This window comes from Undibacterium sp. TC4M20W (genome assembly GCF_049340245.1).
GTDB lineage: Bacteria > Pseudomonadota > Gammaproteobacteria > Burkholderiales > Burkholderiaceae_D > Undibacterium.
This window is the reverse complement of sequence record NZ_JBMPPI010000043.1, coordinates 1-42,007: the sequence shown is the minus strand read 5'-3', so window position 1 is coordinate 42,007 and position 42,007 is coordinate 1. Positions and strand designations below refer to the sequence as shown.

The window sequence follows — 42,007 nt, the reverse complement described above, 5'->3', positions numbered from 1 at the left end:
TTGGTCATCTATCAGTTCTTTTGGCATCGCTCTCCACCCTGACAAAACAAGATAGAAAGTTAACACTATTCATGAAAAGTTAACAGCACTTTTTTTCAGTCGTTTTAATTTCGCAACAGCCTCTTAGCTAGCTGTCGCCAGCTTCACGGGCAAGACAAAACTCACTTTGGTCCCGAGCACCTTGACCTGCAATTTCCAGATGATCTTGAATTCAGAGCGCCCCAGCGGGCCACTGCGTGGCAGCTCTGCGGGCAGGCTGAGCGTAAAATCTACCCTGCCTGCGCCATGGGCGATGCGCTTGCGCTTGAGTTCTTGCGACCATAAGGTACTCGTGGAGCTTTCCTCTGCACTGTTATTTACATGGATACAAGCGACTTCCCATGTCAAGGGATAGTCTGCCGCAGGCTGGCGCATGCCCTGCCCCAGTCCCCCGGTGAAGGTCAGGGCCGCAGGCACATCCCTGCAACCAGGATGCAAAGGTACTGGCAACTGCAACACCAGTCTGCCCAGGCGCTTGCGCAGGTAAACGCGCCAGCAAGCATACGCGACCAGCATGATACTGGCGACGGGCGACAATATCAGCAGATATTCCCCAGAGACACAAGCGCTGCCACATTGCCTTGCTGCTCCCCACGAAAAGCCCGTAGTCATCAGTAGGCAAACGATGGACGCGACCAAGAGATTAGTGTGCGTGGCATGTTCGGCATGTATATAGCGGCGGGTTATCTTTGGCCTGGCAGTTGCTGTCAGTTCGCTCATGGGCACCCCAGCGCCGCCGCTGCCTGTGCCTGGTTGAAATAGCGTGCATAGCCGCAGGCGTCTTCACCGTACAAGTCTTTCTTGCTGCGGTCTGCGCCTGCCAGTTGCAGGAAGCTGATCACAGCCAGTTGGTTGTATTGGGTAGCGATCATCAGGGGTGTAGAACCACGGCCACCATCGAAAGCCTGGTCCATGGCGACCCCACGTTCATGCAGGTAGCGCAGGCTTTTCAGGGCGCCTTTGTAGGCGGCGTAGTGGGCAGGCGTCCACACCTTGTTACTTGGGCGGCGCAGGTCAGCATCAGCATCGGCCAGCAGTTGCACTATCTCTACGCTATCATTCGCGATGGCGGCAAACAGGGCGCTGCGTTCACCGTTGCCATCGGCATCCCGTGGCGTTACCAGATCGACTTGCGCGCCTTTTTGCAGCAGGTAGCGCACCTTGGCGATGTCATTGTCATCCGCCGCATGCATGAGCAGGCTGCGCCCTTCTGCATCTCTGGCATTGACATCACCACCAGCATTGAGTCTCGCTTGCAGTTGTTTCAGAGTTTCGGTTTGTGCTTCTGTGTGCTGATTATTGCTGCTACGCCTGCGGCTGCGACTATCACCCGCGCTACTGAAAATGACAAACGCTGCAATCGTAATCAGGATAAAGAAGATGCCATAAGCCCAAAACCAGCTACGGGTTTGCTTACTGGTATCACCAGGTAATATTGGCAGGCCAAACAGCTTGGCCGACTCGCGCGGGTATTGCCTGGCCAGCACATCACTGGCATTGACTTGCCCGCCCACACCCTGGCGCACTGGCAATTTGAAGATCAGTTCGGCATCCAGCGCTTTGAGCTTGAGCTTCCAGATGACCTCTACATCCTTATGATCCTGCGTGCCGCTGGCAGGCATGTCTGCGGGCAGGCTGATCTTGAAGTCCACGCCTGGTGCGCCATGCACTACTTGCTTCGTGCCTAGCTCTTTTGACCACAAGGTTTTTGTCGTGCTGTCATCACCACGACTATCTACATGCTCGCACAACACTTCTGCCTGCACCGGGTAAAGCGTTCTCGCATTTGTCATGCGCAAGCCCAGGGCGGGCTCAAAGCGCAGGCGCAGCAGCATATCTTCTATGCCGGCATAGGGTTGTTGTGCCAGGCTCAGTACGGGCTCCCCTATGCGTCTGCGCAAAAAGCGCATGCGAAAGGCTGCCCAGATCATCACCACACCCACCATCACAAATACGGTGATAAAAGCGGTCAATATGCCATCTGCATTTTTTTGCATATACACCGTGGCTGCTACCGGCATGCAAATCAGGTTCCAGATTACGGCAAATAAGGTCATGGGCCCGGCACCACTTTTCTCTGCCGCCAGCTCCAGCTGGCCGGAGTAGGCTTGAGAGGCTAGCTGTCCATTGCCCTTGAAATCCCCGGCCGTATCTTCTTCATCGGGCCTGAACCATATCGCCCACAGCGCCCACAAGGCACCCAGACTGATCGCCGGGAACAAGGTAGCAAAGGGGATGAGGAAAATGATAGCGTTCAGGTGGGTTTGCCTGTCATACACGGCAAAAGCTGGCTGTTGGGGGTCCATCCAGAGGGTGACGCTTTGATCGTTGCTGCGGGCTTGCAGCAGGCTGGCGTGTGTTTTGCGATTGTAGCCGTTATAACCATCGCTGTTGTCACCGCCTATGCTGATGCGTTTGCTGCGGTAAGTCTTGCCGTCATACTGATACACAAATTCAGCATCGACTGAATAAACCGGGCCATCTTCAGCGCGAATTTCACGCAGTTCCAGCTTGTCGATTCTGGCCTGCACCGCCACCAAGTCACCGGCACGCCACCAACCATGCAGTTGCTGGGCCATGGGAAAAATCCCACCAAACCAGCCACCTAAACCAAATCCGACTACAAACACCAGTGAAAATAGACTGGCACCTAATTTACTACCTACTCTTTTTATTTTTATCATGTGTGCAATGTAGCAAACCGTTTTGCGCACTGCAATATCTGCGATGCAACACTGATGGTTACTTGCAACAGGCTGTTTTGCGCTGACAATGTCATACGGCCGTCACATTCACGAAGTAAAAATTGCCCTCTCCATAAAAAACCAGCTGCAATGCTGGTTTTTTAATAGCAAACAAGGCCAGGAATAATTACCCCAGCCAGCCTGCATACTCTATGCCGTTCTGTATCACACCGATGACCAGTGCCTGGTTTTCTGTACTTTCGCAAAAACTGGCGAGTGCCCCGGCTGGTGTAATCGCACCGCTGTTAAGCGCATTGGCCCAATAATCAAAACCTGCCTTGTCAGGCGTGCGGTGCAAGACATTGTTATAAAAATTGGTGATCAGGGTCGTGGTGCTGGGGTTACTGCCATACAGTTTCTGGAACTCGGCAGAAGAGAAGAACCCCGCCGCTACCGTCGTCAAACTAGACCCATGTTCCATATCATTGATCCAGTAGCCGAGGCCAGCAAAATCAGGCTTGCGGTCAAATGCTGCCTGGTACAAACGGTAAGCCTGGCCCGCGATGCCCTTGACATCAAAAGTCACATAGTGACGATCATCAAACTTGAGCTGCTCGACATTCAACAGTGTATCGGTACCTAGCTGCCCGGTAGTATCCTTGACGGTGACCGTGCTGCCTGACTTGGTAATCGCATAGCGCGACGCAGTACCGCTATACAGCGCCAGGTCATTACCAGCACCACCGTCTATCGTATCGTTGCCACCCGAGCCCGAGATCAGGTCATTGCCAGCGCCGCCCAGCAGGCTAACGCCAGTGTTGCCATAAGCATGCAGGTATTCGACATTCGCATAATTGACTATCGAGGCATTGAAATTCACCCAGACGGTATCAAAACCTTCGTTGGCAACTTCGATGACCTTGTCGAGGCTATTGTCGAGTACATAGTCATCGTCGCCCCTGCCACCCATCATCAGGTCATTGCCGTCGCGGCTGTTCTCCAGCCAGTCAAAACGGTCATCACCGTCGCCACCGATGAGGGTATCATTGCCTGCGCCGCCTTCAAGGCTGTCGTTGCCTGCATCGCCATAGATTACATCATTGCCACCCAGGCCACCAAGAAAATCATTGCCACCACCACCCCGGATACTATTGGCCAGGTCGTTGCCAGCGATGACGTCAGCAGCGGCTGATCCTATGGCATTTTCATATTCGCCGTAAAACCAGCGCAAACTGACCGGGTCACCACCATTGACGATGGTATTTGACGCATCGTAGTAACTCATCGCTACACCTACCAGATGCGAGGCACTGACGATCTTCACGCCCATCTCAAAATAAGCGCCCTGGGTGTACATGGACAAATCAACCGTATCAACACCGCCCTTGTCAAAATAGGTACGATAACCGTCGGTGCCAGCGACTATCATATCGTCACCGCTACCACTGGTACCCTTGCCTTCGCCATAGGCCTGCTGCAAAGCAATCACATCCAGGATCATGGGTGTAAACGCATGCAGAAATGATGAATGGTTCTGGTCATCATAAGACATGATGGAAAAATATTCCTTGTACATGTCTTTCGCACTTTTGATACTAAAGCCCAGGGTATCGAAGCCCAGATACTGGGTCGCGGCATAATCAGTGGTGATCACAGGTACGCCGTTGCTGTAAGAGCTATGCGGGTGCGACAAACCCAAAGAATGTCCCAGTTCATGCATCAGGGTCTGGGTTGCCACCGTGGTCAGGTCTAGTGAATAATCACCACCAAAATCGGACGAAGCCTGATTCAGTTTGATGTCACCAGCCCCACCCACATACCCAAAATTCCTGTCGTCATTGGCCCCTGATATGGCGCTATAGCTGACATTCTTGAGGTTCTGCCAGTTGATATTGATGTCCGACAAATTCGCCTGTCCGACCACTGCAGGTGTCACCAATGAATAACCGCCATAGGTGTCATAATCCACCACGCTGGAGAACGACAGATTGGCAAACTGCGAATAAATATCCAGTATCGCATTGATGTTATTGATCTGCTTTTGCGTCCAGGGATAATCACTGCCACCCTGCATCACATCAGTGGTAAAACTGTCCGACACCGAGACCCGGATATATCCCGATAAGATGTAATTAACCAGGCCAGGCGCAACCCCGTCAAAATTGAACATGGCCCGGGTAATCGGGGTCTGGGGGAAATAGGGTATGTAAGTCGCCATGGTATTTTCTATCAGTTCGCAGTTTGAATTTGCCAGATATAAAGAGTGCACATCAACAGTGAATTCCAGTTTTGGCATTGTACGTGATCTGCTGTCATTGGGCACCTTCTTGTGTAGTGTATTAAGCACGAACGAGACTATAGATTGGAATGGGTAGCGTATGATTTTTCGGTTTTTTGGGAATTCAAATAGTGGCATCGCCACTCTCATTTACTCTCATACGCTTAACAGCACGCGACTGCCACCAGAACACTTTTAGCCATACATATGCATCGCAAAGCGAGCATATACAACACTGCTTCAGGCATCACAAGCAATTGACGCTTGGAGAAACAAACCCAGATCCGATAAATAAAAAATATACTGGCGGAGCAAGGGAAGACAGCACAAACAAAAGCAAGGATCTGCCCTCATGGTCATGACGAATTCGCTTCCATTGCCTGCATGTCATCAAGATCAAAACTCCCCACAGGAGCAATGCCATGGCCAGCATCCCCTGAGAAAGACCACCATACAATTGCGCATTGCCGGGGCAAGCGAAATCTGAAATGATCTGCAAAAACTGTTGTTCGCAATATGCCCAGCCATAAGCGCAAGCGGCCACCAATACGTGCAGTGCAAAAAAAACGTATTTACTGTTCATCAGGGACTTTGTCTTCATTTCTGCTATCGCCTTGTCAATCAAGGCACATGCATCATAAACCGCTAGTGTGAAGAGAAGATGCGTTGAGGGTGAACAGGTACTGTTTACTTGTGCAAGCCAAACAGAGCAACCACGAGCTGATAGTCAGTTAAACGCCACCGCCTGCTTTACATTGAAGTTCTTCACGGTGTGCACGCAGATATGTACCCACTAATGAAGACAAGGGCAAACCTGCCAACCTCAACGATGTCTCTGCAATTAAATCCGGCTCAGGCAAGGATGGGCTGACATCAAACTGCTCAAACCATACATCTTGCGGAAATACGCTGAACTCGCCATATTCTTTAGCGCCATCTCTGGCAAAAGGAATTGCCGCATCAAGCAGCATCTTTAATTCATCGGCGGCAACCACTGCAAGTGCGTGACGAGTCAGCTTTATTTGCTGAACTGATGGACAATGATTCGACAAATAATCAGGCAGGCCTGAACTGGACACGTCCATCGCAAACTGCCATAAATACCAAGCTGTTTTTGCACTTTCAGGAAGATCAGGGTATTCATCGATCAGTTCAGGGGACAATATCTGATGATCAAATAACTTGAGCAGGTGAAAGTAAATACTTTCAAAGACAAGATGCGCATCAGATTCTGCAAAGATGCTATCTGGTACTGGAATAAATTTTTTCATTTCATCTCTTGAGCTCAAGCTGGCTGCTTGTCATCCCCTTGTTGCAACAGCCCCAATCGGTCAAGAAACCCGGACTCTAAAGTCAGGCATACATCCCGCACAGCTTCCTGAATAATAATATCTTCGACTTCATAAGAACCTGGTCGCCAGTAATCGATCAAAGATTGAGGAGGGGAGTCCAAAGATGTGGGATTAAGACACCACCATTTATCCCTGCCGATCACAGAAGGATAGCGATAATAGCCGTCAGTAAATTGCTCAAATTCCCCTTCTTTTGGATGAAAGTTGCTGGTAGGTTCAAATTTTTCTGAAATGTGGATATTGATTGCAAACTCTCCCACTTGCCATGATTTATTCGACGCCTGAAACGCGATCAGAATATGCCTCCTTAAGTTGGGATGAAGGCCCAGATAGAAACTGCCGCTCTTTGGTATGGCGGAACACAATGGCTTGTCCAGTCTTTTAATAAAGGGATATCGTTGCTTTGCAGATTTCCAAAAGGCAGCAATAAATTTTTCGTAGATTTTCTTTTCAGCCATGTTCTTTTAAAGCATTCATCATGTCTTCAAATTGACATATTTTTTGAAATCAAGAGACAAGTTCCAAGCTACACTATCATTGCGGAAGACAATTTTTCTTTAAAAATGGCATACCATATGCCATTAAATTTTTGAATTGCGTGGATACCACTTCTTCCACATTATCCTTATTTACCTCTACCCATGAGTCCAGCTCCAGGGACATTATTTTGGGCAGGCGGGCCGTTGCCTCCTGCGCATCAGAGCAGAGAGTAAATTCTGAGGAAAAGGATAAAGATGGCCTGCGTACAAGTTGAGGAAAACGCCGCAATCTCGACCAGCCAATTTCGATGGTAAATTGGTCTCGACCATTGAACTCTGGAGTAAAAATCACATAGAGATTGACTCCGGCTACCGTAGAACTGTCTTCCCAAACTTTTTCTGTATCAAAGAAGTAGTCGCTACTCCCTTTGAAAAGAGAAAATGCCTGCAATTCTTTTTGCATGCATGCCGCGAACTGATCTAATACTCTTTCTTTAATTTCTTGTTCATGGTTTTTATTTGCCTGAGAGCATAGTGACATGCTCTGCCACAGGGTCTGGAGTAAACGTAATGTCAAACGCAACCGCAATACCAAAAAAACCGGGGAGCGCAAATAAAGCGCTCTCAGCTTATATCAGCACATTTAGATATGAACGGCACAGCTGTTGATGAGGCCGTATCTCTTTGCACCACGCCTCGCCTAGATTTGTCATGTAATCGAAGTCTTACATGCATGCAGCATGACAACCGATTTTAAGGTTTTTACGATGAACGCATAATGGGCACCAGATCAAAACACACCTATCAGGAGAATTCGTACCATGAATGCTTTCGCGATCAACCATCACGCAACAAATTGCCTGGCCCAACAAAATTTAAACGTTTATGTAGCACAGCAATTTCAGGATGCAGCATTGCAGGTTCCGGTTTTCCATGATGATAGCAAACCTCAACAGCGCAAAGAACGCAAAAACCCTCTGCCGTTGTGCTACTTTCCTGATCGCTTCCAGCAATCGGACTCGCAACCTATTGGGGCAAAATTAATATCTCTATCTGGCGGTTTTTTACACTAGATCCTTTACCATTAAAACCTGTAAATGTCAGTAGATGCATGTTGTGCATGCACTACATGATCATGCATCACGCACACTGGAACTCATTTCATCAATAGAGATGAGTTCCAGAAAAACCGCAACCTACTACCTCACCCCGCCCACACCGTATACACTATCCCATTCTGTATCTGCCCTATGACTTGTGCCTGGTTTTCTGTGCTTTCACAAAAGCTGGCCAGTGCTGCTGCGGGGGTGATCAGGCCCTTGCTGAACTGGTTGGACCAGTAATCAAAACCTGCCTGGTCTGGTGCGCGGTGCAGGACGTTTTGATAGAAGTTGGTGATCAGGGTATTGGTGCTGGGGTTGCTGCCATACAGTTGCTGGAATTCTGCTGACTGGAAAAAACCAGCGGCCACCGTGGTCAGGCTGGAGCCCTTGTCCATGTCTTTGATCCAGTAACCCAAACCGGCCAGATCAGGCTTGCGGCCAAATGCGGCCTGGTAGATGCGGTAAGCCTGGCCAGCGACACCGTCGGTATCAAAGGCCACGGCAGTGTCGCTGAATTGCAGGCGTTCTACCTGGCTCATACTGATGGTACCGTCATTGCCGACATTGTCTTTCAGCACCAGGTTGTTAAGCGTGCCTGTGCTGGTATAGTTGGCGAGTTTGCCTGACAAGACCAGGGTATCAAGCCCGCTGCCGCCAGAGATGCTGTCATTACCGCCGCCACCGATGATGGTGTCATTACCGGCACCGCCAGAGATGGTGTCACTGGCGCTGGTACCGGTCAGGTAATCAGGGCCAGCCGTGCCATTGATGTTGAGGCCGGGGGCAACAAAATTACCGATAGTAGAAAACTGGTAGCTGCTGGTGCCCGCGTAATTATAACCAGCCAGATCCTTGATGCTTCCATCGGGGATACTGAGACTGTAGGTGGTGTCATAGGACAACGGGTTGTTCGTGTGTATCGTCAGCTTGTTGCCAGTCAGGGTCAGGTTGGTGCTGAAGGCAGCATCAAAATCGGCCACAGTTTTGCCTGTGCCGTCCTTGAGCAGGATGTGGCCAGAACCACGCGCAATCTCTTCACTGAAGGTGACCACGATATCGCTATTGATGGGTACGGACTTGCCAGATTGCGTGGGCGCAAACGAGACGGCAGTTGGGGCGGTGGTGTCGCCCTGGCCAACTACACGGATAGAGGTATTGATCCCCATTTTCTGTAACTGGGCAGCGTTATAGACGGTGACGTTACCAGCCATGTCTGCGACTTCTACCCGGCTGACGTTGTAATAACCGTTGGGGTTATTGCCTGCGATAGTAAAGGTCTGATTGGTCGTGCCATCTGCCCAGGGGTCTTTAAAGCCACCGAGCACGATACCGGCATACAGGCTGCCATCGGTTTTTACATCATGGGTCAATGGCGGGTCGGTGATGATGGAGACATAGCGTATGCCTGACTCATAATCCGTTGCAACAGCTTTGAGATCTATATTGACATCACCCTTGACCAGGTTGACGACGGACGGGATGTTCAGGGAATTCAGCACCGGTGGTGTAACATCATTCTTGACAACAGCATTGCTCAGGCCAATGACATAGTCAGCATTGGTAGAACCAAGATTGCTGACCTTGACAAAAAAGCCGCCGTGATTATAACCACCTGAATAGCTGAACTTGATGCCGTCATCGTTGTAGGTCTGCGCAATGGCGGGCGTCAGGTTATACAGTATATTGCCTGCACTGTCGGTGATCTCTATCTTGACACCGGCATAGGTAGAGTCCCAGGTATTGCCACGGTAATTGTTCAGTGCATCATTTGACACGACGATGGAATAAATGCCCGGCCCATCCAGGTCCAGCTCATACCAGTCTGTTGTGTCGGTAGCAGACAATTTACCAAATGAGCGTTTGCCATTACCGAGTTTGTAAACAGTGCTGCGGTTAAATGAATCGATGGTGATGGTTCTTTCATCTGCATTCGAATTCAGACCGTAAACATAAGACATAAAACTGACCTTTAAAGATAAGAAATGGTGGCGGCTTCATTCAAGCCATCAAAAGAAACAAAGGATGCCGTTCAAGCTGGCCACACTATATAAGCGATGCCTTTTTGAATTTGCCCTATCACTTGCGCCTGGTTTTCTGTGCTCTCACAAAAACTTGCAAGTGCACCGGCGGGTGTAATCAAGCCCTTGCTTAACTGGTTATTCCAGTAATCGAAGCCTGCCTGATCCGGGGCGCGGTGCAACACGTTTTGATAAAAATTGGTAATCAGGGTAGTGGTGCTGGGGTTGCTGCCATACAGTTGCTTGAATTCTGCCGACTGGAAAAAACCTGCAGCCACCGTGGTCAGGCTGGAACCCTTGTCCATATCTTTGATCCAGTAACCAAGCCCTGCCAGATCAGGCTGACGGCCAAATGCAGCCTGATAGATGCGATATGCCTGCCCGGCGACACCATCAATATCAAAGGCAAGCGCGACATCGGCAAATTGCAAGCGTTCAACTTGCGTCACATTGTCAGTGCCATCATTGCCGACATTGTCTTTGACAATAAAATTGCCTGCCGTACCGGTCAGAGTATAGTTCGCGCCTTTTCCTGAAAGTACCAGGGTATCGAGACCACTACCGCCAGCAATATTGTCGTTGCCAGCGCCACCTATGATGGTGTCGTTACCTGCACCAGCTGAAATATTATCGTTGCCGCTGGTGCCGGTTAAATAATCATTGCCAGCAGTACCATTGATATTGGCGCCAACTGAGACAGGATTGACTATCGTTGAAAAAGAATAGCCGGTGGTGCCTGCATAGCTGTTGCCAGCCAGATCCTTGAAACTGCCACCACTAATGCTGACGCTGTAAGTCGTGCCATAGGACAGTGCGGCACTGGGATGTATTATCAGGGTGCTGCCTGAGATACTCAGATTGGAGCTGGATGAAGCATCATAATTTGCCACAATATTGCCCGCGGCATCCTTGAGCACAATGGTGCCAATGCCACGTTGTATGGCTTCGCTAAAGCCGAGGATGATGTCACTGTTGATTGGTATAGCCGTGACCGATTGTGTGGGCATGAACGACAATACCGTCGGTGGAGTGACATCCAGCAAGGTGGTACGTGTACTTAAATTCAGCACATAATCTGCATTGCTAAAACCAAGGTTACTCACCTTGACATAAAAATCGCCATGGCTGTAAGAGCCGGTGTAGCTGAAGTTGATGTTGCCATCCAAACTGGATCTGGCGATGGCAGACTGGGTGCCAGACAACACATTGCCATTGCGGTCAGTGATTTCTATCTTCACACCGATACTGGAGCTGGTCCAGGTATTGAAAAAGTAGTTATTGCTACTATCGGTCGATACAATCAGATTAAAACTGCCTGGTCCATCCAGATCAAGTTCATACCAATCGTTGTATCAAAAGAAGACAACTTGCCGAAAGAATTTCTCCCCAACTGCACCTTGAAAACCTGGTTCACAGTACTTGAATCATAGCCATAGGTTTTTTCATATGTAAAGGAATCAACACCAACGAGATATGCCATACCACTGCCTTTCAGAGCCAAGAATTGGAAAAGGCATATTTAGCCCAGGTTTTATTGCTTTTGCTTTGCGCAGGAACAAATGTAAGTGAATGTAATATTCTATTTCAAATTTTACATTCGAGGTGAACTGAAGGTGAACTGAAATAGTTTTCACTCATCAATTTGAAAGTAAGTTGAAAGTAAGTTGAAATTAATTTGAAAATGAGCGGAAGTTTTTGTGATGCCTGCAGCAGAGAGCGGCAATATCACTGACGAAGAGAAGGATAGGGAAAAGAAATGCTTATATGCAGGACGCAAAGCACGGGCTGCCAGCAGAGAGGTGGAACAAAAGCCCGCCAGGTTTTTTAGTAACTGTGCTTAGTAACTGTGTATTGGTGCCGTCAGATAAAACGAAGAACAGGTAATTCTGATAAAAAAATTGAAAAGTGAAAGACGTGGCTCATGCCCCGCCTCCCACACAATTCTCAACACGTCACCCCACCCACATCGTATACACAATGCCTTGCTGTATCTGCCCCAAGACCTGTGCCTGATTTTCTGCGCTTTCACAAAAGCTCGCGAGTGCGGCAGCAGGCGTCAACAGACCCTGGTTAATCTGGCTGAACCAGTAATCAAAACCTGCCTGGTCTGGTGCGCGGTGCAGGACGTTTTGATAGAAGGTGTTGATCAGGGTCGTGGTGCTGGGGTTGGCGCCATACAGTTGCTGGAATTCTGCAGATTGCACAAAAGCTGCAGCGACAGCGTTGAGGCTGGCGCCTTTATCCATCGCCTGTATCCAGTAGCCCAGGCCTGCCTGATCAGGCTTGTGGCCAAATGCGGCCTGGTACAGGCGATAAGCCTGGCCAGCTACACCATTGAGATCAAAGGCCAGTGTCACGTCGGTGAATTGCAGGCGCTCTACCAGGCCGACTGAATCAGTGCCATCCGTACCAACATTATCTTTGAGGATGAAGTAGGCAGGCGTGCCAGACACCGTGTAGTTGGCCATCTTGCCGGACAAGACCAGGGTATCTAGCCCACTGTCGCCAAAGATGCTGTCATTGCCGGGGCTGGCGATGATGCGGTCATTTCCCGCACCTGCCGAGATATTGTCGTTGAGATTGCTGCCCGTCAGCACATCGTTGCCGTCTGTGCCGTTGATGGTCAGCCCGACCTGAGCCGGGTTGGACGCAGTCCAGAAGGCATACGCATTGGAGGCAATGGAACCCGTATAGCTATTGCCAGCCAGGTCCTTGATACTACCAGCAGGCAGGCTGATGGTGTAGTTGGTGTCAAACGCCAGCGCCACGCCAGGATGTATGCTCAGGGTATTGCCCGCAATGCTGATGCCGGGGCCAGCAGCATCAATGCTGGCAGCAATATTGCCTGCACTATCTTTGAGAACAATCTTACCGGAACCCGCCTGTATCGTCTCGCTGAATGTGAACACCAGGTCACCATTGACCTGCACCACATTACCTGTGGCTGCCGGGGTAAATGAGAGCACGGTCGGTGGCGCCGTGTCTGCCGTCGCCAGCACGCTGATGGTGGTGTTGACGCCCATGGCCTTGAGTTGCGCGGCTTCATAGGTCGTGCTATTGCCCGCATTGTCTATCACCTGCACGCGCAGTACATGATAGTCACCGGGTTTGTTGTTGCTGGCGATGGTATAAGTCTGGCTGGATAATCCGTCTGACCAGCTGTCATCCTGGCCATCCATCACAAAGGCACCCAGGGTGCCTCCATGTATCTTGACATCATAGGCAATGAAATTATCGAGCTCTATCATGACGCTGGCAACACCCGAACCGACATCGGTCGCACCGGCCCTGATGAATAGCGGCGCATTGCCATTCGCCAGATTGATACTGGCCGGGATGATCAGGGAATTGAGGACAGGCGGCGTGGTATCAACGGCTGCCTGGATGACATTCAAACCGGATTTGAGACCGGATGCATGACGTACACCGAGGGTATCAAGATTATCTGCATTAGCCATTTTGCGGACCTTCATTAAAGGCTTCAATTAAAGGGTGGATTCAATCAAAAGTGCAAACGCATCTTGAAATCAGTGACCTGCCTGCGCTCGCCGTGTTTCATGTGCTGCAAGCATTACTATTGCATTTAAGTCACGTTTAAATTGTAGTTAAGTTGTAGCTGAGTTGTAGCTGAGTTGTACCTCAGTTGTAATCAGGTTGCGCCTGAGAAAAACTGGCCCATGCAAAAATTGTGGGAGCGAAAAATGACCGTCTGTACTCGCGTTTCATGAGCGGCCAATATGGATTTCTATGTCCGCAGCATTCTCATGCGATATTGCATTATATTTAATTATTTATGATTATAGCAATATCTTATTAAGTTCCAGAAACTGTGTTATGCAGCACTTTTTCCCCTGTCAAACAGGTGCTGGAGGCAAAAATTCATGTTTCAGATATAGCGGTCCGACACACAAGACGCACAAAAACATGAAGCCAGTGCTGATCTCACAGCACTGGCTTCATGTTTGGTACTCACTTCTTCAACAACAATATGTCTTATACGATTGCTACCCGGCTCATCCCAGCCATTCGGTATACACCACACCGTTTTGTATCTGCCCTATGACCTGCGCCTGGTTTTCTGCGCTCTCGCAAAAACTGGCGAGCGCACCTGCGGGTGAAATCATGCCCTTGTTGAGCTGGTTGGACCAGTAATCAAAACCGGCCTGATCAGGTGCGCGGTGCAACACATTCTGGTAAAAATTATTGATCAGTGTCGTTGTGCTGGGGAAGCTGCCATACAGCTTTTGGAACTCTGCCGACTGAAAAAATCCTGCGGCGACTTGCGTGAGGCTGACGCCGTGATCCATTCTGTCTATCCAGTAACCAAGACCTGCCAGGTCAGGCTTGCGGCCAAATGCGGCCTGGTAGAGTCGATACGCCTGCCCGGCTGCGCCGTTGATATCAAAGGCCAGTGCAGAATCAGTAAAGATCAGGCGCTCTACTTGTGCGACTGAATCCGTGCCATCCTTGCCTACCGTATCTTTGACGGTAAAACTGGTGGTCGTGCCATTGATCGCATAGTCGCCGAGCTTGCCCGCCAACACCAAAAAGTCGAGGCCGGCGCCACCGTCTATCACATCATTGCCAGCACTGCTGATGATGGTGTCGTTGCCTGCTCCTGCGGTGATATTGTCGTCACCCACTGTACCTTGTAAATAATCATTGCCGCTGGTGCCATAGATATTCTTGCCGGGCACAGAGAGGTTCAGGCCGAGTATATAGTCAGTAGCTGCATACGACAGATTGCTGATACGCACAAAAAAATCACCGTGCGAATATCCACCTGTGTAATTGAAAACGATGCTACCGTCAGTCGTCAGACTGGCGTAGCTGGTGTCAAGACCAGCCAGCGGGTTGCCTGCACTGTCGGTGATCTTGACTTCAATGCCGCTATAGGTTTCGCGCCATTCATTGGTCGCACTATAGTTATTGACGACATCGGTAGAAACCACCAGCGTATAAGTGCCGGGGCCATCGAGGTTGAGCTGATACCAGTCTGTGAGGTCAGTGGCAGATAATTTGCCGAACGACACCTTGCCGAGGTTAACCTGGAAATTGGCGCTCAGAGAACTGGAATCATAACCCTTGGTTCTCTCATCATATAAACCATCATCACCATAAATATAGGCCATATTTCACTCCTTACTCTTTCAGGACATACGCAAAAACGCGCTTGACTCTTGCAGCTTTAACGCAATAGCGGCATCATCGGATGACAGGAATGTCAAAAAAGTTTAAGCATGAAAAAATCAAGCATGGAAACCTGCTCATGAAGAACCCTACAGAAATCACCGTCGCCACGTTCAATAAACTGGCGCAGCGCTACCAGGACAAGTACATGAACCTGGAAGATTATGACGATACCTATGCGCTGTTTTGCAAGAATTTGGTTTCCAGCAATGCGCGTGTATTGGAACTGGCTTGCGGGCCAGGCAATGTGACACGGGCCCTGCTGGCACGCCTGCCCGAATTGCAAATCGTGGCCACTGATCTGGCACCGCAAATGGTGGAACTGGCGCGCAGCAATAATCCAGAAGCGCAATTTGCCGTCATGGATTGCCGTGATGTGGGTGGGCAAGGGAAAAATTTCGATGCGCTGGTCTGCGCCTTTGGTCTGCCGTATTTATCGCGCGCAGAAGCAGTCACACTGATCGCTGATACCGTTGCAGTGCTCAATCCTGGTGGCCTGCTTTACCTGAGCGCAATGGAAGCAGAAGAAGCACGCTCAGGCTGGCAAACATCAAGTACTGGTGACCAGGTCTATATCCACTATCATGATGAAGCACACTTGCGCAGCGCACTGGCCACGCATGGCTTTGACATCATTGATGTCAGGCACAAACCTGGCCCGGCACAAAGCAGCATGGCGAGCACGGATTTATTTATCCTGGCCCGCCTGCGTGCTGCTTGATGACTGCGCTTTAGTCATTTAGTGATGCAGCTTATTTCAAGAAGTTTTTGACCTCAGCCTGAAACTGCTCAGGCTGGTCCCACATGATGAAGTGCGCACTGGCAGGAATGCGCTTGAGCTGCATATCTTTGACGGTGGCATAAGCCATCTTGTAAAAACCATCCATCTGCTCTGGTGTCACCGGCGCACCATTTGGTACCACATACAAGACTGTCGTCGGCACGGCAATGTTTTTCAGCTCTGGTGTCAGGTCCGTCGTGATCAATTCATGATAGGCGCGGGCGGAAACATCCTGATCACTCTTGAGTGCATCGTCCAGCCCTGCTGGGCGCATGGCGGTGTTACTGATCATGCTGTTGATGGTTGCCGTGGTTCTTTGCGCACGCGCTTCTGGTGCGGCTGCACGCATCTTGGCCAGCATATCGTCTGCCATGGGTTTCACACTTTGCGGTGTCGTGCCTGGTGGGCCAAACATGACACCCAGAAACGGGAACATATCAACGATCATCAGCTTGCTGATGGATTGTGGATGCCGCGCCGCCACCATCATGCCTATCGTGCCACCCATGGAATGCCCTATCAATACAGGTTTTTGCAAACCATGTGGTACCAGTTGGGCAATGTAGCGGGCGATTTCTTCTGCCACTGGCGCCGCCACTGCACCCTCAGTATTACCACCCGCAGGCACACCGGCAAAACCCGATACCTGCACCAGATGATACCGGTAGCCAGGCACTGCCTTGACCATCTCCGCCCACACCTTGGGGGACGAACTCAGGCCAGGCACCAGAATCACATCACTGCCCTCGCCCTCTACCCTGACGCTGATACGCTCAGAGCTAAAAGCTGCGGCCCAGGCAGCGACAGGGCTCAATGCAGCGCAACTAACTGCCAGGATGGTTTTAAGCAAGTGACGACGGAGTATCATATAAAATCCTTGTATTAATATTCTGCTAGCATACTACACTCCGATGTAATTTCCGCAAGAGTTCAACCATGCAAGAAAATACCCTGCAGCATGCCATCACCACCCAGCTCACCCTTTGGCTGGCCACGACCACCTCAGGCAACTGGCAAGAGCTGGCCAGCACGCATGCACCACAACTGCCCCACCTGCTGGCCGCACGCTTTGACTATGACGTACGCCAGGGCGGCTTTGCCCAGTTTCTCTACAATATGAACGGGCATTTACTGGCGCAGATTGAAGACATGCTGATCGCCGCCAATGCCCACGTCGCCCATGATTTTTATGTACAGGCCATCAGCCTGTGCCTGAAGAACAAAGCGGATTACCAGCGCTTTTTAGCCGGCAACTATACCGATGCCAATGCGCTCAAAGACGAGCTGCATCTGCTCAGCATCGCTTATCTTGGCAAGAGAGTGGATTTCCAGACCGAGGCGCATGCTTTTCTGGTGAGCGGTTTGCCTGCCTGAAAAAAAAATGTACTGCGACAAATCAGCTTGTTGCAGTACATATAAACAGTAACACCAAACACCCGGCACTCAACAAACCGGGGCTGATGTTACAGGAGGAGTACTGATTATTTACTGCGTACTGGCGTCTTTTTTACAATAAACATGGCCGGTGCTGAAGGCTGCGTACTGTCAGCCGCAACACCTGCCACCAAGCTCCCTCATTTCGTCAGCCAGTGCTTGGAAAGACATACGTCTCCTGGCAATCCAGCGTCGAAATGACTGAGGTTTTATTTAACGGTAAAGTTAGTCGGTGCTACAGGCTTAATGGTATCGACTGCACCACCCGCATATTCAAAGGCACCGATATCTGGCTTGACGCGCAGCTTGCCCAGGCGGTCATCCAATGCGCTGTCGACAGACGCACCTTTGTCGATTACCGGCGAGTTTTTGGCTGGTATGGTTTTCCATTCATTGGCAACAGAGGGCACGCTCAACAGGGGATCTGTATTCAGACCGTTGAAGTCAAATTGTTTACCCTTTGCTTCCGCCAGGGTGAGTATGTCAGCACTGTATTTCAGATCGCTGGCATTGCTTGCGTAGCAGAGGTTATTGTCGAACGCTGTAAATTTGTCCCGGCCAGTCTGGGTGGTTTTAGGCGCACCAAAACCAAAACAATAAGGCAGTTCCCAATTACTATGTATCGCAGCATCAAGTGGTCCGAAATAAATCAGGTTTGACAGTACTTTCAAATTTTGACCGGGTGTAGCCCCGTTCTGATTAGCAAGTTCAATACCAATTGAACCACGCACTGTCTTTTTGAAATAGATCGTGTTGTTGCGGATAGTGGCACCAGTATCAGCGGCATCACCAGGCTCAACTCCATTGACAGGAACACGGATTCCTGTAGGGCCGCCCCATTCCGGCGTTGTCTCCCAAACCAATACATTGTTCTCGATAAAGGGTGAAATGCAGGCTGCGCAACCAATCCCGACATTACCAACATTGACAAGGGTATTACGATGAATATTGACATTCGTAAAAACTTCTTTGATATTTTGATAAGCTGCATCGACAGAGATACCCCAGCAGCCAGCGTCGGCTCTATTTTCTTCCTGCTGGATCAGATTGTCTTCAATCGTTACTTTTGTCCAGTGACCATGGCCGACAATTGCCACGCCGCCGCATTTGCTCGTCAGCGACAATGGTGGTAGCGAATTTTTGTACAGCTTATTAGCGCGCACAGTGACCTCTCCTGCATCCGCTTGCTCATTGCCAATATATATGCTGTGGTCAAGCGTACCATTGGCATAACCATTGTAATTAAGGGTATTACCTTCTATGAGCGAACTGTTGCATCCCCACAAAATACCTTGACTGCTATTATTGGTGATGGTCGAGTTCAGCAGTTTGACGGCCTGGATACTTGGCTGACATTGTATGCCGATGACATTGCCTTCTACATTGAGGTTAGACATTTCAACATCGCTCAACCCTCCCTTTCCTTCCTGATACACCATTACGCCCCAATGCCCTTCACCGCGCCCACGAAAATCGATATTGCGTATAGCATATCCACTGCTTTTGCCATATGCAGACTTGCCCTGTACCGTTATCGCGGCATAATGCAAGCTTTTATTAGGGTCAACATTGGGAACAGATTTGCGCACGAAGAGAATAGGTTTCGGAGCATCTTTACCGCTTACCCAGGAAGGGTTATACGCATCGAAGACGATAGGGTTTGCTGTCGAAGATTGATAGTTTTCGATAATCATCGCGACATCATCCCACGCACCGCCACGCGCAAATAATATCTTGTCGCCGGCTGTGAACCCGCGCATATTACTTTGCACCTTTGCTGCAGTTCGCCATGCTTCAGCAGGCGACGTACCCGAAGCCTGGTCATTACCCGGTTTGCAGGCATCAATTGAGCTCACCGGAGTTGTATCAAGTGGGCTCACTGAAGTGCTTTTTGCGCAATCTGCAACATAGTATGTCGCTGCACTCGCTTGCGAGCCAAATGCCAGCGTAATAAGCATCGCGCCTGAGACTGCGATACCAAATTTTTTACTTCTTTCCAGGCTATTCAAAATTTTCATGTTTTTTCCATTGATGATGGAGTGAAATAGTTACCGCGCAATGTAGTGGGTCCATACCGTCACCATGGTCGATGACGACATGGAGCTGACTAAGAAAAGTATTAGCATGGGCGGTGTCGCCGCATTGCTATTGCGATTCATCTACAGTACCGGGGTGCAATCCTGTTTCTCTATTAATTAATGACCTTGTTCTGTTCTACCGACATGGCACTTTCGTTGTTGCTGGTATCTATTGCGGTCAGCACAAAGTAGTAAGTTGCCGGAGCCAGGTCCTTGAGCACATAGCTGGTAGCAGATGCACCGAGATCGATGGTCTTGGTGTATTTACCGCTGGTAGTACCATAATAAATACGGTAACCAGCGAGGTCTGTCAGTGCGCTCAGGTCGGTATTGATGGTGGGGGCGCTCCATGCCAGGCTCGCTGTACCAGTAGAAGTACCTGTTGCTGCATTAAATACCTGACATTCTTTGGTGATGCCGGGTGCCGGGTCTTTATCAAAGGAAGATTCACTGCAGTACAAGGTCTTGCTGGTGATTTGTTTCTCTACCCAGCGGGTGTCGTGTCCATAGCGCACCACTTGTGGCGCTGCCAATGTCACGCTCTGGTATTGCGAAGCGATCTTGACCCAGGTTCCGGCCGCAGGCGCCAAAGGCAAACTTGTCGAAGCGGCGACTTCACATCTTTTACCAACATGCGGTAAAGGGTCGCTACCAAAGAATTCATTGCTGCATGTGGCAGTACCTGAAATTGTCTTGGTCACCCAGCTGGTGCCTGAACCATAACGCACTGTCTTGCTGCCACTGAGCGTAAATTGCTTGTTTTCATCCGCAACCCAGGTCCAGGTTGTATCAACGGCGATCAATTCACTTCTTGCTGCCTGAAAAATTTGCTCCGGCGGCGGTGTTGTACTACCCGGCGCTGGCGGTGGTGAAACGACTGCTGCTGTAGCACGCTCGCTCTCGCCACTGCCACCGCAACCCACGAGGGTAATGCAAACGATGGCTTGAACAAGTGCCAGCGAATACTTCAATTGATGATTCATGGTAATTTCCTTGATGGATATAAAAATAAATGAACTACACGTCCAAAGAGGTATCCTTTTTCTTGATCTGTATGCCTTACCTCCTCTGTCTAATCTGTAACAATGCGGGGCATACATGTGCAACATCCCGCTGCATCTGGTACGACATCCCAGATGAAAAAATCACCGAAAAATACCGTCCAGGGCAACCAGGAAAACCTGTTAAAAAACCCCATTCCAATCCAGTGAAAACTTATGCAAAATCGCATCAGCAGGGCCGCACGATGAAGACCGTACTGTCAAGCCCTGCTCACATCAAAAACCGGGACAAGTCAGCCCCTGCAGGCAACCGGGGCATGCCTGCATCATCACTACACAATCATTAGCAGTGCCGCATATAGCGGCCAGATGGGTTAGCCTGGTGGGTATCCACCGACTTTCTTATAGACTCTCACCCAGTCAATATCCAGCGATTGAGGAAAGACGCTGTCGTCAACGCCATACCTGCCAGCCCAGCCACCACCAATGGCGAGATTCAACAGCACGTGCGCTGGCCCTGCTTCAGTAAGATCATCGTTGTAGAGCCAGCGATAGGTGCGCTGGTATAACAGGTGGCCATCAACATAGACTGTCACATCGGTGGGAGTCCATTCCAGGCCCACGGTATGAAAACCTTTGGTCAGGTCTTCGTTGGCGTAATAATTATTCCACTGCGTATCAAAGCGCGGGCCCTTGGCCAGAAGGCGGCTTTCTATCTTGCCGCCATGCGTTTGCACGCCACTATGCAGCATGTTTTTGAATGGCCCGGGATTATCTTCTACTCCATTGACAACAAATTCGAAAATATCGATCTCCGGCCCCCAATACAAACGCCCGTCTGACTTGCGCTTTCCAGAGTTCAACCAGAATGCAGGGAAGACCCCCTTACCACCGGGCATGCGCACGCTGGCTTCAAAATAACCATACTTGGTTTCCCAGTTAGACCGTATCATCCCTGACTCATATTTACCTGGCCCGACTTTCCTCGCCGTCAGCGACAACATGCCATCATGCAAAACATGATTATTATTATCTCGATAGCGCTCAAGTTCAGTCTCGTTGAGGTAATCCACCGTGCCATTCGCGTAGATATAACGTGTTGACCAGCGTTCACGATTGAGCGTCGCGCCATTGAATTCATCGTTGAACACTAGCGTATAGCCGCTGGGAACAAAAGATGTGCCACGGTCCATAATGGGTTCCCATAACTGAGACGCTGCGTTGGCGCTCCACATGTGCAGAGCAAGTACAGCAAACATCATTTTTTTCATATTGTCAGACCTCAATAAAATAGAGAGAAAAAATGGACAGGCGTGTCGCTACCTTGCGCCGGACCACGGGTCACGCAAAAAATAAAACCGGGAAATGCAGGTAGCGCAATGGCTCTGCAAATACTTTGCTGCAGGCAGGCTCTTTTATGCCATGGCTAAACAAGCGATCAAAAAAAACGCGCGCAGATCACCTATAGCCAGCGCGTGTCGTCACCAGCTATGCGAAAAAATCAGATTTGATAATGCTCAATGATGCCAAATACAAAAGCATCCCAAGTTGCGTCATGCCTTACTCTGCAAAAATGCAGGTCAAGAAATTTCTACCGGCTCAATGTGGCAAAATGCCGTGAATGCCGCTTGCATTTTCAACCCCATTGCTGCTCTTTTCATTTAGCGCCCTGGCTTGTAATTCAAGGTATTTTTCTTTTTTTTCTCTTACTTAAATGTCTTGAGCGGATACTAGCAAAACATTTTGCAAAGGAAAATTGCTGCGCTGCAGTTTAGCTAAAATATATTGCTGTTTAGCTACGAAATCGTTTAACTGACAGCATTATTTTTGCTAAACATGCGATTTATTTTTTAGATTTTCATTGATATAAAAATTTCAGATACTAATGTGTGTTTATTTGCATATTGAGACAGCATTTCACACCTCATTTTGTACTGACAAGAGCAAAAACGGCGCAAATGAAAAATTGACAGATGCAGATTTGCCATAACCGACATGTCTCAGTTGCACAATTCCTACACAATTCCTGCACAATTTCTGCATGCTGCATACGCGCATATTGCGCGCTTCCCGCAGATATGCGTGCAAGGAAAGTCACTTGATCGACACGACATGCCAGGGTTAATATGACGCAGCCTGTTATTGACTATCAACGCTCACCAAACGGGAATCACTATGCGATGGTTTTTCAAACCCCAACTGATACTGCTGAGCATGGCCTGCACACTGGCAACACCTGCCTGGGCTGACCTGGGCTTTCCCGACTATCTGAAGTTGCCGCCGCAAATCATCGCAAATCCTGATCAGGCATTGCAGGCAGAGAATGTCGCCGAGGCTGAGTTTGTGGTCGATGCAGCGGGCACCAGCAAGCTGTTCAAGGGCAAGCGCTTTGCACGCTGGATGACTTACAAACCTGCTGCCGGTGAGCCTGCGCCCGGTTATTACAACGGCAGCGAGCTGCGCATCCATAACGCCATGCAGGCGGTACTTAGCAAAGCTGGCTGGCAGACCCTGCGCGCCGACGATAACAAGGCGCGCTGGACCATGCGTTATCAGGCAGGCGGCAAGCAGGCCTGGGCCGAGGTCAAGATGGACGCACCGCAGGCGCAAGTGTGGGTAGAACTGATCGAGTCTGCCGATGCAGGCGCCGCATTCACCATCCCCAGACCCGCCAGGCAGCCAGAAAAATTCAGTGCCAAGGATGACATCCCCTACCTGCCGCCCTGGCCCGGCTCCAAACGCACAGGCGAAGGCCATGGCAATGAGCCACTTGACGTTGCCGAACCCGGCAAGAGCCAGGAGGCGCAACTGGTAGGGCAGGCGGTAGAGATACGCAACTACCAGGGCCCGACTACGCTGTCCAAACTGCAATTCATAGGCGAATACCGTGAAGCCTTGATCAAGGCTGGCTGGACCGTGATCTTCCCTGCCAGCGCCGCTGCGGTGCGCGACTATGGCATGCTGGTGGCACACTACACTCAGGATGGGCGCGACATCTGGGCACGCATCAATTATGAATTTACTGCCTCACTCTCGATCAGCACCACCGACGTGGGCAAGACCGATCTCGGCAGCGCCTTCGCCAAGGATTGCCATGTGCCCCTGTACGGCGTGTTCTTTGACTTCAATAAGGCCACACTCAAGCCTGAGTCCGACAGCGTGCTGAGCAAGGTCGCAGCCCTGCTCAAAACCGACGCCAGCATCAAGGCCGAGGTCGAAGGCCATACCGATAATGTCGGTGGCGACAACTACAACCTCAAACTCTCTGACGCCCGCGCCGCCAGTGTGCGTAACTGGCTGGTGCAGCATGGCATCGATGCTGCGCGTCTGACTTCCAAAGGTTATGGCAAATCACGGCCTGTTGCTGATAACGGCACAGACACAGGCCGTGCACGTAACCGCAGGGTGGAGCTGGCGAAATTGAGCTGCAATAAACCGAAATAGAAAAACTTTAAAAAAAAATTAACATGACTAAGCAGCTAGAAAAAATATGGCAAGAAATAGAATCCTGGAACGACATCCATAAAAATACGGATTTGGGATCGTACCTTAATGACCCAGCATCAGATCATGACATCGATGATCTGAATACACAATTGGGTGGCAGACTGCCTATAGAGTTTTTAGACAGTTTAAGACGACATAACGGCACAGTTTGCTGGACAACTAAATTTTGTGACGGATGCCTGTTTGATGCAAAATCAGTTTTAAGCACCCTGCATGAGATGAGAGGCATCGCCAAAGATTTGATCGATGCCAATATCCGCAATGGCGAAGTGGACAATAGTCCACTCATTACGTCAGGCAGTGTAAAAAGTGATTTGTGGTCAGATGGCTGGATTCCATTTCATGCAACCGACTGGTCCAACACTTGTTTTGATTTCGACCCTGACGTTGGTGGAGAAATGGGGCAGATTATTTCTGTTAATTGGGAAGGTAATTCTGTTTCAGTAGTTGCAAAGAACTATGTAGAATTTCTTGCTTTGTGCGCAAAGAATTTGCCAGTCGCGTAGGTACGATTAGCGTAGCGTAATCGTACGCATGCCAAGCCTGACAGCAGCCAAAATGCATTTGATCGCCAGGCCTTTACCTACTGGAAAACGATGCGTTTAAAATGTGTTTTTGCGGAAAAAATCAAACTTGAAAATCTGAATCCGTAGCTGACATGCGTACGATTACGCTCTGCTAATCGTACCTACACACCTTTCTCTGCTTGCAGACATGAGCATCGCGCCGCCCTTTTGCGACAATGTCAACAGCCCGTTCACACCACCTTCGCAACTGATCAATCCTTCTGCGCAGGCATCTTCCCAAATACATAATCTTGGACATGTACTGTGCCAGGCCTCAATGACTTCAGTATAACTGCGAGGCCGCTGCTGTATCCATTCCAACATTTGCAAGGTCAGGCTGGTGTGCGCGTCGGACATGATATTTCCCCCTGAGGTCAGATCAGATGCAACATCCCAGCAACAGCTCCGGCGGCGATCAGGATGACCGGGTTCAGTTTGCTGCGCAGAACGATGATGGCTGTCAATGCGGTAATCACGTCGGTGCGCCAGTTGGCGGTGTCGAGTTGTGTGAACAGGCAGGCGGTGGCCAGCAAGAAGCCTATCGAGATTGGGGCGAAGGTGTCGCGTACGGCAGCGGTCAGGCGCTGGTTGTAGTTGGAGGTATTCAGGCTGATGACGGATAGCGTCAATATTGTCGAAGGAATGATGACTGCGAGTGTCGTCAGTATCGCGCCGGTCCAGCCAGCGATGAGCCAGCCTACCAGGGAGATGAACAAGAGATTGGGGCCGGGCGCTGCCTGGGCAATGGCATAGGCAGAGGCGAACTGGGCGCTGGTGACCCAGTGTTTTTCTGTGACGACAAAATGGCTGATGTCGGGTGCCATCATGACCAGCCCGCCGCCAACTGCCATCATTGACAGGATAGACAGATGCAGGCACAGGTCCAGCATGGGGGATTCGTCATTCATTTTTGTCTTTCAGAAAATAAGCAGCCACGCTGCCTGGCAAGGCCAGCAACACGAACACAATAATCAGGCGAAACTTGAGCAGGGCCAGCCCGGCAAAGGCCAGCGTCATCAATGCTGCCTGCAAGGCAGTGCGGCTGTTGAACAAGCTGCTTTTGTCTGGCCCGGCACCCTGAGCATTTTTCCCAAACAGGGACATTGCCATCTTGATCGCTGTTGACAACACCAGACCGGCTGCCACGGCTGTCATGCCTGTCAGAGCGTCCTGCACCATGGCCAGTTTACCAAAGCGCTGGTAGGCAACGCCGAGCGCGATCACCAGCAAAAAAGGGGCGATGATCAGGCCTGCCATGGCGGCCAGCGCACCTGGGATACCGGCATAACGCTTGCCTATCATCAAGGCGACATTGCATATGGTGGGGCCGGGCAAGACCTGGCTCAGGGCCAGGTAGCGGGCGAATTCTTCGGCTGTAAGCCAGCGGTATTGCTCGACCAGTGCCCGGTAGGCAAAAGGCATGACGCCGCCAAAACCTGTCATCGCTATTTTGGAAAATACGAGAAACAGGCGCCAGGAAGTGATGCTGGCAGTGTCATTAACAGCCAGGCCTGGCAATGGTGGATTTAACATGAGGGTACTCATCAAAAACGGTGAAAAATATTTACTGCAGGAACATCTTCTTACTCGGGCAATTAAAAGTACAATGAATTTATTTAGATGATTGATTCATTTTTCTTATGAAAATCGATATCCTGGGTGTACAGGCTTTTGTGGCCATTGCCGATCATGGCAGTTTTAACAAGGCGGCTGATGTGCTGTTTGTCACACAAACGGCGATAACGCAAAGGCTGCGCAATCTGGAGATTTTTTTGGGTGTGACCTTGCTCGAAAGAACCACCCGCTCCATCGCCCTGACCAGGACGGGACAAGACTTTTTGCCGCAAGCCAGACGTTTGTTGCAAGAGCTGTCAGCCGCCCTGACCGAGATACGCGAAACCGGCAAGGCGCTGCGCGGTGATGTGTCGATAGCCTGCATACCGACAGCGGGGGTGCGCTACCTGCCGCAAGTCATCCGCGAATATTCAGCGCTATTCCCGGATAACCGTATCAAGATACTCGACCATGCATCGGTCGGCGTGGCAGAGGCCGTGTTGCGGCGCGAGGCTGAATTTGGCATCAACCTCGCTGGCCCTAACCATCCCGAGCTGACAAGCACGCCTTTGCTGGAAGACCGCTTCGTGCTGGTCTGCCGTGATGATCATGCACTGGCCAGGCGCAAGAGCCTGACCTGGGCACAATTGCAGCCCTACCCGCTGATTTTTGCCGGACAGGCCAGCGGTAATCGCGCCCTGCTGGATGGTTACCTGGGTGCAGAGAACATGCATGGTGGCCGGGGTGCGCAAGATGGGCAAGCAGGTTTAAGCCTGCAGATACATTATGAAGTGCAGCGCAATTCTACCGCCCTCGGCCTGGTCGATGCAGGTATTGCTGCCGCCATCGTGCCCAATCTCGCCATGCAAAAAGCCAACTACCCACGCCTGCGCGTGATCAGGCTGCAAGACCCTGTGATTTCACGAACCCTGGTGCTGGTGGCCCGCAAAGCCGCCCGTCTATCACCGGCGGCGCAGCTGTTATATGACATGATCAGGGATAGCCGGGTGGTTAAATAAAGGAGCGAGGAAGCGTGGCATGGTCACAGGCATGCAGGCTGTGTCGTCAGGTTGATTTTTTCAAGACAGCTTCAGTTTCATCCCTGTATCCCATCATGCATAGTCCCGCCAGAAAAAATGGCAGCAACCACCAGACTGAAGCGTGGGCCAGATCTGCCCAGCGACTGCCATATGACCACCATGTCTCGTCAGAGATATACACAGAATTGCCCCTGTTTGACCAGGATGGATAATAGACAGGGGCACCACCAAGAATAAACTCCAAAACATACGCATCTTCGGGCGGCTTGCCAAATTCGCTGATCAATTCGTCGGAAAACGGCGCGGTTCTATATGAAAAGCCTATGCCTTGCAGGTCTGACCTGACACGTGCCCAGTCATCAAAGTCTTGAGCAGTCGGCATGCGCGCATGCTGTTCCCGAAAGCCTTGTACGTACTCTTTGGCATCGGCAATTTCAGTCTTGCTACTTCCATTCAAGGCTCTGTGTTGTTCACTCGGCACCAGGGCAAGATACAAGCTGAAAAACAATCCTGGCAAACCCGCCAGCACAAACACGACTGCCATCAAAAAATTAAGCGCACGCATGAATCAATTACTCGCAATCATACAAATTTACTGTAAAAACCAGACTGTATCATGCAGACAGTATTTATTCCGGCTGCACTTTCCTGATATCAGTAATAAGCAAAAACACAAAGCCAGTTTCAAACGGCACGCGGTAAATACCCTTGGTCTTGAGCAGGTAATTGGCCACGGTCGCCATTTCCCATCCCTCTGACAATTGCGCAGTCCAGCTGCGTTGCGTCAGCTTGCTGAACTGGTGTTTTGCACCCAGGCTCCTGAGTACATCCATGCGTTTGTATAAGGCCGGGGTGATCGTCGAATTACCCCAGCTCCATAGCCAGGTCTTGCTGCGGTCAGAATAAGAACCGACAAACTCGATTCTGGCACTGAGCTTCTGCACACCCCCGTCTGCGAATGTGAGCTCACCGGTTACCTGATCAAGATCCCAATATTCATAGCTGGAAACCAGGTAATCGTCATCAAGCGCTTTTTGGGTGGCTGCTGAATAGTCGGCGCTGGCGCTCAGAACCTGCTCCCAGCCTTGCTGGCGGGCGTGGGCGTTGCCAGTCAAAAGCATTAATACAATACTGATCAGCGATATCAGAGAGAGGGCGGGCATGCTGTATGTATTTTCAGATGATTTGCAGCCATGCCCCATCTTTCGCCCTCACAGTCAACAGAAATTAACTCAGTATGACGCCACCAATAACCAATAGCACCAGGCCCAGAATATAAAATTTGAGAAAATGGCTAAACAGGCCATGCCGCTTCGCCAGCAAAAAAACATAACCCGGAATAAACAAGGCTACAAAAGCCTTGCCTGCATCAAACTTAAACAGCATCAAGCTAAGGTAAAGCTGGGCAAGAAAAGCGATGGCCATCCCAGATAACAGAGTGCAAACGCCAAGATTATGCATGACTATCCTGATGTTATTTTAATACTTCAATGTATCACGGAAACCGTCAAAAACAAATGGCATTCGGCATTACACTGAAGTGATATTCACCCGCGCTATGCGCTGACGCAAATGTGCAGCCTGCTGCTCATTGAATTGAATACCATCAAGCCAGATATTCTTCAATGAGACCAGCGCTTCCAGTTTGGATATCAGTTCAGCTGCGTCAAAACCTGGCGCATCATCAACATTGCCCAGTGACAGGTACTCCAGATGTGGCAGTTGTGCGAGTAGATCAAGATCATCAAGCTCGATTTTCGTTGCCCATAAATCCAGCGACCTGAGTTGCGTCATGCGGCACAGGTGCACGAGCCCCTTGCCTGTGATTTTTGTATTGCCGAGGTCCAGCGTATGAATCTGCTTGCTGGCGCTCAGGCTCGCGGCCATGGCATCATTAAATGCTGTTCGTTCCATATCCAGCGCAAGCAGGTGCGGGTGGGCCAGCATCGCAGCAATCAGACGTGGCGACAGGTCTGCGCCCTGCATGCCCAGCTCTTTGAGTGCAGGTGCCTGCAGGATGCTTGCTACATCGTTCTCAGACATGCCAAGATTAGCCCGCACAATCTCCAGATCAGGGGCTGTGGCAAAGCTGTCCATCCTGTCCGGCCCCTTGATATTGAGTATGTCCAGCACACGCAAACCGGGGGTGTTGATGACATGGCGCATGTCCTTGCGTGTGACATCGCACCACAACCAGAGCTTTTCCACTGATTCTAATGTTGGCAGAGCCTGCGCCAGTTTGTCGGTCAGCGTGGGCATTTTCGAGAGCTGGAGTTCATGTATCGCCCCTCTGGCACGCAGGTTTTTGATATCAGCGGGGGTGATCTTGCCGCTTAGTGCCGCATCATTTTTTTGCTCTTCATTTTTTGTCATTGATGTATTTCATTCTCTTTATTTTCTCTTTATTTATGTCACCGTCTTCATGACGATTCCATCCCCAGCAACCTCGCCCCTGCCCCCTCTTCCGACAAGGCATCCAGCGGGTTACGCAACTTGCAGGCCTTGATCGACAGGCAGCCGCAGCCTATGCAGTCGCCCAGTTGTTCACGCAGTTCCATGAGATTATTGATGCGTTCATCGAGTTCTGCCTTCCAGCGTTTTGACAACCTGGCCCAGTCGGCCACGGTGGGTGCGCGGCCTTCAGGCAACTCTGCCAGGGCGGTTTGTATGGAGGCAAGTGAGATGCCCAGGCGCTGCGCGACCTTGATGACAGCGATGCGGCGCAACACGTCACGCGCATAACGGCGCTGGTTGCCTGCATTGCGCTGGCTGTGTATGAGCCCCCTGGCTTCATAGAAATGGATGGCTGACACCGCTGCGTGCCGCCACCTCACCGACAGCCAGCGGTTTGCCTATATCTTGCGGATTGATTTGTGCCATGCAAATTCCCCTTGACCTCAAGTTAAGTTGAGGTTTTACACTACTCTTCGCCTGGTTTCAAGCTAACATTTGGAGAAAGAAAGATGACGACAGCAAATCAAGTTGAACAGAACCACACCGGACAGTATTACACCGAATACAATCTACAACTCGTTCGCCGCCTGTATGAAGATTGCTTCAATACCGGCAATCTTGATCTTGTGCCACAGATGATCGCCACTGATTTTGTCAGCAACCGTGGCGAGCATGGTCAAGTGGAATTTGCCGCCAATATTGCGGGTCTGCGCAAGGCTTTTCCTGATGTGAATTTTGCCATTGAAGATATCTTTGGCGCAGCTGACCGGGTCGCAGTCAGGTGGAGCTTCAGCGCCACTCACAGTGGCCCTTTTGCAGGCTTCCCCGCTACAGGCAAGGCCGTAACGCAGCAGGGCAATGTGATTTACAGGATCACGGATGGCAAGATCGCCCAGGCCTGGGTGCAGATAGACAGGCTGGGTTTGATACAGCAGTTGGAGCTCAATGCATAGCGCCAGAAAGCAAGATAGTTTTACCTTGCGCCTGCGGGACAGTCTTCAACAGGGCTCTGGCAACGGCAGTCGCCGCGATAGGCTGGTAGTTGGCGGGTATCAAAAAGCCGATTAGCTTGCTGAGGGCCAGGCCGATTTTTTCACCACGCCGCTCTGGCTGCCCTAGCACTTCGCGGTCACCGACCAACAAGGATGGGCGGGCAAAGACCATGCCTTCAAACGGCATTTTCTCCAGCGCGTTTTCAAGCTCGCCTTTGACGCGGTTATAAAAAACTTTTGAACTGGCATCTGCCCCCATCGCGCTGACCAGCCCCAGCTTCTTGACACCAGCAGCCTGCGCCGCCCTGGCAACGGCCAGGTTGGCATCGTAGTCTATGGCACGAAAAGCTTCCTGGCTGCCGGCGACCTTGATGGTCGTACCCAGCGCCAGATACACTTCGTCGGCCTGCGGCAACACCGGCAAACGCAGGCTGGAAAAATCAACGATATACGCACTCAGCTTGGGATGCTGCACCGTGGGCGGTTTGCGACCCAGGCTATGCACTTCTGCTACGCTATCGTCCGCCAGCAGGCCGGCAAGAATCTCTTTCCCAACCATGCCGCTGGCCCCGGCGATAATGACAATGCGTTTTACCATTCCTGATACTCCTTAGTGAAATGCTCAGTGAATTTATTTCATGCCCGGCTTTTATCAACACTGCGTGAATGCTGCTATGCTAAGCAAAGTCAAACCATGCTCGCGCACGAGCTATCAAACTCAATACTACCGGATTTACTGGCATACTGCTTTCTGCAGTACATGCATCAGCGCGCGGGCATGTTTGCTATACACCAATTGCCTGAGAAAGGTATTCAATGGCTGAGTTCATTCATCACTCTACCCATCCTGCTATCCACCCATATTACGAGTTGCATCGTGGCGCAATGGAGGCAGCGATGCGCCAGCGCCTTGCGCTTGCAGAAACGATGTTGCGTGAGCAAGCGCAATTGCCGGACATTGATGCAATCAGACAAGAGGTGATGGGCGAGTTCGACATCGTGCTCACGCAAATGCCGTATGTCGGTGGCGCAGCAAGCCGCATGAGCGATTTCTTCATGCGCCTGCTAGGTTTTATGGCCATCAGCCGGGTGTTGCGGCGACATGGCGTGGCGCTGTCTGTCATTGGCGACATTGAGCGGGAAACCTATCAGGCACAATTACTGAGCTTGCCAGAAGCAGAACGCCTCGCGTCCGGCCAGCAATTCATGTCGTCAGAGAACCAGGCTTTGCTGCGCGAGCAGGCGGCACAAAGCGCGACGGAAGAACATCAACAAGCGTTTCCGCAAGATTTTGTGTATGACTTTGTCGAGCCTGGCCCGGGCGACAAGTTTGAATTTGGCATCAACTACAAGGCTTGCGGCTTTTGCAAGTTCGCCGCCAGCCATGGCGATAAAGAAGTTTTACCAAACATTTGCGGGCTCGATTTTGTTGCCTATGCAGCGCGGGGCATACACCTCGAAAGAACGCAAACCCTGGCTGGTGGGGCTAGTCACTGTGATTTTCGCTTCTCAAAACTGACAGTTGGCTGAAGCTGATTCAAGCCGTCATTGACTGCCCAGTAGGGTGCGTCTTGACGCACCACATCTCTCTCTAAAGTTGCCGGGTTGGTGCGTCAAGACGCACCCTACTCACATCAGGCCACCGCCACAGGTACCAAAGTCCTCAGGCGTAGCGTAATCGCCAGACCCACACTGAGTATGCCACCGAGCAGCATGACCACGCCCGCCCAGCCGTGGCTGGCCCATACCACGCCCGTGAAAGAACCAATGAGGCTGGAACCGAGGTAATAAAAACACAGGTAGATTGCAGAGGCGACCGCCTTGTAAGCCTGCGCACGGCGCGCGACCCAGCTGCTGGCGACTGAATGCGAGGCAAAGAAACCAAAGGTGAACAGGGCCACGCCAGGGATCATGATGTACAGCGAGTTGGACAGGCTCAGCAGCAAGCCCGCCATCATCACCAGCAAGACTATCCACAGCACGCCACGGCGGCCTATGCGATCTACCAGACGTCCTACCCAGACCGAGCTGCCCATGCCCAGCACATATAGCAAGGCAATCGTGCCTGCGGTGCTCTGACTAAAACCAAACAGTGTGCCCTGCAGGCGGTAGCCTATGTAGTTATACACACTGACAAAACAGCCTGTCAGCATGAAGGCCAGGCAAAACAGCATGCACAGGCCACCATCTGACAGATGCAGACGCAAGCCCTGGTGCAGGCTGCCCCAGACCTGCGCCGCAGGTTTGAAGTTACGCGCCAGTGGCAGGCTGCGCCAGAATTCCCACGCGGCATAGATGCCGGCAGCACCAATCGCTGCCATCGCCGTGCGCCAGCCAAAATGGTCACTCAACAGGGCAGACAGTAAGCGCCCTATCATGCCCCCCATGGCGCTGCCTGCGATATACAGGCCCACTGCCGTGCCCATGGCTGCGGCTTCGATCTCTTCGCCCATATACGCCACCGCCACTGCAGGCATGCCACCGAGGGCAAAGCCCAGCAGGCCGCGCAAGAGCAACAGCTGGCTAAAGTCTTGCGTCAGCGCACACAGCACCGTGGCAATGGCCGCCAGTGCCAGCGCTGCCACCATCATGGGCTTGCGGCCTATGCGCTCACTGATGGCGCTGCTGATGAGCAAAGAGAAGGCCAGCGATAAAGTCGATATCGACAAAACCCAACTGCTTTGCGCCGGGCTCAGCGCAAATTGCAGGGCCAGCGAAGGCATCAGCGGTTGCATGCTGTACAACAGTGAAAAGGTGGAAAAGCCACCAAAGATCATGGCGCGGGTGATATGCCGGAACGCTGGCGTGCCTGCGACGATGCGGGCTGGCTGGTTTATTTGCGGCGGCGGGGTAATGCTGGCGACGGTCATGATGGTGTGGCTGGACGATCAGGGAGTAGCCATCTTATATTTGCGCTTTTATAGCGTCCAATATATATTTAAGGCGTTAGTAATATATTTTTTAGATGATTGAATGACGAATGAAGCTTGCTCCCCGTAGGTTGGGCTACGCTTTACCAGCCCAACACTGGGCCTATAAAAACGTATACGTATATGAAGGCACAGTGTTGGGCTGATACCCCGTAGCCCAACCTACGCAATTACCAAGACTCGGCACAACCTACGCCCTATTCAACCTCTAACCACAACCCCATGGAACTCCGCCACCTCAAATACTTCATCGCCGTCGCCGAAGAACTGCACTTCACCCGCGCGGCGGAGCGTCTGCACATAGGCCAGCCACCTTTAAGCCATGCGATACAAATGCTGGAAGCCGACATAGGTGCGCAGTTATTTGAGCGCAGCAAGCGCTGGGTGCGTCTGACGGAAACGGGTAAGCTGTTCTTGCAGGATGCGCGGCATATCCTGGCACTATCTGAGCAGGCCAGCGAAAACGCCCGCCGCGGCCAACGTGGCGAGACTGGCGAGCTGCGTATAGGCTTTACTTTCTCGACCCCGTTCACACCGCTGTTTGCCGCCGTCATCAATAGCTACCGCGAACAATACCCGGATGTGACACTGAGCTTGCGCGAGATGGCGACCAACAAGCAACTCGAAGCACTCAGCCAGCATCATCTTGATGTGGGTTTCATACGCCCGCCAGAAGGCGGCGAACTGGCGCGCGGAGTATCGTCACCGCTACGCTTTCGCAAGCTGCGTGAAGACCCGCTGGTGGCCGTGCTGCCGAGCACGCATGTGCTGGCAAAAAAGAAAAAAGTGCCCATGAAAGACCTGGCACAAGAACCCTTCATCATGTACCCACCCAGCGCAGGCACCGGTATTTACCCGCACATCTTGCGGCTCTGCCATGCCGCAGGCTTTGCCCCAAAAATCGCGCAAGAAGCCAACGACGCCTCCACCATCATCGGCCTGGTGGCTGCTGGCTGCGGTATCTCCATCTTGCCAGGTTCGTTTTACACTATCCATTTTGATGGTATCTGCTACCGGCCTATTGCTGATGCGGGGGCAACTACCTCGCTACTGCTGGCGCAGCGCAAGGGGGAAGTGTCGCCATTGGTGGAAGCTTTTGTGAAGCTGGCTGGTGGACTGGTGTGAGTAGCGAACAGTCGCGGTGAAAATCGAGACGCCAACCTATTGCTACGCAACCGGGCGGGCCGGATACATCCAGCAAAACACCAGCGTCGCTACCGCCGCACCCAGCAATTGCGCCACGATGAAACCCGGCGCATCGACGGGGCGTATGCCCGCAAAGCTATTACTGGCCGCGCGTGCCAGTGTCACTGCGGGGTTGGCAAATGAGGTTGAAGAGGTAAACCAGTATGCCGCCGTGATATAGGCTGCCACTGCAAATGGTGTCACCGCCGGGCGGCTACGGCTGGTGCTGATGATGACCGCGATAAGGCCAAAGCTGGCGACAAACTCGCTCCACCATTGTGCCATGCCGGTACGCGCATGTGCAGATGCAAAGAATAGCGGCAGGTCAAACATCGCGTGTGCCGCGGCAACCCCGGCAAAAGCACCCAGCACTTGCAGCAGGATATACGCCAGCACATCCCTGGCTGGCAGGTTTTTCTGATAAGCCTCAGACAATGTCACGACAGGGTTGAAGTGCGCGCCCGAGACCGGGCCAAACATCAATATCAATGCGATCAGACCCGCACCCGTGGCAATGGCATTGGCCAGCAGCGCAATCGCAACATTGCCGCTCGCGAGCCGCTCTGCCATGATGCCCGATCCCACCACGACAGCCAGCAACAAGGCTGTGCCCAAACCTTCAGCCACCAAACGTCTGGCCATGCTCATGGCGTGATCTCGCCTATCTGGTCCAGCGCGATCTTGAACTTTTGCCTGTCCTGCGCCAGCGTATCCAACGGCAGTGCCAGCATGGTCTCAATGCGGGTGCGCAGGATGCTGTAGGCGGTCATGAAGGCAGCGTCGATTTCTTCATCTGTCCCGGTCGCATGGGCGGGGTCTGCCACACCCCAGTGGGTACGCAGGACTGGCCCCAGATAGGCCGGGCAGGTTTCACCCGCAGCACTGGCGCAAACGGTGATGACGATGTCTGGTGTGGCTGGCAGATTGTCCCATGATTTGCTGGCATAGCCCGTGGCCGAAATACCTTCCCGCGCCAGCAATGCCAACGAACGTGGATGCACTTCACCCGTTGGCTTGCTACCCGCACTCATGGCATGCCAGCCTGCCGGGGCCAGGAGATTGAAAGTGGCCTCAGCCAGGATGGAACGGCAGGAATTGCCGGTACATAGAAATAAAACGTTCATGGGTTTGCCTGCCAGGGTAGTTTGGATTCAAGGCTACGGTTGTTTATTCTGTGGCAGCACATTGCTGCACCGACACCGGCGTACATGGATTGCCGCCACAGCAGTTCTCAGTCAAAAAGCCCAGCATCTGGTTCATCGTCGTGATATTGGCCGAGTAGATAACAAAGCGCCCGGCCTGGCGCGACTGCACCAGCTCTGCATGCGACAACTCCTTCAAATGAAAGGATAGCGAGGACGCAGCAATGCCCAGCTCCTCAGCAATCTTGCTGGCAGCCATGCCCAGGGGGCCGGTCTGTACCAGCAGGCGAAATACCGCGAGACGCGACTCTTGTGCAAGAGCCGCCAGGGCCAGCAAGGCTTGTTTGGTTTCCATGATTTGTGCGTTCAAAGTTTTGCCATTAATTCTATATTTCAATAATAATGGAAATATAGAATTGAAGTAAAGCAGAATTTGCATGGGCAGATATCCCCCTTTCCGCCTTTGTCTCGCTGCCAATCTTGCCACTACATGCTGTGCTATCACCCGTAGGAGCGGCTTCAGCCGCAAACAGTGTGCCAAACAGACAAGGGTGATGGAGAAATTGTAGCTTCCCCTATTCGCGGCTAAAGCCGCTCCTACAGAGAAAACCAAGCTTAGCTCCAAATCATCAAGCGACTTCAGCCGCGAACACACAAGCGCAGAAACCCAAGATCATGCTTAGCTTGCAGCCTTCGCCTTTCGCGGCTAAAGTCCATCCCACAGAGCATTGATGCCCACCCAATTCACCGCCGCCAGCACCCATGATACGACCAGCCACCGCCGCCGACGCCGCCGCCATCATCAACATCTACAACCACTACATCGCCACGACCACCATCAGCTTTGAAGAAAACCCGGTCACAGAACAGGAGATGGCCCAGCGCATCAAGGACGTCAGCGCCAGCCTACCATGGTATGTAGAAGAACAGGATGGCGTAGTCATCGGCTATGCCTATGCCACTCCATGGCGGGCCCGCAGCGCCTACCGGTTTTCAGTAGAAAGCACGGTGTATGTCGCCGCCAGCCATGCAGGCAAGGGCATAGGTAAGCGGCTATATCAAACCCTGATAGCCGACCTGCGCCAGCGCGGCATCCACGTCATCATAGGCGGCATCGCCCAACCCAACGCCGCCAGCGTCGCCCTGCATGAAAGCCTGGGTTTCGAAAAAGTCGCCCACTTCAAGGATGTCGGACGCAAGTTTGAACAATGGGTGGATGTGGGTTATTGGGAACTGGGGCTGGAATGAGCACATGAAGACAGACTGGATCATACGCCCGGCGACACCATCAGATATCGCCATCATCACCCGCCACCGCTTCCACCGCGAAGACGAACGGCAAGAAGACCTGGATGCCTATGCAAACTGGCTGCCAGGCGCACTGGCTGCCTGCAATTACCTGGGCTTGCTGGCCCAGGCCGGAGACACAGTGGTCGCTGGTGCCGGCCTCTCCATACTGGATTGGGGACCAATACGCGGTGATACACAAGCCCGTCGCGGCAGAATCGTCAACGTCTATACCGCACCAGACTGGCGCAGACTGGGCATTGCCAGGGCACTGGTCGCAGGCGTGCTGCAACTGGGCAAAGAGCAAGGCCTGAATACCTTCAATCTGAGTGCATCAGAAGAAGGCCAGGCACTGTATCAGGACCTTGGCTTTGTTTCTTACCCGACGGAGATGATATATAAATCAAGAAAGTAAGGGCTTTGAAACAATAGCCAGCACTTCAAAGACCCGGCACAAACTTGAGTTACGGCTGGATGCGTTTGTGAAGCCTGGGTGGGATTTGTTTGACGCACTCAATAATTTGGAGAATCAATATCTAAGTCTATTCACTATCTGACAGCGGGAAATACGATGCTACTTATTTCACCATCATTGCGATAATAAATATACACTCCGCCACCGCTGATGATCGCACGCTTTTTGACATCATGGCTGAATAGAATTTTTTCTCTTTCCATATATTGCGTCACTTCTCTATATTGACAACGATGGCGCGGAAAATCACTGTCGTACTGGATTGCATTATTGGAAGCGTAGTCGAGCGTGAAATATATACCTATCCGCTCCAGTGTTGCACCAGAAAACCAGAATGTGCAAATTCCATTGATCCAGCACGCAGCATCTTCAAGACAAGTCCCGTCGCCGAACACTGCGGGTGGCCCTGCCAGCGCCAAAACTTCCGTCTTGCTCATCCCAATTCTGACACCACCGAAATTGGCCGCGTACAAAAAATCATTTAAACCCACCTGCAATTGCGGCTCAAGCTTGACGATATTTACTGAGCTATCTTCGCGATGCGTCAATAAATCTTCAATCGCAGAAAATGGACAAGCGCACTCTATACATACGATGGAATCAGATGGCGAATACTTCCCGCACATTTCGCAAATCATCATGGTTTTGGCATCAATCAAACAAATCCATATTCTTCGGCACAATAATCTGCGGCTTCCTGGGGTTGATGATCTTCGCCACCTTCTCTACTACAGGCTTCGGCGCAAAGTCGGCAAACATGCGATCAGCGGGATAAGGCCGCAAGAAAGCGCGGGCGAATTCGGGGTCGCGGCAGGATAACCAGTCATCAAAATCTTCTGGCGGCACGATGACGAGCGAGCGTTTTTCTTCGCCGGGTTTGTGGAAGCGGCTCATCAGCGGGTGCTCGTCGGCGTTGATGGTGATTTGCGTAAAAGAATAACTGACGCTGCCATCTTCTTGCGGCCATTCCTTGTACAGACCCGCCACGGCAAAGTCTGGCTCTTCGATGAGGCCTATGCGCCAGCGTTCGGCTGCGCCGCTTTCATAATTGGGTTCAAAGAAGTGCTGCATGGGCACCAGGCAGAGTTTGCCGCTGTGCCAGGATGGCGCATAGCTGCGCAGGCTGCCCAGAGTTTCTGCACGTGCGTTCATCGTAGAGAAACGCTTGACACCAGGCTGCATTTTTGACTTGGGGATCATGCTGTAGGCACCCAGCAAGGCCTGGCGCTCTCCCGCATCATCATGCACGACGATGGGGGCATCGTAATCTTGCCAGACTTCTGCACTCCATGGGCCTATGCCCTTGGTATTGGCCTTGAAGTAGGCCATGCGCTCTTGTGGTGTAGAAGTGAAATTGATGCACATAGAAATTGATGGTTGATACTGCGACAAAAAGTATTGTACTTACTTTCTCACTATTGGGGCCTCTTCGTCGTCACTGAGGTCGCCGCATTTTCCAAGGCACCATATCTTAAAATGACAGAAATTAACGAGGCTTCTTTTGGGGTACTATTTGCTGTAAGCGACAACATGCCATTTGTAATAGCCGAGGTCAATCTGGCCTGCGCCAAGACCTTGGTGTCGAACAGAACAATCAAGATATGATCTGTCCCAGCCTGAGACAAACCTGCAACGCGGGCTGTTGCTGCATCATTCAATTTCAAACGCAAGACTGGCTGGCTTTTTTCATCAAACGCGGCAACAGCATCGACGATATCTTCATTGGAAAACCATAGTTTGCCCGCTTCTGAGCTGACTTTGAACTGGCCGCGATGCTGCAAAAGAAATGCCAGCTCAGCATCAGGTGGCACGCCATTCGCCTTGATCACCTTACGACCTGGCTCGTCGCTCACGACAAAATTGCTGGCAGACATTTCTTTCAAACGCCCTAGCATGATGCTTTCATCGCGCTTGCTCAAGGGCACGGCGGTTTCAAGATAAATCGTTGCGGGTTCGCCTACAAAGGCGGTGCAGGCAAAAAGCAGGCTTGAAGCTAAACAAATCAGTAATCTGGATTTCATTGATAATTGGCTTTGATGGGGTGACCTTGATAGTGGCACGAAAGAAATGCTCACAACTTTCTTGATTGCCCTGAATTTTTCAAAAGGAAATACTTTCCCTCCCCTCGCAGAAATGCAGGCTGATGCGCAGGGCAATATCGCCCTGGCCACCATCGAGTCCAAGGCTGGCAGCTACACTGGCGTGGATGCGGCGGGCCTGTTCTGGTCCATGCAAACCAGTAACAAGGTCGATACCGCATGGCAAGCCGCAGAAACCCGGCTGACCGCATTGGTGGGCCAGCAGCAACTCGCGCAAATGACATTCGCCCTGCGCAGCACGATCACGCCGGTCAAGACCGAGGCTATTGCCGGGCACACGGGTGCAAAGATTTACCTGCCTGTCACCAGCATCAATGCCAATGGCAAGCCACCCGTGGTCATCATACTCGGCGGCTCTGAGGGTGGTGACTCTGCCGGCCGGCGCTTTGGACTCAAGCTGGCGGCGCGCGGCTTTGCCGCTGTGAGCTACCCCTACTATTCACCAAATACCCCGCGCGGGCAAGAAGTGCCCGGCCTGCCCAAAGACTTTATCGACATCCCCATTGATGGCCTGGATGCGCTGTACAAAACCCTGGCAGCACGCAATGACATAGACAGCACCCAGGTCGCCTTGATGGGCGGCTCTAAAGGTGCAGAGATGGCCTTGCTGTCTGCCAGCCTGCTGCCCTGGGTAAAAGCCGTGGTCGCCATCGCCCCGAGCGACCTTGTATGGGAAGGCTTTGCCATGGACAGAATGCTCGAAGCTGGCCGCTACGGCAGCTTCAGCTACCAGGGCAAGACCCTGCCCTATACGCCCAATGCCGGTCTCGACAAAGCCTTTGCCACTACCCAGCCGGTGCTGGCCCACATCTACATCGAAGGCCGCAAAGCTTACCCTGAGCGTGCAAAAGCTGCCCGCATCGCGGTAGAAAATTTCAAAGGTAAACTCTTGATGATCGCAGGCGGTGATGACCAGATGTGGCCTTCGCTGGACATGGCCAACAACATCGTCACCAGCCGCAAGACAGCAGGACTGGAAACAGAATTACTCGCCTTCCCCAAAGCCGGGCACCTGGTCGGCGGTGATGGCTATAGCCCGAATGATTACTACACCCCATTCGCCATGGGTGGCAATGCCAAAGAAGATGGTCATGCACAGACTGTTGCCTGGCCGGCGACCATGGTGTTTTTTAAGAAGGCTTTGCAGAGTGGGAAATGACGGTGATGATGCGGAGGCATGCCAATCTTGAATAGCATTGAGCAAAAAGATTTTTTGAGGCTGCCGCCAATTTATTTATGATGAGGGCTTTTGCAAGCCGCCCTCATCTTTACATCACCAATTTTTCCCATGCATTCCAGTCTGAAAGTTTTACTTGTTCTGCTTATTCTGATGGCTGGTATTGTGCTGTTGGACCGCCAGCTTCCAGCCACAGAAGTGATGACAACGATCATCAGCAGCGATGCAGACAACATGCGTTATAACTTGCCTCTTAGTGGCGGTGACGAGGCCAGTTGCAAGCCACGAAATACAGATGCGCTGCCCCTACCTGCCCAGACCCTGGCGGTGATACAACACACTGCCCTATTCGGAATTTGCCTCAGTGTAAAACCAGTCCCCAAAGCTGTACTGGCCTGCCGGGACGAGCAGGTAGAAAAAATTTACCAGCAGGCGCTGGAATTTGAACAGCAATTGAAACTGGTGCAGGCGCATGATTACTATGAAGCGGTGTGCAACGCGCGCGGTTCAAAGATTAACAATTCAGACCACAACAATTCACAGGATAGCAAAAAAGATCCCTGCGAGACTAGCCAGAGGCTGTATACAAAAACGCAAAAAACCTACGATGCTGTCATCGCTTCCCTGGAAAATGTGAAATCAGGAACCGGGCAATATCCGGACAAGCTTGACAGCATACGAGGCGACCTATCACCCGTCATGCAAGAGTTGGCACAAGATTTTGTCTATTGCAAAAAAGCCAGACCCGGCGACAGAACTGCCCCATGCTCTGATGGTGGCGAATCTTTTTCCGATCATGAAATTACCGTTGGCACTGGCCTGCACAGAGCCAAGCCAGAACTTGAAAAAAAACTGGCGATACCGCAGTTTTTTCATTGCGCGGGTGCTGGTCCAAGCAAACAATGAGCGATAACAAGCTTTAAACCCAATGCATTGCATGCAATCGACCTAAGTCTAAGCGTCATCCATTCATCATGGCTAATGATCATGGATAAGCGCCGCAAAACAGTTGCAGCACAGCATTAAGTATTATTAATAGGACTTACGCAAAACGCATAGAAATAGAAGGATTTCTGAGTTGCTGACATAAGTAATGGTCCAAAAGGCCGTGTTTAATGCGATAAGCGGTTTGTTTGGTAGTTCTGGCAATGTCGGTGAGGCG

Annotated in this window: 45 protein-coding genes and 1 pseudogene; 13 read left to right on the top strand and 33 right to left on the bottom strand. The window is 51.5% G+C overall.

Going from position 1 to position 42,007, the window contains the following annotated elements:
- Nucleotides 1-123: 123 nt before the first annotated feature.
- The 7 genes from ACO0LL_RS28645 to ACO0LL_RS28615 form a co-directional block, all read right to left on the bottom strand.
- The gene (locus tag ACO0LL_RS28645) at nt 124-759 is read right to left on the bottom strand and encodes a hypothetical protein (protein WP_422954235.1); all 636 of its coding nucleotides are present in this window, start codon (nt 757-759) and stop codon (nt 124-126) included.
- Nucleotides 756-2,723, bottom strand: coding sequence for an ankyrin repeat domain-containing protein (locus ACO0LL_RS28640; protein ID WP_422954234.1), 1,968 nt, complete (start codon nt 2,721-2,723; stop codon nt 756-758). The genes ACO0LL_RS28645 and ACO0LL_RS28640 overlap by 4 nt, the downstream gene beginning before the upstream one ends.
- A 187-nt stretch (nt 2,724-2,910) precedes the next feature.
- Nucleotides 2,911-5,019, bottom strand: a complete 2,109-nt coding sequence (locus tag ACO0LL_RS28635) for a DUF4214 domain-containing protein (RefSeq protein WP_422954233.1) — start codon at nt 5,017-5,019, stop codon at nt 2,911-2,913.
- Between the two features lie 229 nt (nt 5,020-5,248).
- Nucleotides 5,249-5,602, bottom strand: coding sequence for a hypothetical protein (locus tag ACO0LL_RS28630; RefSeq protein WP_422954232.1), 354 nt, complete (start codon nt 5,600-5,602; stop codon nt 5,249-5,251).
- Nucleotides 5,603-5,732: 130 nt separating this feature from the next.
- Nucleotides 5,733-6,272: a DMP19 family protein gene (locus ACO0LL_RS28625; protein ID WP_422954231.1), complete on the bottom strand. Its 540-nt coding sequence runs from the start codon at nt 6,270-6,272 to the stop codon at nt 5,733-5,735.
- 14 nt (nt 6,273-6,286) lie between these two features.
- Entirely contained in the window at nt 6,287-6,811 is a 525-nt protein-coding gene (locus tag ACO0LL_RS28620) for a hypothetical protein (RefSeq protein ID WP_422954230.1), read from the bottom strand.
- Nucleotides 6,812-6,887: 76 nt separating this feature from the next.
- Nucleotides 6,888-7,409, bottom strand: a complete 522-nt coding sequence (locus ACO0LL_RS28615) for a hypothetical protein (RefSeq protein WP_422954229.1) — start codon at nt 7,407-7,409, stop codon at nt 6,888-6,890.
- A gap of 244 nt (nt 7,410-7,653) precedes the next feature.
- On the opposite strand from ACO0LL_RS28615, the gene ACO0LL_RS28610 reads away from it, so the two are divergent.
- Nucleotides 7,654-7,905 carry a hypothetical protein gene (locus ACO0LL_RS28610; RefSeq protein WP_422954228.1) on the top strand — a complete coding sequence of 84 codons (252 nt, stop codon included), beginning with the start codon at nt 7,654-7,656 and terminating at the stop codon, nt 7,903-7,905.
- A gap of 131 nt (nt 7,906-8,036) precedes the next feature.
- Here the strand turns inward: ACO0LL_RS28610 and ACO0LL_RS28605 are convergent, their stop codons facing one another.
- The 5 genes from ACO0LL_RS28605 to ACO0LL_RS28585 form a co-directional block, all read right to left on the bottom strand.
- On the bottom strand, nt 8,037-9,893 hold the full coding sequence (locus ACO0LL_RS28605) for a DUF4214 domain-containing protein (protein WP_422954227.1): 1,857 nt from the start codon (nt 9,891-9,893) through the stop codon (nt 8,037-8,039).
- Nucleotides 9,894-9,964: 71 nt separating this feature from the next.
- Nucleotides 9,965-11,191 carry a DUF4214 domain-containing protein gene (locus tag ACO0LL_RS28600; RefSeq protein WP_422954226.1) on the bottom strand — a complete coding sequence of 409 codons (1,227 nt, stop codon included), beginning with the start codon at nt 11,189-11,191 and terminating at the stop codon, nt 9,965-9,967.
- Nucleotides 11,192-11,253: 62 nt separating this feature from the next.
- Nucleotides 11,254-11,433 carry a hypothetical protein gene (locus ACO0LL_RS28595; RefSeq protein WP_422954225.1) on the bottom strand — a complete coding sequence of 60 codons (180 nt, stop codon included), beginning with the start codon at nt 11,431-11,433 and terminating at the stop codon, nt 11,254-11,256.
- Nucleotides 11,434-11,905: 472 nt separating this feature from the next.
- Complete coding sequence (locus tag ACO0LL_RS28590; RefSeq protein WP_422954224.1) at nt 11,906-13,426, bottom strand: DUF4214 domain-containing protein; 1,521 nt, start codon at nt 13,424-13,426, stop codon at nt 11,906-11,908.
- Nucleotides 13,427-13,966: 540 nt separating this feature from the next.
- Nucleotides 13,967-15,085, bottom strand: a complete 1,119-nt coding sequence (locus tag ACO0LL_RS28585) for a DUF4214 domain-containing protein (RefSeq protein WP_422954223.1) — start codon at nt 15,083-15,085, stop codon at nt 13,967-13,969.
- A 137-nt stretch (nt 15,086-15,222) separates the two neighbouring features.
- On the opposite strand from ACO0LL_RS28585, the gene ACO0LL_RS28580 reads away from it, so the two are divergent.
- Nucleotides 15,223-15,864 carry a class I SAM-dependent methyltransferase gene (locus ACO0LL_RS28580; RefSeq protein ID WP_422954222.1) on the top strand — a complete coding sequence of 214 codons (642 nt, stop codon included), beginning with the start codon at nt 15,223-15,225 and terminating at the stop codon, nt 15,862-15,864.
- A 31-nt stretch (nt 15,865-15,895) separates the two neighbouring features.
- On the opposite strand, the gene ACO0LL_RS28575 is transcribed toward ACO0LL_RS28580, so the two are convergent.
- Nucleotides 15,896-16,792 carry an alpha/beta fold hydrolase gene (locus ACO0LL_RS28575; protein WP_422954221.1) on the bottom strand — a complete coding sequence of 299 codons (897 nt, stop codon included), beginning with the start codon at nt 16,790-16,792 and terminating at the stop codon, nt 15,896-15,898.
- Between the two features lie 68 nt (nt 16,793-16,860).
- Here ACO0LL_RS28575 and ACO0LL_RS28570 point away from each other — a divergent pair, with 68 nt between their 5' ends.
- A complete protein-coding gene (locus ACO0LL_RS28570) occupies nt 16,861-17,298 on the top strand; it encodes a DMP19 family protein (protein WP_422954220.1) in 438 nt (145 codons plus the stop codon).
- A 269-nt stretch (nt 17,299-17,567) separates the two neighbouring features.
- On the opposite strand, the gene ACO0LL_RS28565 is transcribed toward ACO0LL_RS28570, so the two are convergent.
- The 3 genes from ACO0LL_RS28565 to ACO0LL_RS28555 form a co-directional block, all read right to left on the bottom strand.
- Nucleotides 17,568-19,376, bottom strand: a complete 1,809-nt coding sequence (locus tag ACO0LL_RS28565; protein WP_422954219.1) for a hypothetical protein — start codon at nt 19,374-19,376, stop codon at nt 17,568-17,570.
- 173 nt (nt 19,377-19,549) lie between these two features.
- On the bottom strand, nt 19,550-20,419 hold the full coding sequence (locus ACO0LL_RS28560) for a hypothetical protein (RefSeq protein ID WP_422954218.1): 870 nt from the start codon (nt 20,417-20,419) through the stop codon (nt 19,550-19,552).
- Between the two features lie 392 nt (nt 20,420-20,811).
- Complete coding sequence (locus tag ACO0LL_RS28555; protein ID WP_422954216.1) at nt 20,812-21,708, bottom strand: glycoside hydrolase family 16 protein; 897 nt, start codon at nt 21,706-21,708, stop codon at nt 20,812-20,814.
- A gap of 904 nt (nt 21,709-22,612) precedes the next feature.
- On the opposite strand from ACO0LL_RS28555, the gene ACO0LL_RS28550 reads away from it, so the two are divergent.
- Nucleotides 22,613-23,881, top strand: a complete 1,269-nt coding sequence (locus ACO0LL_RS28550) for an OmpA family protein (RefSeq protein WP_422954215.1) — start codon at nt 22,613-22,615, stop codon at nt 23,879-23,881.
- A 23-nt stretch (nt 23,882-23,904) separates the two neighbouring features.
- The gene (locus ACO0LL_RS28545) at nt 23,905-24,450 is read left to right on the top strand and encodes an SMI1/KNR4 family protein (RefSeq protein ID WP_422954214.1); all 546 of its coding nucleotides are present in this window, start codon (nt 23,905-23,907) and stop codon (nt 24,448-24,450) included.
- Between the two features lie 162 nt (nt 24,451-24,612).
- Here the strand turns inward: ACO0LL_RS28545 and ACO0LL_RS28540 are convergent, their stop codons facing one another.
- From ACO0LL_RS28540 to ACO0LL_RS28530, 3 genes are read right to left on the bottom strand one after another with little or no spacing between them, the layout of a single operon-like run.
- A complete protein-coding gene (locus ACO0LL_RS28540; protein ID WP_422954213.1) occupies nt 24,613-24,867 on the bottom strand; it encodes a hypothetical protein in 255 nt (84 codons plus the stop codon).
- A 17-nt stretch (nt 24,868-24,884) separates the two neighbouring features.
- Complete coding sequence (locus tag ACO0LL_RS28535) at nt 24,885-25,418, bottom strand: chromate transporter (RefSeq protein ID WP_422954212.1); 534 nt, start codon at nt 25,416-25,418, stop codon at nt 24,885-24,887.
- The gene (locus ACO0LL_RS28530) at nt 25,411-26,043 is read right to left on the bottom strand and encodes a chromate transporter (protein WP_422954211.1); all 633 of its coding nucleotides are present in this window, start codon (nt 26,041-26,043) and stop codon (nt 25,411-25,413) included. The genes ACO0LL_RS28535 and ACO0LL_RS28530 overlap by 8 nt, the downstream gene beginning before the upstream one ends.
- A gap of 107 nt (nt 26,044-26,150) precedes the next feature.
- Between ACO0LL_RS28530 and ACO0LL_RS28525 the strand changes: the two genes are divergently transcribed.
- Entirely contained in the window at nt 26,151-27,083 is a 933-nt protein-coding gene (locus tag ACO0LL_RS28525) for a LysR substrate-binding domain-containing protein (protein WP_422954210.1), read from the top strand.
- A 46-nt stretch (nt 27,084-27,129) separates the two neighbouring features.
- On the opposite strand, the gene ACO0LL_RS28520 is transcribed toward ACO0LL_RS28525, so the two are convergent.
- The 5 genes from ACO0LL_RS28520 to soxR all read right to left on the bottom strand — a co-directional run bounded on the left by ACO0LL_RS28520 (nt 27,130) and on the right by soxR (nt 29,917).
- The gene (locus tag ACO0LL_RS28520; RefSeq protein WP_422954209.1) at nt 27,130-27,669 is read right to left on the bottom strand and encodes a hypothetical protein; all 540 of its coding nucleotides are present in this window, start codon (nt 27,667-27,669) and stop codon (nt 27,130-27,132) included.
- Between the two features lie 64 nt (nt 27,670-27,733).
- Nucleotides 27,734-28,267: a DUF6882 domain-containing protein gene (locus ACO0LL_RS28515; protein WP_422954208.1), complete on the bottom strand. Its 534-nt coding sequence runs from the start codon at nt 28,265-28,267 to the stop codon at nt 27,734-27,736.
- Between the two features lie 64 nt (nt 28,268-28,331).
- Nucleotides 28,332-28,565: a hypothetical protein gene (locus tag ACO0LL_RS28510; protein ID WP_422954207.1), complete on the bottom strand. Its 234-nt coding sequence runs from the start codon at nt 28,563-28,565 to the stop codon at nt 28,332-28,334.
- A 69-nt stretch (nt 28,566-28,634) separates the two neighbouring features.
- A complete protein-coding gene (locus ACO0LL_RS28505; RefSeq protein ID WP_422954206.1) occupies nt 28,635-29,477 on the bottom strand; it encodes a hypothetical protein in 843 nt (280 codons plus the stop codon).
- 47 nt (nt 29,478-29,524) lie between these two features.
- On the bottom strand, nt 29,525-29,917 hold the full coding sequence (gene soxR / locus ACO0LL_RS28500) for a redox-sensitive transcriptional activator SoxR (RefSeq protein WP_422954205.1): 393 nt from the start codon (nt 29,915-29,917) through the stop codon (nt 29,525-29,527).
- 150 nt (nt 29,918-30,067) lie between these two features.
- Between soxR and ACO0LL_RS28495 the strand changes: the two genes are divergently transcribed.
- Complete coding sequence (locus ACO0LL_RS28495; RefSeq protein WP_422954204.1) at nt 30,068-30,511, top strand: ester cyclase; 444 nt, start codon at nt 30,068-30,070, stop codon at nt 30,509-30,511.
- On the opposite strand, the gene ACO0LL_RS28490 is transcribed toward ACO0LL_RS28495, so the two are convergent.
- Nucleotides 30,501-31,148, bottom strand: a complete 648-nt coding sequence (locus ACO0LL_RS28490) for an NAD(P)H-binding protein (RefSeq protein ID WP_422954203.1) — start codon at nt 31,146-31,148, stop codon at nt 30,501-30,503. The two genes, ACO0LL_RS28495 and ACO0LL_RS28490, sit on opposite strands and share 11 nt — an antisense overlap.
- 218 nt (nt 31,149-31,366) lie before the next feature.
- On the opposite strand from ACO0LL_RS28490, the gene ACO0LL_RS28485 reads away from it, so the two are divergent.
- On the top strand, nt 31,367-32,080 hold the full coding sequence (locus ACO0LL_RS28485) for an L-2-amino-thiazoline-4-carboxylic acid hydrolase (RefSeq protein WP_422954202.1): 714 nt from the start codon (nt 31,367-31,369) through the stop codon (nt 32,078-32,080).
- Between the two features lie 104 nt (nt 32,081-32,184).
- Here the strand turns inward: ACO0LL_RS28485 and ACO0LL_RS28480 are convergent, their stop codons facing one another.
- The gene (locus tag ACO0LL_RS28480; RefSeq protein ID WP_422954201.1) at nt 32,185-33,420 is read right to left on the bottom strand and encodes an MFS transporter; all 1,236 of its coding nucleotides are present in this window, start codon (nt 33,418-33,420) and stop codon (nt 32,185-32,187) included.
- Between the two features lie 282 nt (nt 33,421-33,702).
- Here ACO0LL_RS28480 and ACO0LL_RS28475 point away from each other — a divergent pair, with 282 nt between their 5' ends.
- Entirely contained in the window at nt 33,703-34,605 is a 903-nt protein-coding gene (locus ACO0LL_RS28475) for a LysR family transcriptional regulator (RefSeq protein WP_422954200.1), read from the top strand.
- Nucleotides 34,606-34,647: 42 nt separating this feature from the next.
- Here ACO0LL_RS28475 and ACO0LL_RS28470 read toward each other — a convergent pair whose 3' ends face one another.
- From ACO0LL_RS28470 to ACO0LL_RS28460, 3 genes are read right to left on the bottom strand one after another with little or no spacing between them, the layout of a single operon-like run.
- Entirely contained in the window at nt 34,648-35,313 is a 666-nt protein-coding gene (locus ACO0LL_RS28470) for an aquaporin (RefSeq protein WP_422954199.1), read from the bottom strand.
- The gene (locus ACO0LL_RS28465) at nt 35,310-35,789 is read right to left on the bottom strand and encodes an arsenate reductase ArsC (protein ID WP_422954198.1); all 480 of its coding nucleotides are present in this window, start codon (nt 35,787-35,789) and stop codon (nt 35,310-35,312) included. The genes ACO0LL_RS28470 and ACO0LL_RS28465 overlap by 4 nt, the downstream gene beginning before the upstream one ends.
- A gap of 43 nt (nt 35,790-35,832) precedes the next feature.
- Nucleotides 35,833-36,162, bottom strand: coding sequence for an ArsR/SmtB family transcription factor (locus ACO0LL_RS28460; protein WP_422954197.1), 330 nt, complete (start codon nt 36,160-36,162; stop codon nt 35,833-35,835).
- 407 nt (nt 36,163-36,569) lie between these two features.
- Here ACO0LL_RS28460 and ACO0LL_RS28455 point away from each other — a divergent pair, with 407 nt between their 5' ends.
- The gene (locus ACO0LL_RS28455; protein WP_422954196.1) at nt 36,570-37,055 is read left to right on the top strand and encodes an arsinothricin resistance N-acetyltransferase ArsN1 family B; all 486 of its coding nucleotides are present in this window, start codon (nt 36,570-36,572) and stop codon (nt 37,053-37,055) included.
- A 4-nt stretch (nt 37,056-37,059) separates the two neighbouring features.
- Nucleotides 37,060-37,509, top strand: a complete 450-nt coding sequence (locus ACO0LL_RS28450; protein WP_422954195.1) for a GNAT family N-acetyltransferase — start codon at nt 37,060-37,062, stop codon at nt 37,507-37,509.
- Nucleotides 37,510-37,643: 134 nt separating this feature from the next.
- Here the strand turns inward: ACO0LL_RS28450 and ACO0LL_RS28445 are convergent, their stop codons facing one another.
- The 3 genes from ACO0LL_RS28445 to ACO0LL_RS28435 are packed head-to-tail and all read right to left on the bottom strand — an operon-like array spanning nt 37,644 to nt 39,590.
- Complete coding sequence (locus ACO0LL_RS28445; RefSeq protein ID WP_422954194.1) at nt 37,644-38,228, bottom strand: hypothetical protein; 585 nt, start codon at nt 38,226-38,228, stop codon at nt 37,644-37,646.
- Entirely contained in the window at nt 38,221-38,934 is a 714-nt protein-coding gene (locus tag ACO0LL_RS28440) for an SOS response-associated peptidase (protein WP_422954193.1), read from the bottom strand. The genes ACO0LL_RS28445 and ACO0LL_RS28440 overlap by 8 nt, the downstream gene beginning before the upstream one ends.
- Nucleotides 38,935-38,984: 50 nt before the next feature.
- On the bottom strand, nt 38,985-39,590 hold the full coding sequence (locus tag ACO0LL_RS28435) for a SecDF P1 head subdomain-containing protein (protein WP_422954192.1): 606 nt from the start codon (nt 39,588-39,590) through the stop codon (nt 38,985-38,987).
- A 46-nt stretch (nt 39,591-39,636) separates the two neighbouring features.
- Here ACO0LL_RS28435 and ACO0LL_RS28430 point away from each other — a divergent pair, with 46 nt between their 5' ends.
- Both ACO0LL_RS28430 and ACO0LL_RS28425 read left to right on the top strand, forming a co-directional pair.
- Nucleotides 39,637-40,827, top strand: coding sequence for an acyl-CoA thioester hydrolase/BAAT C-terminal domain-containing protein (locus ACO0LL_RS28430; RefSeq protein ID WP_422954191.1), 1,191 nt, complete (start codon nt 39,637-39,639; stop codon nt 40,825-40,827).
- A 219-nt stretch (nt 40,828-41,046) separates the two neighbouring features.
- Nucleotides 41,047-41,751, top strand: coding sequence for a hypothetical protein (locus tag ACO0LL_RS28425; RefSeq protein WP_422954190.1), 705 nt, complete (start codon nt 41,047-41,049; stop codon nt 41,749-41,751).
- A gap of 136 nt (nt 41,752-41,887) precedes the next feature.
- Here ACO0LL_RS28425 and ACO0LL_RS28420 read toward each other — a convergent pair.
- Nucleotides 41,888-42,007: pseudogene (locus ACO0LL_RS28420) on the bottom strand (IS701 family transposase); the annotation flags it as partial.

Coding starts and splice junctions, on each gene's coding strand:
- ACO0LL_RS28645 (WP_422954235.1), bottom strand. CDS start 759: ATGAGCGAACTGACAGCAACTGCCAGGCCAAAGATAACCCGCCGCTAT.
- ACO0LL_RS28640 (WP_422954234.1), bottom strand. CDS start 2,723: ATGATAAAAATAAAAAGAGTAGGTAGTAAATTAGGTGCCAGTCTATTT.
- ACO0LL_RS28635 (WP_422954233.1), bottom strand. CDS start 5,019: ATGCCAAAACTGGAATTCACTGTTGATGTGCACTCTTTATATCTGGCA.
- ACO0LL_RS28630 (WP_422954232.1), bottom strand. CDS start 5,602: ATGAAGACAAAGTCCCTGATGAACAGTAAATACGTTTTTTTTGCACTG.
- ACO0LL_RS28625 (WP_422954231.1), bottom strand. CDS start 6,272: ATGAAAAAATTTATTCCAGTACCAGATAGCATCTTTGCAGAATCTGAT.
- ACO0LL_RS28620 (WP_422954230.1), bottom strand. CDS start 6,811: ATGGCTGAAAAGAAAATCTACGAAAAATTTATTGCTGCCTTTTGGAAA.
- ACO0LL_RS28610 (WP_422954228.1), top strand. CDS start 7,654: ATGAATGCTTTCGCGATCAACCATCACGCAACAAATTGCCTGGCCCAA.
- ACO0LL_RS28605 (WP_422954227.1), bottom strand. CDS start 9,893: ATGTCTTATGTTTACGGTCTGAATTCGAATGCAGATGAAAGAACCATC.
- ACO0LL_RS28595 (WP_422954225.1), bottom strand. CDS start 11,433: ATGGCATATCTCGTTGGTGTTGATTCCTTTACATATGAAAAAACCTAT.
- ACO0LL_RS28590 (WP_422954224.1), bottom strand. CDS start 13,426: ATGAAGGTCCGCAAAATGGCTAATGCAGATAATCTTGATACCCTCGGT.
- ACO0LL_RS28585 (WP_422954223.1), bottom strand. CDS start 15,085: ATGGCCTATATTTATGGTGATGATGGTTTATATGATGAGAGAACCAAG.
- ACO0LL_RS28580 (WP_422954222.1), top strand. CDS start 15,223: ATGAAGAACCCTACAGAAATCACCGTCGCCACGTTCAATAAACTGGCG.
- ACO0LL_RS28575 (WP_422954221.1), bottom strand. CDS start 16,792: ATGATACTCCGTCGTCACTTGCTTAAAACCATCCTGGCAGTTAGTTGC.
- ACO0LL_RS28570 (WP_422954220.1), top strand. CDS start 16,861: ATGCAAGAAAATACCCTGCAGCATGCCATCACCACCCAGCTCACCCTT.
- ACO0LL_RS28565 (WP_422954219.1), bottom strand. CDS start 19,376: ATGAAAATTTTGAATAGCCTGGAAAGAAGTAAAAAATTTGGTATCGCA.
- ACO0LL_RS28560 (WP_422954218.1), bottom strand. CDS start 20,419: ATGAATCATCAATTGAAGTATTCGCTGGCACTTGTTCAAGCCATCGTT.
- ACO0LL_RS28555 (WP_422954216.1), bottom strand. CDS start 21,708: ATGAAAAAAATGATGTTTGCTGTACTTGCTCTGCACATGTGGAGCGCC.
- ACO0LL_RS28550 (WP_422954215.1), top strand. CDS start 22,613: ATGCGATGGTTTTTCAAACCCCAACTGATACTGCTGAGCATGGCCTGC.
- ACO0LL_RS28545 (WP_422954214.1), top strand. CDS start 23,905: ATGACTAAGCAGCTAGAAAAAATATGGCAAGAAATAGAATCCTGGAAC.
- ACO0LL_RS28540 (WP_422954213.1), bottom strand. CDS start 24,867: ATGTCCGACGCGCACACCAGCCTGACCTTGCAAATGTTGGAATGGATA.
- ACO0LL_RS28535 (WP_422954212.1), bottom strand. CDS start 25,418: ATGAATGACGAATCCCCCATGCTGGACCTGTGCCTGCATCTGTCTATC.
- ACO0LL_RS28530 (WP_422954211.1), bottom strand. CDS start 26,043: ATGTTAAATCCACCATTGCCAGGCCTGGCTGTTAATGACACTGCCAGC.
- ACO0LL_RS28525 (WP_422954210.1), top strand. CDS start 26,151: ATGAAAATCGATATCCTGGGTGTACAGGCTTTTGTGGCCATTGCCGAT.
- ACO0LL_RS28520 (WP_422954209.1), bottom strand. CDS start 27,669: ATGCGTGCGCTTAATTTTTTGATGGCAGTCGTGTTTGTGCTGGCGGGT.
- ACO0LL_RS28515 (WP_422954208.1), bottom strand. CDS start 28,267: ATGCCCGCCCTCTCTCTGATATCGCTGATCAGTATTGTATTAATGCTT.
- ACO0LL_RS28510 (WP_422954207.1), bottom strand. CDS start 28,565: ATGCATAATCTTGGCGTTTGCACTCTGTTATCTGGGATGGCCATCGCT.
- ACO0LL_RS28505 (WP_422954206.1), bottom strand. CDS start 29,477: ATGACAAAAAATGAAGAGCAAAAAAATGATGCGGCACTAAGCGGCAAG.
- ACO0LL_RS28495 (WP_422954204.1), top strand. CDS start 30,068: ATGACGACAGCAAATCAAGTTGAACAGAACCACACCGGACAGTATTAC.
- ACO0LL_RS28490 (WP_422954203.1), bottom strand. CDS start 31,148: ATGGTAAAACGCATTGTCATTATCGCCGGGGCCAGCGGCATGGTTGGG.
- ACO0LL_RS28485 (WP_422954202.1), top strand. CDS start 31,367: ATGGCTGAGTTCATTCATCACTCTACCCATCCTGCTATCCACCCATAT.
- ACO0LL_RS28480 (WP_422954201.1), bottom strand. CDS start 33,420: ATGACCGTCGCCAGCATTACCCCGCCGCCGCAAATAAACCAGCCAGCC.
- ACO0LL_RS28475 (WP_422954200.1), top strand. CDS start 33,703: ATGGAACTCCGCCACCTCAAATACTTCATCGCCGTCGCCGAAGAACTG.
- ACO0LL_RS28470 (WP_422954199.1), bottom strand. CDS start 35,313: ATGAGCATGGCCAGACGTTTGGTGGCTGAAGGTTTGGGCACAGCCTTG.
- ACO0LL_RS28465 (WP_422954198.1), bottom strand. CDS start 35,789: ATGAACGTTTTATTTCTATGTACCGGCAATTCCTGCCGTTCCATCCTG.
- ACO0LL_RS28460 (WP_422954197.1), bottom strand. CDS start 36,162: ATGGAAACCAAACAAGCCTTGCTGGCCCTGGCGGCTCTTGCACAAGAG.
- ACO0LL_RS28455 (WP_422954196.1), top strand. CDS start 36,570: ATGATACGACCAGCCACCGCCGCCGACGCCGCCGCCATCATCAACATC.
- ACO0LL_RS28450 (WP_422954195.1), top strand. CDS start 37,060: ATGAAGACAGACTGGATCATACGCCCGGCGACACCATCAGATATCGCC.
- ACO0LL_RS28440 (WP_422954193.1), bottom strand. CDS start 38,934: ATGTGCATCAATTTCACTTCTACACCACAAGAGCGCATGGCCTACTTC.
- ACO0LL_RS28435 (WP_422954192.1), bottom strand. CDS start 39,590: ATGAAATCCAGATTACTGATTTGTTTAGCTTCAAGCCTGCTTTTTGCC.
- ACO0LL_RS28430 (WP_422954191.1), top strand. CDS start 39,637: ATGCTCACAACTTTCTTGATTGCCCTGAATTTTTCAAAAGGAAATACT.
- ACO0LL_RS28425 (WP_422954190.1), top strand. CDS start 41,047: ATGACAACGATCATCAGCAGCGATGCAGACAACATGCGTTATAACTTG.